The sequence below is a fragment of the Levilactobacillus wangkuiensis genome (assembly GCF_016861605.1).
Taxonomy (GTDB): Bacteria; Bacillota; Bacilli; order Lactobacillales; family Lactobacillaceae; genus Levilactobacillus; species Levilactobacillus wangkuiensis.
In genome coordinates this window covers 115,343-173,013 of sequence record NZ_BOLM01000007.1, presented here as the reverse complement: position 1 = coordinate 173,013, position 57,671 = coordinate 115,343, and the positions used below count along the sequence as shown (strand labels likewise).

Sequence of the window (57,671 nt, the reverse complement as noted above, 5' to 3'; positions counted from 1 at the left end):
GCTGCTAAACCTAAGATTCAATGGCAAGACTTTAAGCTCATGATGGAGCAAACTCCCGCTGGGATGGCCGCTGTGGCCAAGACTATGCACCGAAGCACTGGTCAGCTGGTTAAGGATGTTCAGGACGGTAAGGTTAAGACCAACGATTTCTTTGCGGCTATTGCTAAGACTGGTACTAACAAGAACTTTAGTAAAATGGCGACCCAGTACAAGACGGTTGGTCAAGCGATGGATGGTCTTAAAGAAACGTTGGCCAACAAAATGCAGCCGGCATTCGATAAGGTCAGCAAAGTCGGTATCAATGCTATCAGCGGGATTACCGATAAAATTGGCAATGTCAATTTTGATGGCTTAGCTGATGGCCTTTTGGGATTAGGTCCGAAGATTATGGCCGGTTTACAACCGTTGAAGATGGTAGCGCCATATGTAATAGCGGCTGTTGGAGCATTTGCTGGTATTTCAGCTATTTCAAGCATTTTGACTAGTGTTTCTGCCGGAGCTGAGGCGGCTGGCATGGGCCTAATAAATTTTGTCACTAAGATTCAGGCAATGCCGGCACAAATAGTTTCGGTGTTTAGTACCATTGGCAGCGCGTTCGGCGCGCTTGGAACCCCAATCATAATCGCTTTAGCTGTGGTAACAGTTGCTGTTGTGGCTGCTGTTTATGCTTGGCAGACAAACTTTGCTGGAATTAGGGACTTCATGAGTAGCGTTTTCGGCAATATGGGGAGCATCTTTGCTCCACTAGTCAGTGCGTTTGATGAGTTGAAGTCGGCGCTAGCACCAGTTGCCAACGTACTGTTACCAATGTTGGGACAGGCATTAGGAATGATTGGGGTCGGTGTCATTGTAAGCATTGCAGTTGCATTCGCCGCACTTGCTGATGCTTTAAGAATTGTCGTAAGTGTTGGAGCGGCTGTTGTTCATGCTGTTATGGCTATTGTACAAGGGATGCAAGCACTTCATCAGGCCATGACGGGAGACTTTAGCGGTGCAGCCAGTTCTTTGTCTAAGGCGAAGAATAGCATTAGTGGAATTGGCGATGCGCTAAGCCACATCGGTGATAAGTCTGCTACCAGCCAAGTGCTGTCCTCTCTGGACCAGCTTGGATCAAAGGCAAGTAGCACAAAGAGTCAGTTAAGTAATATTCAGGTTAAGCCCAAGTTGGATACATCTAATGTATTTTCTCAGATGGATCAAATGACCGCTGGTAAAACGGCAAAGGTAAACGTTAAACCTGAGATTCAGGCTGGGGCCAATCCTTTTGCAACGATTCAGGCACAAGCTGACTCCCACCCAGTCAAAACGAAGGCTCAGGTGGATACTACTGGCGTCGGCAATCCGTTGAAACAGTTGCAGTCACAGGCTTCGGCTAATCCAATCAAGGCTAAGGTTCAAGCAGATACATCTTCCACGGCTGATCCTTTCCAACAGATTAAGTCAAAGGCGGCATCTACAACCATCAAGCCTAAAGTGGAAACGCCTAAGGTACCAACACCGACAATGCCTAAAGGTCAGACTCTTCATGTCAAAGTCGCTACGCCGAAGATTCCTACTCCGACGCGGCCGGCTTCTATGCCAACTCTTCACGTCAAAGTGGCTACACCTAAGATTCCAACGCCAACTAAACCAACTATGCCGACTATCGCTGCGCCACACGTTATGCGTCCCTCGATGGCTGGTGTTGTTTCAGCGGTTGCGTCTGGTATGCGAGGTGCGGCGGCCGCTGCCCGTCAAGGCGGTGCTGGTATCTCTGCTGCTGTACGAAGTTCAATCGCACAAGCGGTGGGTGCTGCTAGAGCGGGCGCCGGGGCCATGCGCTCAGCCGGAGCCATGATTGGTGCTGGGCTAGCTGGTGGTATGCGTTCCCAAGTCGGGGCCGTTGCCGCTGCTGCTAACGCACTGGTCGCTCAAGCTGACCGTGCGGCTCGGGCCGCTGCTAAGATTCACTCGCCTTCCCGTGTGTTCGCTGAGATTGGGGACTATATGGGTCAAGGGATGGCAGTCGGTATGAACGGGACGAGTTCATTAGTTGCGGGTGCCGGGGCCACCATGGCGCACTCTGCTGTGGGTGGAGCACGAGGGGCAACGATGCCGGAATTCAACCCTAACGCATCGACTCCTAGTCATTCTCCCTTTGTCCGAGGAGTGGCATCAGGCTCTAGTACAACCAACGCCACTACCACCAACAGTAATCAGCGAAACGGCGGGACTCATGTCACGTTTGCCGCCGGTGCCATCCAGATTCAAAGCACTGGTAACGCCGACTACGACGGTGAGCGCATCGCCGCGGCACTAGAATCTCACTTAATCAATTTGAAGGAACGGAGGGGTTAGCATGGCTGGCATGCAATTCAAACTAACTGACAGTAAGAATAAGACGTTTGCACTACCGCTCAATCCAGAAGAGATTCTGATTGGTGGAGGCACCGAGGACTCCACCGTTTCGGTGATTAAGTTGGGACAAATCAACCTTACTGGTGATGAGAAGATTAAGAGCATCGAGATTAAAAGTACAATTCCGGTCAAGCCGAAAGAAGCTCATTATCTCAGCGTTTCAAAGCCTTATGCCAAAGGTCAAACTTATCTGGATAAGCTCAATAAGATGTATAAGTCTAAGAAGCAGGTCCGACTGGTGGTTACTAAAACTAAGATTAGCTTTAAGGGGACTATGTCCGAATTCCAGTATGGTATGACAGGCGGCAACTCTAATGAGTATATCTACACGCTTAAATTGACTGAGAAAAAGCCCCATAAAGCTAAGAAGGTCAAGACTAGCAAAAAGAAGAAAAAGTCCAAGGTCGCTAAGAAGGGCAAGTCTCGCTCGGCCCCACCCGGTAAGGTGGGACGGGGTTCTAAGGTTGTCGTGAATGGCCGGCTCCATGCTGGCTCGAATGGCAGCGGCCCCGGGATGACAGAACGGAACGCCACCCGAAAAATCTCGTTGATTGCTAAGGGTGCCAAGTACCCCTATCACGTCACTACGCTTAGTGGCGGAGCTCGCGGCTGGGTATCTAAGTCAGCAGTAAAGGCGGTGTAGGTGATGGCAGTAACTTTTTTTCAATCGCAGACGCCGGGGAGTAAGACCAAGTGGGACCTACGTGAGATTTTAAAGACTGATATCAAGTGGACGACTGACATCGACTTCTCAGCCGGTCAGCTGACTTTTGGCCTGGTTGAAGTTGACGAAGGGTACACGCCTAAGAACGGGGATGTAATCTGGTTCAACTGGGACCATGATCACGTCTTCAAAGGCAAAGTCTTCAAGGTCGATTACGATGAGTCCGAAGTTTTCAGTGTGACGGCCTACGACAGCCTTCGATACTTTAAAAACCAGGACTCGCTTATCTGGCCGGTGTCGACTATCTCGCAACGTTTCACTAAGGTGGCGAAACTAGCCGGCGTGAAGCATAAGGTGGTGGACAAGTCGACTCACAAGCTAGTTGCTGAGGTTGCCGACAGTAAGAGCTATTTCGATATGCTGAAAGCTTCATTCAAGTCGACGCGGCTGGCTACGGGACACCGGTATTTTCTGCATGACAATTATGGAACCGTTGAGTTGCGTCGCTCGCCGTACAAGAAGCTCAAGAATATTATTGGTGACAGGTCGCAGCTGACCGGTTTTTCCTTAAGTAAGAGTATTGATGAGGCTGCTAATGTCGTCCGGGTAGTCCGAACTGACAAGAAAAAGAAGCAGAAGTCCTCATCCACGGCCAAAGCCAAGAAACAGACTGCGGCCCAGAAGAAGGCTGCTGACGTAGCCAACACCAGACTGAAGACTGTCACGGCCGCCGGCAACTCGGTTGACCGCTGGGGTAAGTTACAGATTGTCGAGAAAGCCAAGGACAAGGCCAACGCGGCGCAAATGAAGCAGAAGGCCAAGGATATTCTTAAGTCTAAGAATAAACAGACCTACACTTTAAAGCTGACGACGCTGGCTACCTTGTCGATGGTGCCGGGCAATGAAGCTTTGGTGAAGGTGAAAAGCTTGAAAGATATTGGCTTAGGCAGCAAGTATTTGCTGATTACGAAGGCCACCCATACTTTTGGGACTACCAGTCATACGGCCGAGCTTGAAATGAAGGTGAGAATCTAATGGCGGGAGAGACAATGTTGAATTGGTGGGCCAGCCGTGGCGGTCCGGATAGCGAGTATTCAGACATCGTGTTTGGCACGGTCGTTACTGAAGACCCACTGGCCATTCAAATTTCAAACCAGATGACACTTACCGAAGCATTTTTGAATCTTAGTGAATCGGTCACCGACCATAAGGTGAAGGTGAAGCTTGATGGCGAAGAGAAGACGGTCACTATTCTGGGGGCTCTCAAAAAGGGCGACGGAGTCACAATGATTCGCCAGGATGGTGGCCAACAATTTTATGTACTAGAGAAGACGGGAGGTGACGAAGATGAATGACGATGAACTAGAAGAAGTTGAGACCGAGGACGTGGTTGATGAGGTCGAAGACGAGGTTGAGGAGGAGACACTTTCCAGCTACACGTACCTAGTCCGGGATGGTCGAATCATCTCAATGGTCGATGGACAGGCTGCTATGGTACAAGCTGTGGACAAGATTCTTCAAACGGAACGTTTTGTCTATCCCATTTACGATGATCAGTACGGTAATGACTTCGAAGAACTAATTGGCAAGGATTTTGACTACGCAGAAGTTGAAATCGACCGAATGCTGACTGAAGCTTTGGAGGCCGACGACCGGGTCACTGATGTGTCGATTGATGAGACTGAGCGGGTCGACGCCACTACGCTACGAGTCGCCGGGTCCTGTGAGACCATCTTCGGCACCATCCCAATTGATAGTGAGGTGACACTTAGTGAATCCTGAAACACTGATTGCAGAACTAGAGTCTCATGACTTCGATTACTTCATGGATTCCATGCTTGATGAAGTGTCCGATGGCGTAGACAAGCGACAAGGGTCAATCATTTACGACGCGATGGCCCCGGCCGCTACACTGATGGCTGAGCAATCGCTGAACATGGCAAATATCGTGCGTGCCACGTACACACAGACGGCCCCAGGCGAGTTTTTGGACTACCGAGGACCAGAGAGAGGGCTGGCGCGTCAGACTGCCACCGCGGCGCAAGTTAGCGCCGAGTTCTTAGACTCAAAGGGTGTTCCAGTCAGCAATGTTGAGGTTGGCGACCAGTTCGCAAGTGTAGGTGAAGAACCTATCTTCTACCACGTTCTGGAGGTCAACGAAGACTTAACTGGGCTGCTTGTTGCTGAGGAGACCGGTACGCGGGCCAACGGCTATCTCGGACAGATTCTCCCGGTCACACCGAACGATGCGCTGAGTTGGGCGGAAATCCTTTCTGTGGACGTGCCGGCGAAGGACGACGAAACCGACGACCATTTCCGGGACCGCTTGCTCTCACCGGATGCCTACAATGCTTATGGTGGGAACGTGGCCGACTACATGGACATGCTCAGCAAGATTGATTCTGTGGGTGCCGGTCAGGTCTATCCAGCATGGCAGGGCGGCGGAACAGTCGAGCTGGTCATCCTGAACAACTCTAAAAGGGCCGCTAGTCCTGAGTTAGTCAAGCAAGTCAAAGAACAGATTGACCCACCGGACACAGAAGGTCAGGGATACGGTCTAGCGCCTATCGACCATCTGGTGACGGTGGTTGCGCCCACAGAGGTGCCGATTAGTATCGAGACGAGTATCACGCCGGACACGTCTACTACGGTGGATGGCCTGAAGACGGCAATTGAAGCAGGTATCGAGAGCTATTTTGTCCAACGTCGCGAGGCGTGGGATGACATCGACAAGGTGACAGGCCGGGGGTACTCGCTCACGGTCTACCGGTCACAGATTCTGACAGAGATTATGAAGGTCGAAGGGGTCATCAATGCTACGCTACCAGTTCTTAACGGGTCCGATAGTGATGTGAAGATGACCTTTACGAACGATACTTCCGAACTTCCAGTGGTTGGCGAGGTGACGCTTAATGCTTAACTTAAAGGACTATCTGCCTAGCTACTACGACGGTGTGCGTGAGATGCAACGTCTTATGGAAGTTGAGCAAAAGATGGGTGACCGGTTCGGTGATTCGGAGGAAAGACTGCTGATGAATCAGTTTGTCATGCAGGCTGATTCCGAGGGCTTAGCACTCTTTGAGTATCAGCTAGGGATTCCAACCGATTACACCAAGTCACTAGAGTCCCGCCAGTATGATGTGCTTATGCGAATTTTGCCGCCCCGGCCAATCACTATCCGATATTTTCAGGAGCTGATTCAGTCACTGGATATTTCTGCGGTGGTAGACGTGGACCACATCAGGAGTCACGTTGACACGATGAGTGAGGCTCACGACATCACGCCGGAGCAAATCAAGCGGCTACGGTACTTGCTGAACGTCTATTTACCAGTAAACATGACCTATCAGATTCGGACACAGACGGCGGTTGAGACTCAGCTAGACTTCTATCTGGGAGCTATTCAAAACGTGGCTGTTGCGACGGTGGTCATGCCTGACCTGGACGCAGCTACGGATACGACTCAGGAGCTGTATGCGGGCGCAATTAAGCCTGATGTGGCTGTCGCAACCATGGTAAGAGAAGGAGGGGAGAATTTGAATGAGTAAATATAATAAGTCAAAACTGACGATGGCTGGGAAGCTACTGGCCAGTTTGGCAGCTAACGGTAAGGCTAAGTTTGAGATTACTCGTGCGGCCTCCACGGCTGATAATCTTAGTGGAGTTGATTTGGACAGTCTGGAGGCTCTGCCAAATGAAGTTCAGTCAGCAGATATTGTTGACCAAGTAAAGCCGATTGATGGGAACGCCGCAGTAACGGGGACAGAGGTCCAATTCGTCAATGAGAAATTAGATGAAAGCTACCTTATTCAAGCTATTGGACTGTATGCCACAAAGGATGGGGAAGATAAGGAACAGCTCTACGCGGTTATCACTGCTGAGACGCCGGAGCTTATGCCGGATTATGCGGATAAAGTCTGGTTCCGCTTCACGTCGACCATCTACGTGATTGTTGGGGATGTAGCTAACGTCACGGTCAACATCACACCCACAGGCTTAGCGAGCCGTGAGTATGTCGACAGGGCCATTGAAGAACATAAGGTAATCTTGCCAGAGAGCTTAATGTACTCGGACAAGGATGCAACGGTGGCAGCACTGTGGAAATACACGCAGGACCCGGTTAATGCGAATGATAGTCCTTATGTGGCTAAGGAAACGGCTGATAAGGGCTACGTTCGGGATAATGGTGACAGCTCCATCACCTATGGGGACAATGTAACCATCAATCCAGCTGATAAGAGCCATGTGGTGCAACGGCGTGAAAATGGGACGGCCGAGGCGACCAACTATGACGCTGGTGATTTGACGATTGATAAGGATCTAGAAGTGCTCGGTGCCAAAGTGTTCCACGAGTCGGATGATTATCAGAGTTTTGGTGATACCCATGACAGCGCAGTTATTTTCGTTGTTGAGGACCCGGCCACTGATACCAGTGAGACAACTAGCTAGGAGGCGGAAGGATGCAAGTTGGTAATAAGCGAGTTAGGAAAGTGTTAGTTGGTGGTGAGGTAGTCTACCGAGATTCTGGTGGTTGGATTCCGTTGGAGCTGCCTGATGGTGTGAATGGATTAGTATTTTTCAGGGATAACGAAGATGGAACAGCAAGCTTATTGGGAAACTGTTCTTTTCTGTATAAGACTAAGAAATTTTGTATTCTAAATCCACCAAAAGAATATGCGTTTACTAGTTTCAATTGGAAGTCACCGGGGACAAACGATACTAGATATTTGCATTCAGCAGGTATTTATGGTGCAAACCAAGCGGTTTTTATTCCGGAAGTCGCGAGTGGTGCACTCTTTTTTACAGGGAGTAGTGCGCCAGTGGCGCCATCATACCAGACATTTATGTTCAACTTTTGTTTGGGATATACAACTATGGATACGAGTGACTCAAGTCCAGCAATAATTGGTATTGAAAAAGTGTAGGAGGTAGCGTTATGAATAACAAGTTAACCCTATTTATCATGGGGGGGGGTAGAAATACCCCGCTGAGCCACCAGATTGTGGGTGGTGCCCTATGACAGTCTTAGTAGGTGACAAAAAAGTTAAGAAAATTATTGCTGGTGGAAACTTATTTCTTTCGGTTGATGATATTTGGCAAAAATATGATGGTGTACGAAGTATGACTGGCGGAGTGATGCTAAGTAATTTATCCCATGGGATTTTATCGTTAACTGGAATTGTCAGTACACAATCGATGTATTGCAAGATAGTACCTCCTGATGGATTTATTTTTTCAAAGTTCGTTTCTACCGGTACAAAGACTGATACTTCTAATAAGGTTAGTGGTAATTATGGTGCATCAGATTATCGGCTTGGAAAATTCGTCATTAACGATTCTGGAACGGAAGCAGCTGTGATGATGCAGGACGATGTGGCGTATGTATTGTCGAGGCAAGAATTCTTTGTTGGTATTGGTTCTCCGGTCGGTATTCAACTAGAGAGGATTGAGTAAGTATGAAACTAATTAATATTGTTAAATTATCGGGGGGGGTAGAACCCACCTCTTAAATACTGGTTCTACTGCCTTGATGGGCGGTGAGCGAGTATGACCCAAGTAAGTATTGGTAAGGACAAATTAGTGAAAGTATTGATTGGAAATAAGGTTATCTGGGAGCAACCCGATTATGCCAACACTTGGTTTCACTGCCCGTTTGGTATTGGATTGAATACGCTTATGATGTTTGAACCAGGAACAAATACCGGTTACTTTGTAGTTGACGGGGGCTATATAAGCATATCAAATGGTTCTGCTGTAACGGATAGACTCATGTTGGAGTTACCTAAAGGGTTTCGATTTGGAGATAACAATCCGAAGACCATCAGTATGTCTTCCAACGTGGATGGTAGTTGTGAGGCCACTTACAACGGAAATAAATTGTACGTTAAATTTGGAAATTATGGTCAGTCTACTATCAACGGATCAATCAGAAGTCTTTATCTTAAAAATGGAACAATTTGGGGCTATCAATTCAACGTAATCAAGGAGGACTAAAACATGAACATTAAATTCACAAGCTACGATAAAATTCGGGGGGGGGGAACCCTCCAGACTTTCACTAACTAATTGGGGTACACCTCTTGCAGGAGGTGTAGCCTAATGGAAATGCGTATTGGCAATCAAAAGGTTACGAAGGTGCTGATTGGCGGACAAGTGTTATATGACCAAGAAAATGAGTGGCAGATACTAACAGGTTCCAGTGACTTTTTTACAAGTTATACGATGTTGTATCGGATTCACAGAGAAGAGAGATATATCGAAGCAACTATTGGTGGAAAGACCCAATCAGATTTAGGTGCTAAGACAGTGTTTATTGATCTATCCAATATGGTATCAAAAATCACTAAGTGTAGTTTTGTGATTGCTCGGGACACTTTTATTTCCACACAGACGGTAAGTCTTTTAGATGGCGCGAGGTTGTATACTAATGCAAATAATGGAAATGGATATGGGGCTGGCTATACGGTCTCATCAGTTGGCCAAGATGGAGGCCCGTTTGTAAAGATTTATTATGACAAGCTAGTTAAGGAGTGATGAACAATGGAAGAAAAAACGATTAAGACCTATTGGAACCTGGATCCCGATAGTGGGGTGCCCTTGGCGCAACCAACTGGTGAAGAAACTAAGGGATGGACAGTGCTGTACCTGTTACCTGAGACCCTGGAATCAGTACAGCGGTATTGGAAAAACTACGTTTACACGGCCGGCGTCATGAAGCGCACAGCTAATTGGCTGCCTGACCTAAGCGTCGATCATCTCATCCACAACAATGAGTTAGCTCAGGAGACTATCACCCAGCTCAAGCAAACTCTTGCCGTCTTGGGTGGGGCCCAGGCTCAAACAACTGTGGACGTGCAAGGCGTTAAAAAAGATGTCACGGAAGTTAAGACGGCCACTAGTGCACTTGGCGGTCAGGTAGCTCAGATGATGGTTGCTCAGACACCAGCTCCGAACGTAGACGCGGAATAGGAGGAGAATTATGAATTATACGACAATCAAATTATTTTCAAGTTGGGGTATGCTGACCCCGGACTTGAACTGGTACCGGGAACATGACTTCATCACCGACGAACAGTATAAGGACATCTCAGGCACCGACTACAAGCCAGCAGTGGCATAGGGGGTGCTTTTCTTATGGATAAAAAGTTATACCGACACTATAAGAAAAATCAGTTCTGGTTCTGGTCCGCCGTCGAGACCTATGCTATCGCGCTCGTTTTCATCATCCAAGTGAACTTCTTCGACTTGAAGCCCCCAGCGCACACTATGCTGGGGTTCCTAGATGACCCCGTCTCAATCTTCCTAATTGGGGTGATTGGGACGTTTACGGCGGTTTACTCAATCTGGGATTTCCACTGGTTCTATGCCCGGCCGATTATGATTGGCTGCCTAGTCTTTGTGTGGATGTCGTTCTTTCTGGGCTTCCTGGTGCACGATATGGAGATGGGGGCGCTTATCAGTCCGGGGGCCGTGCTGACTGGCGGGGTGATTTGTCGGATTGTGAGCTATGCATTTACAGGGGATGATTAAAGTTGAGCGACAAGGTATTTACGGCCATTCTCTCTGCAATTTCAGCTATTGCGGTTGGCTACGTGCCTGTATGGGTGGCTCGGATTAACGCCGGAAAGCCGCCAACTAAAAATGATGAGATCAAGCGACTTAAGAGAGAGAATGACCGACTCAAACGAGAGAATGAAAAATTGAAGAAGCGAGGTGAGTAGCGTGGACTATATCCAGCAACTCAATCTAGGAACGGCGGCCGAGTTAGCTCTAACAACTCTGGTCGTTTTTGTTTTGACTCAAGCCGTGAAGCAGACGAAGGTGCCGAACCAGTGGATGCCATGGTTGTCGATGGGAGTCGGCGTAGTAGTCGGTCTGTTGTCGGTATTTGTAACGGCTGACCATAACTTCCTGTCAGGAGCCGTTATGGGCTTACTGGTAGGCGGATTCACGTCTGGTTTGTTTGACGGGTTCAAAGGTTTCAATGTGAAGGAGGACGACAAGTAATGGGATATTCATTTAATCACAGCTACGAGTTGGCTGCTAACATTGGTGATAACCGCAAGGCAGTGCACAAGTACATCATTGCTCATGATACCGGGAATGATAATAATCGGGGCTCCGGCTCCGGCAAGAACGAAGCCAGTTACATGCAGGGGCACTGGTCAGCAGCCTACACGCACGCCATTGTAGATGACCAGGGAATCTACATCGTAGGGACGCCAGGTTATGTCGCATACGGCGCCGGGACCGTAGCCAATACCAATTCACCGTTTCAGGTCGAACTGGCGCATGTGGACTCACAGAAGCGCTTCAACGAATCTTACAAGCGCTATGTGTGGGTACTCCGGTACTACGCGAATAAGTACGGAATTCCATTGACGCTGGACGGGTCCGGTGCGGGTATCAAGTCCCATAAGTGGGTGTCAGATAATATCTGGGGGGACCATCAAGATCCTTATGGGTATCTGAGCAAATGGGGCATCAGTAAGAGCCAGTTTGCCAAGGACTTGAAGAACGGTGTTGGCGGGGTTTCTTCCACACCGGCAAAGAAGGCCACCTATTTGAAGGCAGCCAAGCAGGTTAAAGCGAAGACTAATGTGACCCGGTACCGTGACAAAGCGTTTAAGAAGAAAGAGCGTAAGTTTGCGAAGGGGACCATCTTTGATATTGATTCTGTGGTTAGCTATGGAAAGATTACACGTCTCAAGCTGGCAAATAGCCTCTACATCACATCCAACACGGACTACGTCAATAAACTCAAGTAACAACGAAGCCACTCAATCCTATATGGACTGGGTGGCTTTTTTTCGTTGTATGGCCTTAACTATGCGTTTTACTACGCCTAAGCGGGCAATCTGTGTTAGTGTTGGTCGATTAAGAAAGGTAGTCAGTTAATGAGAACTAAACAACAAGTTACAGAAGCAGTGGCTAACATCTTAAAGCTGTATCACGCGGGCGACACTGATAATTTGGTGTTGCCGCTGTCTATGATTAAATCAATTGATGGAGGAAAATTAGCAATTCGTGATTTACCATTGTGGGCAGTCGACAAGCTCGTGTCTTACCGAGACGGTGTGAATGTTGGAAAGATAATCAGTATTATTAGGAACCCAGACAAGCACACAGATATAGGTCTAGAAATTGTCTTGCGGACTGCAATGGAGCATGTAACAGCACTACAAATGATCATCACAGGAGATATGGGGTATTTACCAACTGGCAAAGCGAAGAGTGAGCGTACCAAGATGACTTACAATGGAATGGAGGAAAGTGTTCCTTTGATGATAGAAACTGCCAGAATAGTCGTGAAGATGATCTATTGAGAGACTGAAAGCCACTCTATCCATTGCGGGTAGGGTGGCTTTTGAATATTCACTATAACGAAGTGGTATACATTCTATGTAAATGCCTAGCCCGGCTTACCCAATAAAAGCCCACTTTTTTGCTTAAAACCCTGGTGTAGAGCTATTTAAAAATAGCAAGATTTCACTTTTTAACTGATTAAAATTAGGCGAGACACTGGTTAACGGTGTTTCGTCTTTTTATTTACAGAAAAACACCCAACCTCCAGATTGCAAGGTTGGGTGTTTTTGTCTAAAAAATTATTTTAAGCCGTAACCGCCGCCACAAATTCCTGGTAGGCGGCTTCTTCGCCCGTAGTCGCGAGCGTCACGTTTTGCAAGTTGGCCTGGTGGAGGTCAGCCTCGGCAATGGTGAGGGTGGCCGTGAAGGTGGCGTTGCCAATCAGCTGCAGCTGGCTGGCCGCTGCCGACTGGGCCAGTGTGACGTGCGTCTTGACCATGCCGCCGGGATTGAAGACGGTGATATCCTGTTGCGCGTCGAATTGGTCGGGGTAAAGCTGCGCGAAGGCCAAACTGGTGGCGGACATGCCCGTGCCACAGGCGTTCGTGAAGCCGACGCCACGTTCATACGTTTGGACGAAGAGGGTGTTGGTGCCCCGAATCTCAGCGAAGCTCACGTTGACGCCTTCTGGAAAATAAGGGTTCTTCGCGTTCAGGCGTTCCCCCAGCTGGCCGAGTTGCGCGGCGTCGATGTGGTCCACGAAACTAATCAGGTGCGGGTTCGGGACGGCAATGGCCGTGAACGTTTGGCCGGGGATGAACTCTGGCACGTCGACGTCGACCATGGTGCTTAAGTCCTGATAGTGGAACGGTAGGTCGGCCGCGGCCAAGGAGATCGGCGCGATTTGAACGCTAAATGCCGGGACGTTGGCGGCTAGACTGGGCGCTTGGTGGACTGGTAAATTGGCTTCCAGAGTGGCGACCTTGAAGGCTGTTTGGCCCGTCTTTTCCGCCAAATATCGGCTCACGGTTCGCAGGCCGTTGCCACACATCTTGGCTTCGCTGCCATCGGCGTTGATGACGCGCATCTGGCCGGCACAGTCCGTGGCGGGGACGTCGTTGATGACCAGGAGCCCGTCCGCGCCGTTGTCGACGCCCGTAACGGGGGAACAGAGACGAATCGCCAGTTGCGTTAGCTCCGCATCGGTTAGGGGCGTGACGAGGGTGGTTTGGTCGAGCAAGAAGAATTGATTTTCGGACCCGTGGGCCTTGATTAAAGTTGTCATGGATTTATACCTCACTTTTTACGAAAAAGGTGTCATAGATGTGCCGGACCGCGGCGGCCGCGTCCTTACGCTGGGTGCCAATCATGATGGAGATGCGTGAGGCCCCCTGGTTGATCATTTGAATGGCGATGCCGTGCTGGGTCAGGGAATCGATCACCTTGCCCATGGTGTCGACGGTGTGGGCGATACCTTCACCGACGACCATGATGATGGCGTAATCGTCGATCCACTCCAAGTAATCGGGTTTTAACGTTTCACGAATGTCATGGCAAAGGGCCTTGATGGTCGCTGAATCCAATTTACTCTGGTCAAAAATAATTGTGAGGTCATCGATTCCGGACGGCATATGTTCATAGGAAATCCCGTACCGTTGGAAAATTTCGAGCAGCTTCAGGGTGAAGCCGACTTCCTTGTTTAACAGGTAACGGTGTAGGTATAACGCGGAGAACCGGTCGGAACAGGCAATCCCGGTAATCGGATTGGCCGGATTGAAGAGAAATTGTTCCGGCACAATCAGTGTGCCCGGCGCCGTGGGGTTATTGGTGTTTTTAACGTTAACCGGGACCTGGCCCTGAACGGCTGGGATAATGGCTTCGTCTTGGAAGACGGAGAAGCCGGCGTAGGACAGTTCCCGCATTTCTCGGTAGGACATCTTGGAGATGACGGCGGGGTGCGGCACGATGTGATTATCGACGGTGTAGATGGCGTCGACGTCCGTAAAGTTTTCGTAGAGGTCGGCCTTGAAGCCACGGCTTAAAATGGCACCCGTGATGTCGGAACCACCGCGGGTGAAGGTGTAGATGTCTCCACTGGGACTGTAGCCGAAGAAGCCGGGGAACACGATGCGGGCCCCACTTAGTGAAAGATGACTCAAATTAAGATAAGTTTCGTCTAAAACATCCGCGTTATTGGGTTCCCCATCGACCAAAAAACCGGCCTCGCGGGGGTCTAAAAATTTGGCGGGGATGCCTTGTTCATTTAACACGGCCGCCAGTAAAATGGCATTGAGCAGTTCACCGTGGGCCTTGAAAGCTGCCATCAGGTGGTCATCGTCCGTAAAAGTTGTCGTGGCTAAAGCGCCGAGCTTATGGGTGATGGTCTGGAGCGTTGTGGCCGGCAGATCAAAGTGGTCACTGATGGCCTGGTAGCGAGTCGTAATCTGCGCCACCGTGGTTGAAAAGTCCTGTTGGGCCAGGACCTGCTGGGCGTATTGAATCAGCAGATCCGTCACTTTGACGTCCCCTTTAGTCCGTTTGCCGGGGGCCGAGGTCACGATGACCTGACGCTCTGGGTCCGCTCGAATAATGTTAACGACCTTATCAAATTGTTCGCCGGTGGCCAGTGAACTACCACCAAACTTAACGACTTTCACAAAAATCACCTCAAAGTTAGTTTGAAACTCACATTTATTTTTAATGGCAACTTTAGCAGTTTTCCGGATTAAATCAAGCGAAACTTTCTGAATCCAGTTCGTAAAGTTAGAAAACATTGTGAATTTACGTCAGAAGGCTTGACGGATTATGAGAATTGTTTTAATCTAATAGCAACATCAAATAAGAGGTTGCAACCAACATCAGTACGCAAGGGAGTCCCTGAATGGACCAGGAACTTGCGGAAAGGGGCGGTTGCCGAAGCGTCAGTCGATTCAGCGGCTGATTAGCTGGGACGTGGTTTGAATAAAACGCGGACTGTCGTAGCAAAAATGTCTGCTACGGGGCGCTTACGACGAATACGATGCAGAATGCAAATTTCTGGGATCTCTTTGTTTGTAAGCAAAGAGATCCTTTTTTTGTCCCGTAACGAAAGGGTGGTTGAGAGATGATTAGTCGTGATTTACAAGCCAATGAACAAGGACATCTGTTGTTAGGTGGGGTGGATGCCACGCAACTCGCACGAGACTTCGGCACGCCATTAGTGGTTTACGATGTCGGCAACATTCGCCAACAGATTCAGGACTTCCGTGAGAGTTTTGACCAGAGCGGGCTTCGTTATCAAATTAGTTATGCCAGCAAGGCCTTCGCGACCGTGGCCATGTATCAGGTCATTAAGGAAGAGGGCCTCCACGCCGATGTCGTTTCCGGCGGCGAGCTGTACACCGCGTTAAAAGCCGGCTTCCCTGCCGAGCGCCTCAGCTTCCACGGTAATAACAAGTCGGTGGCCGAGCTGACCATGGCCGTGGATCACGGCGTTGGTGTCATCATCCTAGACAACTTCCACGAAATTCAGTTGCTCAAGGAAGTCCTTGCCGTCAAGGGGGCCAGCGTCAACGTGATGTTGCGGCTGACACCGGGCATTTCCGCGCATACCCACCGCTACACACAAACTGGTCAGGTCGATAGTAAATTTGGCTTCGACGTCGCCTCCGGACAAGCCACCCGCGCCCTGCAGGAAGTTCTGGCGGTACCGCAGATGCACCTGATTGGGATTCACGCCCACATCGGTTCACAGATCTTTGGGGTCGCCGGCTTTGAAATGCTGGTCCAAAAGTTGGTCAGCATTGCCGCCGAGTGGCGCGATGATTTCAACTTCGTTCCCCAAATCTTGAATCTTGGCGGTGGCTTTGGTATTACCTACACGGCCGCCGACGAAGCCATTGGCCCGGACGTCTTCATCCAACACATTGCGGCCACCCTGAAGGCCAGTGCAGCGGAAGCTAACCTGGACCTCCCCGAGATTTGGATCGAACCGGGTCGGTCCATCGTGGGTCCCGCTGGCTACAACCTGTACACGGTCGGGTCGCGCAAGGACATTCCCAACCTGACCTCCTACCTGAGTGTTGATGGGGGGATGGGCGATAACATTCGACCAGCGCTGTACCAGGCGCAATACGAGGCGGTGGTAGCCAACAAGCTCAACGCCCCGCAACAGGAAACCGTCCATCTGGCCGGAAAGTATTGTGAGTCCGGCGACATTCTGGTTGATCAGGCCAAGTTGCCCCGCACGGAACCCGGCGATTTGATTGCCATGTTGGATACCGGTGCTTACGGCTACTCAATGGCGTCCAACTACAACCGCAACCCGCGGCCCGCGGTCGTCTTCGTTGAAAATGGCCAGGCCAAAGTCGTGGTTCGCCGTGAGACCTACGCGGATCTGACACGGTTGGATGAGAGTTATTTATAAACTGAAATGTGGATGAGAACCGTACTGAATTAGCCAGCGTAAACTCGGCCGGCACCGGGTGCTTATTATATAGGAGGAAAATTAATGAAAAAGATGACTGCGGAAGAAATTATCAGGTACATTGGCACCGCCGAAAAGGTAACGCCCGTGAAAGCTTACGTGCAAGAAAATATTCCGGCCGATAAGGTTCCCACTAGCGTGCAACGATTCGCTGCGCCCGAGTTTACCCTGTTAATTGGGGATTACCGCGACGTGGCGCCACTCTTGGCGGATCGGCCGGAAGAGACGTACCACCTTGAGGTAACCGCCCGTAACTCGGCCGTGCCATTACTGGACACGGCAACGACCAACGCCCGCATTGAGCCGGGGGCCATCATCCGCGATCAGGTCACGATTGGTGATCACGCGGTCATCATGATGGGGGCCGTCATCAATATCGGCGCAGAAATTGGGGCCGGCACCATGATCGACATGGGCGCCGTGCTTGGCGGCCGCGCCACGGTAGGAACCAACGCTCACATCGGAGCGAATGCTGTGCTGGCCGGCGTGGTGGAACCCGCGTCCGCGACGCCAGTCCGCATCGGTAACAACGTCACGGTCGGCGCTAACGCGGTCGTGTTAGAAGGTGTGCAAGTCGGTGACAATGCCGTGGTTGGCGCCGGCGCCGTGGTCACCAAAGACGTGGCCCCGAATGCCGTCGTCGCCGGTGTACCGGCGCGCGTAATCAAAATAAAAGACCAGCAGACGACTGACAAGACCCATATCGAAGAAACCTTGAGGGAGTTGTAGACCATGCTAACGGAAGCAGAACTCATTCAGATTCGCCGCCACCTTCACCAGATTCCGGAGCTGGCACTTCACGAAACTGCCACGCACGCCTATTTAAAAGCGGTGGTCGAGCAGTTGCCAGCGACCTGGTTGACGGTGCGCGAACCCAGCGAGCTCCCGACGGCCTTGCTGGTCAAGGTCGCGGGGAGTCAGCCACAACGCACGATTGGCTACCGGGCCGACATCGATGCCTTACCCGTCGACGAGACGGCCAGTCGTTCGTTCCATTCGACCCATCCGGGTGTGATGCACGCCTGCGGTCACGATATTCATATGACCGTGGCGCTGGGCCTCCTCAGCTACTTTGCCGAGAATCAGCCACAAGATAACCTGATATTCTTCTTCCAACCCGCCGAAGAGAGCGAGAGCGGGGGGAAGCAGGCGTACGACCTGGGACTGTTCACCGGGGCGTGGCACATCGATGAATTCTACGGCTTGCATGACAATTCCGACCTGCCCACCGGCACGATTGGCTGTCGCCTCGGCACGTTATTTGCCGGGACCAGCGAGGTCAACGTGACGATTCACGGTACTAGCGGTCACGCAGCCTTTCCGCACCGGGCCAACGATGCGGTCGTGATTGCGGCCAGCTTCATTACCCAGATTCAAACGATTGTTGCCCGCAACATCGACCCGACCGCGTGTGGCGTGGTGACCTTTGGCAAAATGACCGCGGGGTCGATTCGCAACGTGATTGCGGGGGAAGCCCGGCTGGAAGGCACGATTCGTGGGCTGACCCAGGACATGATCCTATTTATTCGGCAGCGCGTGCGTGAGATTGCGGCCGGGGTGGCTCAGACCTACAACGCCCAGATTGATGTGACGTTTAATCAGGGGGGCTACTACCCCGTGGAAAACGACCCGCAATTAACGGCCAACTTTATCCAGTACATGCAGCGGGCCGCCGACGTGGATTTTCAGGAGACCCCGCCGGCTATGACCGGCGAAGACTTTGGCTACCTGCTGAACCAGATTCCTGGCACCATGTTTTGGCTGGGGGTCGACAGTCCGGGTGCGCTTCACGCCGCTAATTTTAATCCCCACGAGGGCGCCATCATCAAGGGCGTGACCGCTATGCGGGGCTTCTTAACTGACAGAATGGCTCACTAAAGGAGAGATTGAGAATGTTTGAAAATGCAGATTTACTCACGGCAATCATTACGCCGTTTACCGCCGATGGGAGCGCCATTAACTACGCTGCTTTGGAAAAGTTGACCAATCACTTGCTGGCGACCGGGACCAAGGGCTTCGTCATTGGCGGAACCACTGGGGAAACGCCCACGCTGAGCGAAACGGAAAAATTAGAGCTCTATACGCGCTTTGGCAAGATGGTCGGTGGCCGGGTGCCCGTTATCGCCGGCGCCGGCAGTAACAACACGCAGGAGACCGTCGACTTTGTCCAGAAGCTGGGCCAGGTGCCCGGTATCGACATGGCCCTGGTCGTGGTGCCGTACTACAATAAGCCGAACCAGCGGGGGATGCGGGCGCATTTTCAAACGGTAGCCGATGCTTCGCCGCTTCCCGTGATGATCTATAACATTCCGGGCCGGACCGGGGTCTTGATGACCAAGGAAACCGTCGTCGACTTGGCCCAGTACCCCAACATTGGTGGCGTCAAGCAGTGCAATACGATGGCCGATTTCGAGTACATCGTGGAACACACACCGGCAGACTTCCTGGTCTATAGCGGCGAGGATGCCCAGGCGCTGTTTGCCACGGCGGTCGGGGGTAACGGGGTGATCTCCGTGGCGTCTCACGTTTACGGCGACCAAATTCGTGAGATGTTAGACGACCTGGCAGCCGGCAACGTCCAAGCCGCTGGCGCCTTACACCGGCAGTTGACGCCCAAGATGGCGGCCCTGTTCATGTACCCGTCACCGTCACCGGTCAAGGCCGTATTAAACGACCAGGGCTATGAGGTTGGGACGTGTCGCTTGCCAATTTTGCCACTCAACGCTGAGGAAAAGGCGGCGCTCTACGCGGCCCTCGGCACCAAGGAGGCCCAAGCGTGATTTCAGTAATTGTTGCCGGATTTAACGGCTCGATGGGGCAAATGACCCTCGCCATGATTGATCAAGTAGCTGATTTAAACCTAGTGGGTGTGTACAACCCTCACGTGACTGACCTGGCGCCCGCAACGTATCGGTTAGATTCAACGGTGGTGGTCGCTAACGACCTCGCCCAGTTGCCAGCAGCTGACATTTGGATTGACTTCAGCCTGCCGAGTGGGGTCTACGCCAATGCCAAATTTGCGATTGATCACGGCATTCGGCCGGTGATTGGGACCAGCGGCATGACCGAGGACCAACAGGTGGCGCTTCAACAGGCGGCCAACGCGAAGGGGTTAGGGGGCATCATTGCCGCCAACTTTGGGGTCTCCGCCGTCTTGATGATGAAATTTGCTAAGGAAGCCGCGGCCTACTTCGACCACGCTGAAATCATGGAATACCACCATGCCGATAAGCTGGACGCACCGTCCGGGACCGCCCGCAACACGGCCAAACTGATCTACGAGCAACAGGGGCATGATGAAACGAACAATCCGCAGGAACAGGACCCCATGGGTGCACGCGGTGGCGATTACCACGGGATTAAGATCCACGCCGTGCGGCTGCCGGGCTTTATCGCCGATGAGGAGGTTATCTTCGGCGGGGCGGGTGAAACCTTGACGCTGAAGCAGAGTACGACGGACCGGGCGTCATTTATGACCGGTGTGCGCATCGCTATCGACGCCGTCATGCACCGTCAGAACCTGGTCATCGGCCTGGAAAATATTCTTTAAACTTGGGTGCTTGGCAGCGCCTCCGGGCCGGTGAAAACTGGGCCGTGACGCTGTGGGCGCACGTCTGGAGCCGAAGAGCGGTCTCCAGACTTACTTTGAGCCTCAAGGACCGAGTCTCAAAGATAGCAGTTGTCTAAGCGGTAAACCGCTAAGACAACTCCCACGGCTGAGCCCATTTTCGCCAGCCCTGCGGCTGATACTGGTTTAAAGCAGATTTGCCGATGACCATGTCAGGGGTTCTGGAGGGGGACTACGTCAGTTACGTTTGGTGATGACGCCCCAGCGATTGGCGATGCGTCCGTGATCTTCAGAAACAGTGTAATAAAATTCAACAATTTCAATCCGTCAATCACAACCACCACAAGGAATTGCGCAACTACGCCGGTATGTTTGTTACGCACAAACGTGAGTGACCAGAGGCGGGCCAAGATGTCCGGCTGTGTCGATGGTCTTGATTGGGGTTCTGTCCCAACCTAGAGCATGGGACGACCTTGGAAACTCGCGAACTTCAGCGAGGTTTCAAGGCGAGCTGGAAGACCGATTCTCAGGCTGGAAGCGTTCCCCACAGCAGGGCGTCTTGAGCCCGCCGCCGGGAACGGACAGACAAAAACAATAGTAAACAGAAAACATAAAGGTTAGGAGAGGTGACCAATTTGCCGCTACTGGATTCGAAACTAAAATCAATTGTTAACCAAACACTTGCGCCAATGGGCGTTTCTCAGATTCGGTTCTTTGCGCAGAAATTTGCGCAGATTCCGGGGATTATTAAGCTGACGCTGGGGGAACCCGACTTCAACGTGCCCGAGCACGTGAAGGCAGCCGCCATCCAGAGCATTCGGGAAAATAAATCTCACTACTCCGATCAGCGCGGCATCATGGAACTGCGGACAGCCATCAGCGACTACCTGCAACAACGCTTTCACGTCAGCTATGACGCGGCGTCTGAAATCGTGGTGACCGTGGGGGCGACCGAGGCCATTTTTGCAGCACTGGGCAGTTTAATCAATCCCGGAGACAAAATTCTGGTGGCCACCCCGACCTTTGCCTTGTATTGGCCGGTCATCGAAATCTTTGGCGGAATTCCTGTTCAGGTGGATACCACGGCCGATGGGTTCCGGTTGACCGGTAAACATTTACAGGAAGTACTTGACCGAGAGGGTGCCGGCAACGTGAAGGCACTGGTTTTGAACTTCCCTGGCAATCCCACCGGATTCGAGTACAGCCGCGACCAGTTACAGGAACTGGCGGATGTCATTAAGCAAAATGCCATGTACGTCTTAACCGATGAAATTTATGCGGAATTAACCTATGGTCAGCCGCACACCTCGATGGCCGAGTTGTTGCCGGAACAAACAATTCTGATCAACGGGTTATCCAAGTCCCATGCGATGACCGGCTATCGAATCGGCTACTTCGTCGGGCCCAAGGACTTTGTGGTGAACGCCAGCAAGCTCCATGGCTTTGCGGTCACCAGTCCGTCGAATCCAGCCCAGTATGCGGCGTTGGAGGCGCTGACCAACGGCGTCGATGATGCTCAGGACATGCGGCAGGTTTATCAACAACGGCGTGATTACATCGTGCCCAAACTAAATGCCTTGGGCTACGAAACGGCGTTGCCGGCTGGCGCGTTTTACGCGTTTGCGAAGATTCCGGCTAGCTTTGGGCTGAGTTCCGTCGAATTTGCGACGAGACTGGCCGAAGAAGCCAAGGTGGGCGTGACCCCCGGCAGTGCGTTTGGCGCTGGTGGCGAAGGGTACGTGCGCCTGTCCTACGCGTCATCGATGGCGGATCTGCAGGAAGCCATGGCGCGGTTGACGGTATTTACGGAAAAGATGCAATTAAAAATTAAGGGATGAACGGTATGAGTGAAGGATTTGTCGTTGCGATTTTAGGGGCCACGGGCGCCGTGGGAACCCGCTTGATTCAACAGTTAGAGCAGTCTACGATTCCAGTGAAGTCGGTTAAATTATTGGCGTCTTCACGCTCGGCGGGGAAGGTCTTACAATTTAGAGAACAGGACGTCACGGTTGAAGAAGCCACGCCCGCTGCGTTTGACGGGGTCGACCTAGTCTTGGCCTCGGCCGGTGGCAGTGTCTCTAAGAAATTCCTGCCCGAAGCCGTGAAGCGCGGGGCAGTCTGCGTGGACAATACCAGTGCCTTTCGGATGGTGCCAGAGATTCCGCTGGTCGTGCCGGAAGTGAATGAAACGGCGTTGTATCACCACCAAGGCATTATTGCTAACCCGAATTGCTCGACAATTCAAATGATGGTCGCCCTGGAACCCATTCGCCAGGCCATTGGGTTAAAGCAGATTATCGTGTCTACCTACCAGGCCGCATCCGGCGCGGGGCAGTCAGCCTTGAACGAGCTGTACACCGAGGCCCAAGACTTCCTGGACGGCAAGCAGATGCACGCGGACATTTTCCCAACGAAGGGCGATCAACGGCACTATCCACTGGCCTTTAACCTGTTGCCACAGATTGACGTGCTGGAGGACAACCTGTATTCCCATGAAGAGTGGAAGATGATTCACGAAACGAAGAAGATCATGCTGGGGGACATGAATGCCAGTGAAATCAAGGTCACGGCCACCTGTGTCCGGGTCCCCGTGCCCATCAGTCATGGGGAATCCATTTGGATCGATACCGGGGATCCTACCGCCACGGTCGATCAATTACGGCAGGCCATTGTGGACGCGCCGGGTGCCGTTCTACAGGATGACCCGGCCCATCAAGTCTATCCGCAACCGGTCAATGCCACTGGGACACGTGACACCTACGTTGGGCGGATTCGGCCCGACCTGGAAAATCCGGGGGCTTTCAACCTGTGGGTCGTGTCCGATAACCTGTTAAAGGGGGCCGCTTGGAACACGGTTCAGATTGCGGAACGACTAGTCGCCGATGACCTGGTTCACCCGGTTGTGCCGGCAACGAAGTAAAATAACGGTCAAAGTTTGTCGATTGTAGGTAGCAATTAATCAGGTGGCTTTAATTATGCTACATACAAGAAGCCAGCATAACGGCATTCAATCGAATAACGATTTAATTGAACAGTCTATCGACTAAAATTGCGGACAGAATGTCTAACGGGAAAAATAGTTTACTGGTTATTCCCAAACGCTTTAGTAAAACGAGTTAACCCCTGGTACTGCGAGACTAACAAGCAGCCACCGCCACACGCGAATGCGATTGTGGCGGTGGCTTTTTTGTATCCATTAGGCGATAATCCGTTATTGCTATCCATTATTAACGGGATGTTACAGATTCCGGCAAAGAACTTGAATTCGGCCCCACAAAATATACAATTAGTGATGATACTGTCTCTGGATAATACGCGTTTCTAGCCGTGAGAACGGTTAGATGCGCGACCAGTTTCAAGCGAGAAGTGACTATCAACGGCCGTTGCGCAGAAGCGTAACGGCCTAAGAATGGTTCAAAAAGTGAGGACGAAAAGCATGTCGTTAGCCCAATTAGAGTCGGTTTTACTGTAGATTACCCTGGTTGCGGCCGTGATTTTAGTGATTACGGTGGCGGTTTATTTTTGGTACTCCCGGAAAAATTCGAATAACTATTTGGAAAATAAGGAAATAGAGTTACGGTACTTTATTCAAAAACAGGTCGACTTCCGCGGCCAGACCACCGGGTACGAGTGCTTGCTGCGGCAACACAACGACGATGGGTCTTGGTCGTTGCCACAAAAGTTGGACTCATTACCCTTACAGCGAGTGATTTTTTTGCTGGAAGACACCTTCAAGGCCTTGCCGCGCGAAGACATCACCTTATCGATCAACCTGGAGTACGATCAAATTTTAAGTCCAGACTTCCATTACTTTGTGCGCTGGGCGATTTCAAAAATCACGCCGATGAATTTGGCGGTCGAGTATACGGCTAATGGCCAAGAGGGGCGCTTGAATCGGCGGTTATTTCTCAAACGCATTCGGGATGGTCGGGCGTATGGCATGCGCTTTGACGTGGATAACGTCGGGTCCAGCCTGGAAAATTTAAAGAACGTCAAGTGGCTCTTGCCACAGGTCGATTCGCTCAAGTGTTCCATGCGGAGCTTCAGGAAGGAAGATCCGTCCGTATGGTTGGATTTGAATTTGCAATATTGGAACCGGTTGTCCCAGGAGAATCACATCCAGTTGATCTTGATGGGTGTGGAGGACGAGGCGGACGAGCAACTCGCGGAACAGTTAAAGATTCGGGTCCGGCAGGGGTATCGCTTTGGGCGGCCGGCGAACCCACAGGAGGCAATGGATGACCAAAAAATCAGCAGCAAGTGAACATGATAGCGCCAAGGTGAAGCAACAATTGTATACCGACGTTTATTTTGAAAAGGGCCACTGGGGTCTGAAAATTTGGCAAACGTTGGTCGCCATCTTTGGCTGGATCTGCGTCATCGTGCCCGTGGTGATTACGGTCACGTCTTTTTGGGCCGCGTACGATCCGAAGATTCCTCACCTATGGTCGTACAATGAGGGGATTTTTGAAATCAAGTTTATTGGGATCATCCTGTTGTTTGCCTTTGTGATGGTCTGGCTGTTTGCCGTGGGGATGACGATCATTCAAAATCGTAAGCGTGACCGGGTCGTGGAACAGTGGCCGACGTTTAACCCCATCAATCAAAAGAAGCGGGAAACGGCCCTGGAAAAATTCATGGACGAGCGGTTTGGCGACGAAGAATTTCGCCACAACGTTCGGACCTACCAGGTTAAGCCCGAGCAAAACCTCGATACGGATCAGATTCACGACCTGTACGAGAAACACGATTTAAATGATTTGGATGACTAGGAGGTCCCATGTTTAACGTCTTTATTGATAGCATTTTAAAAGCGACACTGGGGCAGACCTTGCTGAACATTTTTCTGTTGATTCTCTGCCTGTACCCGGTAGTGGGCTCGTTCTTCTGGTTTGCGGGCGCACTGTCGTACCGCTTTTTTAAGACCAACAAGCGCGACTACGACTGGGAAAATATTCCGGTAGAGCAGCAACCCATGATCACCATCATGATTCCGGCGCATAACGAAGAGGTCATGATTGAAGAAACCATCACGTACCTGTTTGACCAGCTGAACTATGACAATTTTGAGGTGCTGGTGATGAACGACGGCTCCAGCGACGATACCGGGGCCATTATCAGCCGCCTGCAGGAAAAATATCCGCGGTTGCGGACCGTTGAAATTTTGAAAAATAAGGGCAAGGCCCACGCGTTTAACATCGGCATGTACTTTGCCAAGGGTGAATATATTCTGAGTAACGATGCCGACACGATTCCCGAACCCGATGCGTTGATGAAGTATATGAACTTTTTCATGCGCGACCGGGATATGAACACCTCCGCGGTGACCGCCAACATGGACGTGCAGAACCGGTCTAGTCTGCTAGGCAAGTCGCAAACGGTGGAGTTTACCAGTATCGTCGGGGTTATCAAGCGTAGCCAGACGGCCATCAACGACTCGATGTACGCGTACAGTGGGGCCAATACCCTGTATAAGAAGGACTTTCTGATTGATGTCGGCGGCTTCCGGCAGAACCGGGCCACGGAGGATATCAGTATCGCCTGGGACCACCAGATGATTGGCGCCGTACCGCGGTTCGCCCCGAACGTGATTTTCCATATGAACGTGCCGGAAACGATTCGGGACCTCTACAAGCAGCGGAAACGCTGGGCGCAGGGGGGCACCGAAGTCTGGCTGACCAATATTAAGAAATTTGTCTTTCATCCGATTCAGCACCGCTACCAGATTTCCATGTTCGTGGACTCCACGCTTTCCATCCTGTGGTCGTTCTTCTTCACGCTGACCTCGTTGTCATTCCTGGCGACGATGGCAATGTTCCTGTTTACCGGCAACTACGAGCGGGTCCTCCACGGCATCGTGATTTCATTTATCTTCGTGACCTTTGAAATCTTCGCCGGCTTCATGCAGCTGCTGGCGGCGCTACTGTTGGACCACCATGGCATCAAGCTCAAGTACATCCTGTTTGCGCCGCTGTACATGCTGTTTTACTGGATGGTCAACCCGATTACGGTCGTGATGACGTTCATCCCCGCCCTGAAAACGATCTTGGGCTTTGGCTCGGGCACCTGGGTCAGTCCAAAACGAAAGTCGTTGCAGAAAAAATAAGAGCGGAACCGGCTGCCTTTTTGGCGCACGTTTCGGCCATATAAAATAACGAACGAGTCTGGGGGAATTCTCAGGCTCGTTTTTACGTAAGACCGCAGCTCACCGCTTAGTATAACTAAATTTGTAAGACGTGGTGGGTTGCCGGGAGCGAGCACTATGGTACTGTTAGAGGAACAACAAATTTTCACGGCAGACAGGGAGGTCGTCACATGGATATTGATGAACATCAACGGTGGTTAGTGGACTTTTACAAGCAACGGAATTGGTATGATTACTCGCCCTTCATCCATTTAAATTTTTTGACGGAAGAGGTCGGTGAACTGGCGCGGGCGGTTCGGGCCATTGAGATTGGGCGCGACCATCCCGGTGAGGCGCACAAGTCGGCGGCCGTTTGGGAAGCGAACTTGCAAGAAGAGCTGGCGGACGTCTTGGATCAGGTGTTGATGGTCGCCAGTCAGTACGACGTCGACCCGCAGCAGCTGTTGCAGGCCAGCCAGGATAAGCTGACTAAACGATTTCACTCCGAAAAATAATTAAAACGAAAAAGCGTTAGCCAATGTCCCAGTGGGGATGGTGGCTAACGCTTTTGCTTACCGCCGTTCAATCGCGAGCAGAAACGGTGGCGTATGAATTTGATTGATAAAGCCATATTGCAGGACCTGATACGTCTTTTGCGGTAATGCCTGGCAGAAGTCCACCACGGCCTGGCGTTCTGTCGGGTCACCGGGGTGACCGGCATAGACGACCAGGATGATGCGGCCGCCACGAGACAGGTGGGGTAGCAGCGTTTTCACAGCGGCCAACGTGGTTTCCGGTCGGGTGATGACGGATTTGTCACCACCGGGCAGGTAGCCCAGGTTAAACACGGCCGCCGTGACGGGTTCGTCGGGCGCCAGGAACTCACCGACGTGTTCGTGGCCGGTGGCGTGGAGCTCGACCTGAGCGCCGAGGCCAGTCAAGGATAATTGCTGCTGAGTGGCGTCGAGGGCGGCCTGCTGAATGTCAAAGCCGATGACGCGACCGGTCTTGCCGACCAGGTTGGCGAGAAATAGGGTGTCGTGGCCCTGACCAACGGTGGCGTCGACCACGGTCATGCCGGGACCGACGATTTCAGTTAAAAGCGTATGACTATAAGTTAAGGCATTTGGTAAATTCATTTATAAAGCATCTCCGTAACGGGTTAAGAACCATTGGGTCAAAGTCAGGAGGACAAAGCCGAGCGACCAGCCACCAATCACGTCGGTCGGGTAGTGCACGCCCACGTAGATTCGCGTCAGGCCAATGATGACGATCCAGATACTTAGCAGGAGGGTCACCACCCAGCGAGAATTTTTATGCTGGCGCAACGACCAGCCCAGTAAAACAATCAGCGAGCCCCACAGGAGCATGGCCGTAATGGAATGACCGCTGGGAAAGCTGTAGGAGCTGGCACTGACGAGGCGGTCAACCGTGGGCCGTGGCCGTTGGACCAGGTGCTTGATCACGCTATTGCCGATACCTGCCCAGACCAGGACGTTGACTGCCAAAAACAGTGCGCCCCGATAACGCCGGAGAATCACTAAGGCGGCAAGCAGTAGTAGCGTGACCCAGGTCACGGGCTTGGGATTGCCGGAGTGAGTGATCCAGATAATGGCGTGCGTCAAGCCAGTGGGCAAGGGCTGCCGAATCCAGCCAATAATCAGCTGGTCAAACGCCTTGAGCCACGATTGCTGGAAGACAACGCCGAAAAGGTCAATCAAAAAGAGAATTCCCGCGGCCCAGGTAAAGCGCCAGCGGGTTTGTGAAATGGTCGTCAAAAAAGGAGACCTCCTGTGAAATAGAATCATGACGTGAAGAGCTGGCCAAGGCTGTTGCAAAGGCGTGGCCAGTCCTTTTGATAATAATTTCAGTATAGCACAGGGGGGTCACGAATAAGCGACTCAGTTGATTGCCTATTGAAAAATTAATATAAGGATGCGTCCTTAGTGTGATGAAGCTAATTGAACTGTGTTTTTCAGAAAGCCAGTAGAAAAAATGCAGTTCTAGTGCCCCAAACCAGTGTCCGCCGCAGGGTCGGTGAAAATGGGCTCAGCCGTGGGAATGGCTTTAGCGGCGGATTTAGCCGCTTAGGCCATTGCTGTCTTTGAGACGCACAGCGGCTCAAAGTAAGATGGAAGACCGCTCTATGGCTTCCACCGTGCGCCCACAGCGTCCCGGCCCATTTTCACCGTCCCGGAGGCACTGGTTTGGGAGGCGGAATCTCTGGAAGCCGGAGTCGGTAGTTTCCGTTATTTCAAATAGAATTATTCGCGGAAATGCCGGGGTGGCCCTTGCTTTTCGCGAAGGGGTTTGCTAAGATGAAAACAATCTGATTAAGCAAAGACGTTGATGAGAAGTAGTACTTTGACGGGGTATTCAGCAAGCGGATGGTCGCTGTGAATCCGTTACCCGGTCGGACGAACTTGTCTCGGAGTCTTCTCCGCTGCAAAGTGGGCGTTTGGCGACGTTATCAGCCGTTAATGAGCCTCGGTACAAGACCGGGGAAATGTAGGTGGTACCGCGCTGACACGCCCTACAGAAGCTGAATTTTGGGCTTCTGGGGGCTTTTTTTGTGGCTCAACGTTGAAATTGAGAAAGGGAGCGAACGATTTGGCATACGAACACCAAATAATTGAACGCAAATGGCAACATTACTGGCGGGTCAATGAAACATTTAAGACCTCTGACAATCAAAGCAAACCGAAGTATTACGTGATGGATATGTTCCCATACCCTTCAGGTCAAGGACTCCACGTGGGTCATCCCGAAGGTTACACGGCGACCGACATCATGGCCCGCTTGAAGCGGATGCAAGGCTTCAACGTCTTGCACCCAATGGGCTGGGACGCTTTCGGCCTGCCCGCTGAACAGTACGCCTTGAAGACGGGGCACAACCCCAAGGACTTCACCGCACACAACATCAAGAATTTCAAACGCCAAATCCGCTCACTTGGGTTCTCTTACGACTGGAGCCGCGAGGTCAACACGACTGATGAATCCTTCTACAAGTGGACGCAGTGGATCTTTGAACAAATGTACAAAAAGGGTCTGGCTTACGAAGATAAGATCATGGTCAACTGGGCGCCTGATTTCATGGGTGGTACCGTTGTGGCCAACGAAGAAGTTGTCGATGGGAAGACGGAACGGGGTGGCTATCCCGTTTACCGCGTCCCAATGCGGCAATGGGTGCTGAAAATCACGGCCTACGCTGACCGTTTGTTGGATGACTTGGACGACCTGGATTGGCCGGACAGCATCAAGGAAATGCAACGTAACTGGATCGGCCGTTCCGAAGGGGCCAGCGTCTTCTTCCCCGTTGCTGGGCAGGAAGATACCAAGGTCGAAGTCTACACGACGCGTCCTGACACGTTGTTTGGTGCGACCTACATGGTTCTGGCACCAGAACATGCCTTGGTTGAAAAAATCACGACACCGGAACATGCCGATGAGGTCAAGGCTTACCAACAAGCCATTGACAGCAAGTCTGACCTGGAACGGACTGATTTGAACAAGGACAAGACCGGGGTCTTCACTGGGGCCTACGGAATCAACCCAATGAGCGGCGAGAAATTGCCAATCTGGATCGGGGATTACGTGTTGTCTTCCTACGGGACTGGGGCCATCATGGCCGTGCCTGCGCATGACGACCGGGACAACGAATTTGCTCAGAAATTCAATCTGCCAATCGTGCAAGTGATTGCTGGGGATGACGATACCGACGTGCAAACCGCTGCCTACACGGGCGATGGCAAGCACATCAACTCCGACTTCCTAAATGGGTTAAACAAGAAGGATGCCATCGCTGCGGCCATTGACTGGCTTGAGGAACACAAGGCTGGCCACAAGAAGGTCAACTTCCGCTTGCGCGATTGGATCTTCTCCCGTCAACGCTACTGGGGTGAACCAATTCCTGTCATTCATTGGGAAGATGGCGAGACCACGTTGGTTCCCGAAGACGAATTGCCATTGAAGCTGCCAGCAGCTAAGCAACTCGAACCTTCTGGGACCGGTGAAAGTCCGCTGGCTAACCTGGATGACTGGGTCAACGTCGTGGATGAAAATGGTCGTAAGGGTAAACGTGAAACCAACACCATGCCACAATGGGCTGGGAGTTCATGGTACTTCTTGCGTTACATCGATCCACACAACGATAAGGCCATTGCCGACCCTGAAAAGCTGAAATACTGGATGCCAGTCGACCTCTACATTGGTGGGGCCGAACATGCCGTACTGCATTTGCTGTACGCCCGGTTCTGGCACAAGTTCCTGTACGACCTCGGTGTCGTGCCAACCAAGGAGCCTTTCCAAAAGCTGGTTAACCAAGGGATGATCCTCGGGACCAACCACGAAAAGATGTCCAAGTCCAAGGGCAACGTCATCAACCCCGACGAAATCGTCGATAAGGTTGGGGTCGACACCCTGCGTCTGTACGAAATGTTCATGGGGCCACTGGAAGCTTCCAAGCCATGGAGTACGGAAGGTATCAACGGTTCCAAGCGTTGGCTCGACCGCGTTTGGCGTCTGTTGATCGACGACAACAACCATCTGCGTGACCGGGTCACGATGATCAACGATGGCACGTTGGATAAGATCTACAACCAAACCGTTAAGACGGTGAGTGAAGACCTTGAAGCCATGCGCTTCAACGTGGCCATTTCACAATTGATGGTCTTCGTCAACGAAGCCTACAAGGCCGACAGCCTACCATTGATCTACATGGAAGGTTTCGTCAAGATGATTTCTCCAATCGTTCCCCACATTGCCGAAGAACTTTGGGCCTTGATGGGTCACGACGACACGATTTCCTACGCCAAGTGGCCAACGTACGATGCCAAGCAATTGGTTGAAGACGTGGTCGAAATGGTCGTTCAGGTCAACGGTAAGGTCCGGGCTCACTTGAAGGTGGCCAAGGACGCTACTAAGGATGACATCGAAGCCCAAGCTTTGGCTGATGAGACGGTTAAGACCCATACGGATGGCAAGACGGTTCGGAAGGTCATTGTCGTTCCCGGCAAGCTCGTCAACATCGTCGCCAACTAAAGGCAACATCTGCGAGTCGCTTCGCCGGTCAGACACTCCGGCTGGTGGGGCACGCCCGAAGCCACAGGGCGGTCTTCGGACTCGCTTTGAACTCTCGAAAATCACGAGATTTCAAAGGCGTCCCGTTCTGTAAGGCCGAATAAAGCAGCGGCCAAACAGAACCGACACCAGACTCCGTATCTGACCGACTTCAGCTGCAGGTAGCGTTGCCTTATTGGAGACACTTGTCCGTGCGACTGGTGGTTTCGGATAGGTTAAAGTTAAATTAGCGATAAGATAAGCCATTTGAAAACTTAAGTGTCAGTCACTTTCCTAATCGAAGGTGGCTGGCACTTTTTATTTGGCATGGGGAATTTGATGTGGATAATGAAGGGCGTCAATGCAGATGTTCTGCTTGACTGTGGGGCAATAAGGAGGGGTTCAGAATGTGGCGAAGGTTGAAGATTCTTAGTCGCTTTGAATTGCGACAAACCTGGGATGAAAAAGCGATTCTCTTTTACACGTTGGTTGCGCCCACGATTTACTTTGTGATTGCGACCGTTAGTTCCGGTGGTCATCCATTTGGCCTACACAACGTGGCATACCAATTACTGGGGTACTGGGCCTACATCGTTCTGGTTGGTGTGCTGAACGGCTTTCAGTTTGGGCTGATTGGGATGCGGGAGAGTAACTTTCTAAAAATGTTTACGATTATTGCCGGGGACAAGCGGTTGATTTTCTATAGCAATCTGGCGGTCCAAATTGTGTTTATTCAGGTTGAAATCGTGGTGTTTGACGTCATCGTACTGCTGTTAAATCCGGCCTCACTGAGCCTGGTACCCCTGATGGTGGGGGGATTCTTCATGAATTTCCTGTTGATTCCGATTGTGTCCGGCTTCACGAACTTTATCTTGGTGCTGCCAATCAAGCTCAACGTGGTGTCTCTCATGACGATGGGATATATTTTCCTGGGGATGCTGCTGATCAATCTGCCGTTCAACCCGGATTCGGCATTGGGTATCGTCTTGACGGCCCTGAATCCCTGCAGTTATATGATTGTGGCGTACGGGATGCTGTTTAATTTGGTGGGGTCGGCGACCGGACTGATGCTGGGCGTGCTAGGCGTCGTGGCCCTGTTCTACTTGGTCGTGGGCTTCTATCCGGTCCGGCACATGAAGCTACAGTCGTACACCAGTCGCTATTAGGAGGCGCACCATGCAAATTGAAAATTTTTCGTACCAGTTACCCGATGGTCGCCAACTATTTGATCATTTAACGGCGACGTTTGAACTGGGCAAACTTAATATTTTATTAGGTGTGAATGGCGTAGGCAAAACGACCCTCCTCGACTTGATTGCCGGAGTCAGCGAGCAACGCCACTTACCCTTCACCGGCTTTCCACCCATGCAGCGGATTGCTTATCAAATGCAGGGCGCGCCGTTCACCGGGACTGCCACGGTTTTTGAGACGATTAAAATGATGGCGGATCTGGATCGACCATCAGAGAATTTTCAAGTCGACCAGTTACCCGCGAATCTTCAGGTGATTGCCCAAACGCGACTGAAGGATCTGTCTGGGGGCCAGCGACAGTTGGTCTTGTTGGCGGGCGTTTGCCAGCTGGAACGCGACCTGTATTTGTTCGATGAGCCCGAAAGCGGACTGGACGTGAAAGTGGCCGTGGCGGTTATTGATCAGATCAAACAGTTGGTTGCGCGGGGTAAGACCGTCATCATGACGACCCACCAGTTTCGCAATCTGCCAACGGAAAACGTCCACGTCTTGGTTTTGGCGGGCCAGTGCATCGCGTTTAGTGGGAGTCCGGCCGAGCTGATGGCCGAGACCGACGCTGAGACGCTGGAAGATGCTTATTTGAAAACGGATGCCTAAAGATTGGGGGAGGCACAGCGATGATGCAAGATTCAAAGAGAGTGTTTATGACATTGTCGGCCACGGAATTGGCACAAATTGATTTATTGATCGACCAGGGAATCGTGCACTCGCGCACGGAATTCATCCAGCGAGCCATCAAGCAGGAACTACTGGCCAACCGGGCCATCATCCAAACGGTTAACGCGGAAACGTTTCATGGCCGCTCGTTGGAAACGCTGGTCGGCAACTACACGTACACCGATGAAGACATCAACGACCGTCTGCGGCGGAAGGGTGCCAGTCAGCTGTTCATCGTCGGGCGGCTGGACCTGACGCAGATTCGCCAGGAGGATAACCTGTTTCGGGCCATTAAGTCGTTGACGGTCGTCGGCAAGTTGGTGGCTAGTGCCTCGATTCAGGCGCATTATGAGGACTAGCAAAAAGGGTGATGACCCAGCCAACCGGCCCAGTCATCACCCTTTAGTGTATGCAATTGGTTAAACGATTTGTGGACGCCTCCGGGCTGGTGAAAATTGCGCCAGAACGCGGTGCTGTCCGTTCCCGGCGGCGAGCTCAAAGCGCCCTGCTGTGGGGTCGGTTCCAGCCGAGGGGCGGGCTTCCACCTTAACTTTGAGCCGAAGGGCGGTCTCAAAGGTTGCCCCATGGGCTAGGCTGGGAAAGAACCCCAGCCAAGTCCATCGACACAGCTGGTCACTTTGGCCCGCCTCTGGTCACTAACATCTACCGGATTGCCTCATTTTCACCAGTCCTGCGGCTGACATTGGTTTAACCCGTGGATTGCTTACCCGTCATTACTGTTTGGAAGTTGTCACCGTAATGTAGGTGTTGTCTCCAAAACGAAAAGATGAAGATAAGCGAAACGTCGGGGTTAAGCCAGTCTAAGCCGTGAGGACGACAAAAATGGACTCAGCCGTGGGAATTAAAAAAGCGGCTAGCCGCTTCTTTAATTGGTGATTTTGAGACACGATTCTGTGGCTCAAAACAAGCTAGAAGACCGATTTTTGGCTTCTAGCGTCCTGCCCACCGCGTTCCGGTCCATTTTTGTCGTCCGGTAAGGCGAAGTCAAAGGCTTAACGCCGGCGGTGACGGACGAAGGTGAAGAAATGCAGGATGCTAGCCAGCAGCACGTAAAAGATCACCACAAACGTTGCGTACGTCAGCCAGAATTTGCCAGCCGCAAAGACCCCGAACCACCAGGCTTGTAGGCCCATGGTGATCAGCGCCATGATGGCAATCATAAAGAATAAGAGTATGTAGCGTTTCAACGTATTATCATCCTTTCGTGGCCGGTCAGCGATTTTCTTACCCCAGCGCTGGCATTCGGCAATTTTTTCTGGTCGGGGCGCGTGAGTCCCCCAGGTTCCGGTGCCGACAAATTCGCCGACCTTGATCAGACCGGCCCCGGTTAAGATGCGGTCAATCGTAACGAAGGTCTGGTCGGTGATGCCGGTGAAGAAGTTCTCCGTGGAACTGATGAAACAGGTGGTCATGCTTAAGTAATGTTTATCCTTATATTTACCGGGTAGTGTGTCGGCCACGGAATTCATTTTGACTAAACGGAACCGCATGCAGTCAAAGAACTGCTTCATCACGCCGGACATGCCGCCCCAATAGGTTGGTGCGCAGACAATCCAGAAGTCACTGGCCGCCATCTTGGCCTCAATTTCATCCAACGCCGGGCAGGCCTGTTCCTTGGTGTCCGGGTAAATGTCGTAGTCCCGAAGAAACACGGTCTCCACCTCGGCCGAAGCGGGCAAGGCATCTAACACGGCCTGCAAATAGCCGGCGGTGATGCCTTGCCGCTCGTGACTGCCTAACAATGCTAAATAACGCAAACAAATCGCCTCACTTATCACTCATTCTTAGCGCAATAAAAAAGTCGTCACACTAAGTCATTCACAGGATAAGTATACCGCATTTGGAAACGGATAATCCTCTGAAAGACTGACTTAGCAGGCGATAAGGCGGTTTCACTATGACAATTTTCACTCAGATTCAAGGTAGGAGGTCGTCATCACTATTCGGTAGTGGACTATTAGTGAACAACATTGTCGGCCGATGACGAGTTTATGAGTACACGCTAGTGAAAATGCGTGGTCGATGTCAGTGACCAGAGGCGGGCCAAAGTGACCAGCTGTGTCGATGGTCTTGGCTGGGGGTCTTTCTCAGCCTAGAGCATGGGACGACCTGAGAGACTGGTGATTTTCCAGGCTTTCAGGCGAGGTGGAAGCCCGCCCCTCAGGCTGGAACCGTTCCCCACAGCAGGGCACTTTGAGCCCGCCGCCGGGAACGGCAAGCCAGAGCCCCCATTTTCACCAGCGTAAAAAAATAAACCCCGTCGGCCAACTGGCTAACAGGGGAGAAGCAAACGCTAAAGAATTTCAGTTAAAATAGCAAAGAACCGATGACTGACAACGGCTTCTTGGCCGCTCTTAGAAAGTTGATAGTTTAATAAATGCCGATCGAATTCGTGGAAGAAGACGTTGGCCATTGTTTGATAATCACTATCATTCGTCTGATCAATACGCTTAAAGCTGCGCCACGTGGAATAAATTAACTGGGCATCTGGAATCGATGCTAACTCTGGGAAGTGGGCCCGAATACTCTTGGTCATCGTTACGACCTGTTTTGCTCGTTCTGGTGACATCTGCATCTTCGGTGCTGCGCTGGAACCAGCTGTTGCCTGCGTCATGTTGGCATTCCTCCTTGAATAATTACTGTTTCTCGACTAATTCAAGCATACCACTGTTAGTGGCATCCGGTAAGCAAGATGCTGAGAAACTGCCAATAATCACGAAATCTTTACCGAAACCTGATATTTACCAGGGAAATCCTATGGTATAATGTTTGTTTGATTAGCTCGGCCATTTTCGGGTCGGGACAAACGATGAATTTTGAAATTTTAGAAATTGAAAGTAGGGTGTCAAATGGCGGCAAGGTCAAATCAAACCGGAAACCAAGGAAGTGCGCAAGACCAGATGGTTGCCGGGTCGGCGTGGATGACGGCCGGGAGTATTTTTTCTCGGATTCTCGGCGCCGTGTACATTATTCCCTGGAACATCTGGTTCGGTGCATTTTATCTACAGGGTAACGCGCTCTATGGGAAGGGTTATAACATCTATAGTTTCTTCCTGATTGCGGCGATTGCGGGGGTACCTTCGGCGATTGCCAAGCAGGTGGCCCATTACAATGCCTTAAATGAATACGGCATTAGTGTCCGGTTGTACAAACGGGGGCTGGAAATTGCGATTGTCACCGGGATCTCCATCGCGCTGCTGATGTACTTTGGGGCGCCGCTCTTTACCGGGGGCGATGCGCACCTGGTACCCGTCCTGCACTCACTGGCCTGGGCCATCCTAATCATCCCCACGATGAGTTTGACGCGGGGGTATTTCCAAGGCTTCCAGCAAATGGCGCCGTCAGCGATTTCCCAATTTGTGGAACAGCTGGTCCGGGTCGCCTACATGCTGATCACGGCCTTCATTATCATGCGGGTCTTGAATGGAAACTGGGTCACGGCCGTGTCGCAATCCACCTTTGCGGCGGCCATCGGGGCCCTGGGTGGCCTGCTGATCCTGGGCGTCTACTACTGGCGTCGGCGGCATTATTTCCGCGACTTAGTAGCCAACAGTAACAACGAGTTAGTGGTGCCCGCCAATCAATTGTATAAGGAAATTATTGCCCAAGCCGTGCCGTTTATCGTTCTAGGGGCCGGCATTACCATCTTCCAATTGATTGACCAGTACACCTTTGCGCCCATCATGCACATGGCCGGTACCTACACGGACGCCCACCTGAACGACTTATTCGCGTTGTTCGGGGTTAACGCCAACAAATTAATTATGATTACCATTTCACTCGCGTCGGCCTTGGCCGTGACGGTCGTGCCGTTACTGTCCGAGTCGTATACGCGGGGGAATAAGTCTGAAATTTCTGCGCAACTATCCAACGCGTTTTTGATGTTTGAATTCGTCATGATTCCTAGTGCGTTGGGGATGGCTGCCATTGCTGGCCCGCTGAACCTGGTCTTCTATGGTCGGTCGCATGCCGCACTGGCCGCTTCCATCCTGGCTTTCTCGTCATATCTGTCGATTTTGCTGGGCCTGTACACGGTGGTTTCCGCGCTGATGCAGGGGATTTCGCAAAATAAACGCGCGGTCCGGTACTTCTTAGTTGGGACCGTCGTGAAATTTATTGTCCAGTGGCCGCTGGTTTACTTCTTTGGGGCCTTTGGACCATTGATTGCGACCGGGATTGGTTTCACCGTGACCTGTTACCTGATTATCCATTCACTCGATGTCCAATTTGGGATTAACTTTGCCCACATTGCCAAGAAAACGAATGGGATTCTGTTGACCTCAATCGGCACCTACGTATTGGCCCGATTCGTGGCCTGGGTAGGGGCCTTCAGCGGCAGTCAGGGCCGGGGCGTCAACTTCTTGATTGTGATGGTTGCGGTCATCGTGGCCGGTTATTTCTACGTGTACGTCGTTCTGCGAACCCGATTAGCGGATTCCATCTTGGGCCCACGAATTGCTGGGCTGCGGCGACGGTTGCACATTCGTTAGAGGAGGCAAAGTGCGATGAACATTGAACGTTACTTAACGGAACATCGTCAGGGCACCCCGGGCCAGATTTTCCGCTTACTTCGGCAGGGTCGGGTCACCGTCAACGACTTGGTAGTGGACTCGCCCCGTGAAAACGTGGTGGCGACCGACCAAGTCCGCGTCGATGGGCTAGCGGTCACGGGCCGGCAGCCCCAGTATCTGGTGTTTAATAAGCCGGTGGGATTCGTTTTGAACCTGGAGCCGACCAGTCAACGGAGTTTGGGCAGCCTGCTCAACGCGCTGGACCAGCAGCGCTCACTCAAAGCCTTGGCAGATTTGCCCAAGGAAGCGGTGGGCCTGGTCGTGGCCAGTGACGATGAACACTTCTTAGCAGACGTGACGGCGCAGAAGTGGGACAGCACGCTGCAGGTCAGTCTGAGCGGGACAACGGTGCCGACACTGACAACAAATGCGGCGTTCAAGCAGGTCAGCTCAAGCGTGGACCAGGTGCACCAGAGTGTGACGCTGACGCTGGTAACCAGCGAAGTGCCGGCAGGAATTGCGGCGTTGACCGCCTTGCCTGGCGTGAACGGTCCCGTCAGTCGCACGGCACTCGGTCCCTTAGCGTTGCCGGTGGATCTACCGGTCGGCACGTACCGCGGACTCTTCGCCGAGGAAATTGATGCGGTGGGCTCGTTGGAAAAGATTGCGACACAGAATTAAACTTAAAAATGACAAAAATAGGACTGATTAGCGATTCCCTGGGGAAGGCTGATTAGTCCTTTTCTGTATACATTGATTTTGAGACTAGTGTTACTTGATACAGAGAATGGATTGTTGATGGACTAGTTTAGTGTTGATTGGACAAAACAGCGTAACCTATTAGGATGTTGATAATTAACGGTACTACGTCAGTGACCAGAGGCGGGCCAAAGTGACCAGCTGTGTCGATGGTCTTAGCTGAGTGATTTTCTCAGCTTAGCCCATGGGACGACCTTTGCGACCGTTTCTCAGGCGCAAAGTCGAGGTGGAAGACCGCCCCTCAGTCTGGAACCGGCCCCACAGCAGGGCACTTTGAGCCCGCCGCCGGGAACGGACAGCCACGCACACAGTTACTTAGCTTCATGTAGTTTCATAAACGTGGGGAGGGCCGCTGCAATCTGGCTAGGCAACACCACGTACTGCGTCTGTGCCAGCTTTTCAGCGATGGCGCTGTGGCTGTAGACCGCGGCACAAACGGCCGGGTCCGCGGGATGAAACTGCGCCACAAAGCCGCCAATCATCCCCGCAAGGGTGTCGCCCATGCCACCGGTCGCTTGAGCGGGCGTGCCCAGTGGATTGACGTAGGTCTGGTCCGCCGTGTAAATTTCAGTCCGGTGGGATTTGACCACCACCGTGGCGTGTAACTGATCCACGGCGGCCCGATTGGCGGCTACCGTTTGGTCCGCAATGGCGATACCGCTGAGTCGTTGCCATTCCATTTGGTGGGGCGTGAAAATCAGGTGGGCTTGCGGCAATGACAGATGGTCTTGAGCGACTAACGTGATGGCCGACCCGTCGATCACCACCGTCTGCTCGGGTGTCACGGCACTGAAGACGTTGGCCAAGACGGCCTGCGCCTGGTTGTCCGTTCCGAGGCCGGGGCCAATGACCACCACGTCGGTGCCCTTGATCAGCGACTGCGTTTGGGCAAAGTCCGTGATGTCCGCGAACATGGCCTCGGGTAGTCGCGCGTGTAGGCTACCCTGATTGCTGGCGTCGGTGATGGTCGTGACCAGCCCGGCACCGGCGTACACGGCCGCGGCACTCGCCATTAGGATGGCACCGCCAAAGTTGCGGTTGCCGCCAATCAGCGTGATGCGGCCATAGGTGCCCTTGTAGCTGTCAGTTGGACGCTGGCGAATCGTTTCGGTTAAAATTTTATCGGTTAAAGTTTCCATATGAGTGGGCCTCCTCGTTCACCATTTTAGTATAGCACGGCCGGTCGTAGGCGCACGTGTCAAATCAACCGGAACAGCGCCCAGCTACTTCACCGAGTGAATTGTAAATTTACACCATGAAATCGGCTTACAATTGCGGGGTGGTATGCTAAAATTGACGGTAGGTCACTGAATGAACATTGCGGCAATTAGCAGACCCTTTTTTCGGCTGATTGGACCACGCAAATTGACAGCGTTATTTTAACTCATCCACAGCAGTGATCCGGACGTTAAGTCCAATAAAATGAAGGAGGTCCAATCATGGCAATTGATTGGCAAAAGCTATCTGAACAGTACCAAGAGGACTACCTGGCAGACCTGACAACGTTGGTCGGTATCGATAGTGCTCGTGATGATTCACAGGCCACCGATGAGTACCCACTGGGTCCCGGTCCGGCTAAGGCTTTGATTGCATTTTTAGGCTTAGCACAACGCGATGGATTTAAAACGAAAAACTTAGACAATTTAGTCGGTTACGTCGAATTTGGTGAAGGGGATGACACCTTAGCCATCCTCGGTCACGCCGACGTGATGCCTGCTGGTAAGGGTTGGCACACTGATGCCTTCACCCTGACGGAAAAGGACGGCAACCTGTACGGTCGGGGAACGTCCGACGACAAGGGGCCTTCACTGGCCGCTTACTATGGCTTGAAAATGTTGAAGGACCAAGGTATCTTACCTAAGATGAAGATTCGCTTCATCATTGGGACCGACGAAGAAAGCGACTGGACGGGGATGAACCATTACCTCGACCTCGAACCAGCTCCAACGTTGGGCTTCTCACCCGACGCTGAATTCCCCCTGATCAACGGTGAAAAGGGGAACGTGACCTTCACCACGACCTTTGCTGGGACCAACGGCGACGCGGATTCCCTGCAAGAATTCGATGCTGGGCTACGGGAAAACATGGTGCCACGGGATGCCGAAGCTATTGCGCAGGTTGCCAATGGGGACCAAGTTGTGGCTGACTTTAACAGCTTCCTGGCTGACGCGCCCGTTACCGGTGAAGCCACCGTTGAAGCCGACGGCGTGCATTTCCACGTGATTGGGAAGGCCGCTCACGGGATGGAACCGAAGAACGGCATCAACGCCGGGACTTACCTGGCTACCTTCCTGAACGGCTTGAATTTTGGCGCCGACGCAGCCGATTTCTTAGGCCTGCTAGCCAACCAGCTACATGACGATTCACGGGCGAACAAGTTAGGCATCGCGTACACGGACAAGGTCATGGGCGACCTGACCATGAACGTGGGGGTTCAAACCTTTACGGCCAACAAGACAGCCCTGATCAACACCAACTTCCGTTACCCAACTGGTACCGGTGCGGCGGACATTCAAACCGGCTTAGCCAAGGCAACCGCTGACATGAACGTTGAACTCAAGCAGGGTCGCGAAATGGTGCCGCATTACGTTGATCCAAGTGACCCAATCGTGGCCAAATTGATGGACGTTTACCGGCAACAGACCGGCGATATGGATGCCCAACCCGAAGTTGTGGGTGGCGGCACGTATGGCCGGCTGATGAAGCGTGGTGTGGCCTTCGGGGCCTTGTTCCCCGGCACGGCTGACACGATGCATCAAGCCGATGAATTTCAACCCAAGGCCGACCTATTAAAGGCGATGGCCATTTACGGTCAGGCCATTTACGAGCTGACCAAGTAAGCCACCGAATCTGGCGAAGGAGTGAGAGAAATGGCCGCAGAATACAAGCGTATTTTAGTGGGGGTCGACGGTTCCCGGCAGGCACGACGGGCAATTGACAAAGCGATTGCCGTTGCCGTGCGGAACCAAGCTGAACTGATCATCGTCACGATTATGAGTGGTGGGGATTACGTGGGCTTGGGGACCGACACCCAAGTTGGTTTCGGGTACGTCGATCAACAGGTGATGGACGAAGCCCGTCAGGATCTGGAAACTACCGTCGATAAATATCGGCGTAAGGCCCAGGAGGCTGGCGTGAAAGAAGTCGTGACCTCCGTGTTCTATGGGCACGCTAAGGTTGATCTGGCCAAGACATTGCCTAAGGAATATCAGGCCGACTTGATCATGCTCGGCGCGACCGGGGTCAACGTGGTCGAACGGATGTTGATGGGGTCCACGGCGAGTTATGTGGTCGCCAACGCCGTCTGTGACGTCCTGATTGTGCGGACCGATATTCACAACCAAGCCAAGAGTTTGAAGACCTTGCCAACAGATTAAGTTTTAGGCAAATAATAAAGGACGAAAACCGAGAAATGGTTTTCGTCCTTTTTCATTTGAGCAGTAAAAAAGCGCTAGCTAAAGAAAATAGTCAACGCCAAGGTTTATTCGAGTTAAGATTACAGCCGGTGAATGTCTAAGACACTCCCGGTTTCGGCATCGGCCACGAACTGGTACTGAACCAGCTGGTCGTCTTCATAGCGGTTGATGCCGCCATAGTAAACGCGGGACTTTACCGCGAATTTTTGAAATGGCACCGCGTGCTTTTCAATCCAGGCGCCCTCGATGGGTGATTCTTGCCGGAATTGGCGTTTGACCTGTTCCAGAATGTCGTCTGGATTGAGCCGGTTGGCGCCGAAGAAACGCGTGACGATAACGCCCATTAAGCCGCCGAGTACGCCGGTGAGACTTAGTTGATACAATTGTCCGTTTTTAGCAGTCATACTACCGCCTCCTACATCATTAAAATTATGGGCAAGTCAGATTGGCAACTGTCTCCGGGATGGTGAAAATAGGCCGGGACGCTGTGGGCGAGCGTCCGGAGCCAAAGGGCGGTCTCCGAACTTACTTTGAGCCCCTGAGAAACGGGTCTCAAAGATATCAGTTGTCTAAGCGGTTTCACCGCTAAGACAACTCCCACGGCTGAGCCTATTTTCACCATCCCTGCGGCTAACTAGTCATCTGACTCGCAGAGTGTTTGGAATATGATATGCCTGAAGGTGCGAAAATCTGAGGTCACAACTGAGTGTGTGCATATCCCATCGCTTCTGCCCCTAGTATAGCAATGATTGAGTGGAAGTTCCCGTAAAAAGGCAGAAATTATGGAAAAATTCGGGTGGCGCTTACAAGTCGGTTACGTAGCCGCCGGGTTTTCGCCTCAGAGCGGGAAAATCTTGGTAGAATTTACCATGTCTTTACCCGATTAACGGTCACGATGAGACGGTGCGGGGGACCTGGGTTGCACGCTTGCTAGGTCCATGGTGTTGTCCGGCACAACGGAAGAAGTCGTTTGAAATTATTGTCCTCCATGGATTGCGGTCAAACAAAACCCGTGTATATTTTGCCAGTCATGCTATAATGGTTCTTGTTAACTTTCAAAACTAACCTAAAAGGAGTGCTTATTCATGGAACAATTACCCAAGATGACTGCGGCTGAATTGCAAGACGTTGTGAAGGACGGCAAGACGATGTTATTCTTCTCCGCTACTTGGTGCCCCGACTGCGCGTTCATCAAGCCAGCCATGCCAGAAATTGAAGCCGAATATTCTGACTACAAATTCATCGCGGTCGACCGTGATGAAAACATTGATTTGGCGATCGAACTCAACGTCTTTGGCATTCCTAGCTTCATCGCTTACGAAGATGGCAAAGAAATTGGCCGTTTGGTAAACAAAGATCGTAAAACTAAAGCAGAGGTAGAAGAATTTATTAATTCTTTGACGACCAACGCCAACTAAAACCCGTTGGAAAGGATTCAAACATGTTAATTGCTAGTTACAATCCCCAAGAATTAGGGGATACTTTAATTGTTGTTGTTGCGCAGGATGTTGAGACCCAAGCCCACACGGTGCGGGATAACATTGCTCGGATCTACGACGCCGCAACTGAAAAAACGTTAGGCTACAACTTCTTAGCGATTTCGAGCATCTTACCCGAAATCAGTGGTAATGGTCAAATCGACCTGTCCGCCGAAGATGTTGCGGCTTTGAACACCGCCCTGGAAGCCGCTGGCTTTGCCGGTGAACTGGTTGCCGAAACCAGCTCACGCTTCATTGTGGGTTACGTTAAAACGGCCACGCCACATCCCGATTCCGACCACTTACTGGTCACGGAAACGGTGGTCGACAACGATGAATCACTCCAAATCGTGAGTGGGTCACCGAACATGCAGGCGGATATTAAGGTCGTCGTTGCTAAGGTTGGCGCTATGATGCCCAACGGTCTGATTATTTGGCCCGGTGAGCTGCGGGGCGTTGCCAGCAACGGGATGATCTGTTCCGGTCGCGAATTAGGCTTGGCCAATGCACCACAAAAACCAGGCGCTTTGATTTTACCCGATGATTACGTTGTTGGGGAACCATTTGACTTCGAACGGGGCCAAACCATCTTTAAAGATTAAGAAGATTATTACAAAGCAGGTGAACCCTTGTCGGTGACCTGCTTTTTTGTGTACAATAGGGGAGACTAACAATTATGGATTTTATGAAACTAAAAAAGAGAGATTCAGGGAATGAGTTAAGTGGCCGCTAGGTTGGCGGCGTCTCCTCCCAGGAGTCATTAATTTCGACGGGTCCGCTCGTCAAGGAGGAAGAAACACATGGAGCACTATGATGGACCGGCATTTTATCGAAAATTTCCGGTAGAACCGACCCCTGAACAAATGGATGATACCACGGATGAACGGTCTGAACGACAGGTCCGGCTCCGTAAAGAGCGCAATGACCGGTTACGCCTCCGCCAACAGCGCGAGGAAAAACGGGAAACGGCCGCGCAGAGTGCTGCCCAGGCCGTGTTACATCAAACCAAACAGCCCAACCGACCAACGACGGTCAAGCCAACGCAGGCGCCGACGGCCAGTGCCCCAACGCCGGAAGAGGCAGCCGCGGCGGCTAGCGCAAACTACCGGCCCTTTGCGGTTACACAGATTCCCAAGCAACGGTCGCGGGTTTGGCAGCCGGCCGTTTTGCGCAAACGCTATCAACGGTTGATCGCTAGTTTTCATAAGGACGATGCCAGTTTTCTGTTGTACGGCACGGCGGCGGATGAAGCCGCTCTCAACGCGTCGGCTACGGACACGCCTACGAGTCAGGCGGCCCCAACGGTCGTCTTCACGCCGGATAGCGCGGCAACCGCAAGTTCTCAGGCTATCACGGTGCGCTCGACAGCAGACGTTGTCGTGCAACAACCAGCGTCCACACCGGTCGTTCAGGCTGAGTCGGCCACAACTAGTGCCACTGTACTGAGCGCTGAACCAGTCGAATCAGTCGCTACTAGCGAAGACAAAGCGACAGCAACTGACGAAACCGCAGCATCCGTCGCAGAGACGGCCGTTGATGAGGTGACGCCTGTTACTAGCGAGACGCCAAATGGGGGAACCGGCAGCACTGAATTGTCAGACACGGCTGAGACACCGGTAGCCGATGAGCCACAAGCAATGACAAACGACCCAGAGACTGACACACCAGACACATCTGAGGTAGCGTCGGAATCAGTCGCGGACAATAACAATAATAATGAAACCGAAACCGTTGATGCTGCGGAAGCAACGACGATGGCTGCTGACCCAACCGAGAGTGTGTCGACAACTGATCAATTGACCAGTGAAGCCGAGGTAGCGGATGATTCGAAGACAGCTGAATCGACAGCTGTCGTTGAACCCGCCCCAACCGAAATTTTCTATCCGGAACAGCCAGCTGATACGGCTACCAGCCAGGCCTATTTACCCGTGGACAATCAGCCCGCGCCGGTAGGGGAGGTGGCTGATGCTATTACCAGTGACGCCGAAACGGTTGCTAGCGCGGCACCGGCGGACCAAGATGATACTGACGCTAACGTTACCGAAGCTGTAGAGCCTACTGAGACGTCAGCTGATGAGGATGAACCAGCCACGCCAGTCGAGGAGACCGCTGTGTCTTCAACGGCGCCAGAGACAACGTCAGCGGCCACAGAGAAACCGACCACGGCACAACCGGCAGAAGTCACAGAACTTTTGCGGCGGGCCGAGGCACCAGAATCAGCAGCGGCAGCCACGCCAGAGCCAGATCAGGCGGCTACGGAACCAGAGACAGGTTCTGCGGCCAATGCCGGGGATGACGACAATTCGGCCCCAGTTGAACCTGAATCGACCGCCAATACCACGCCACAGCCAGCCAAGCCAGTCATTAAGGCTAAGGCCAAGCCAACGCGCGGGTTGGGCCACTCCCTAGGCGACATCATGCAAGAGGAAGGGAATGACCAACGCAACCTGGCCCTCTTTGACCGGCCCGCAGCCACGCCTGCACCGGCGGAAGAAGCCACGCCAGAACGCGGTTACCATTTCCCAGACCTCTCGCTTTTGCCCAAGCCAGTGGTGCCCGATGAAGAAGCCTTGGATGAGTGGATCGAACACCAAGCCGAGGTTCTGGACGCCACGCTGAGTGCCTTTCACGTGGACGCCCACGTGACCGACTGGACGGTTGGACCCACCGTGACGCAGTTCCAGATAAGTTTGGCACTAGGCGTCAAGGTCAATAAGATTACGAACTTAAACGATGATTTGAAATTGGCATTGGCCGCTAAGGATATTCGCATCGAAGCGCCAATCCCCGGGAAGACCACGGTCGGGATTGAAATTCCCAACGTGAAGTCACGTCCAGTCATGTTATCAGAAATTTTAAATTCAGCTGCTTTTAAGAATAGTGAGTCACCTTTGACGGTAGCCCTCGGGGTCGACCTCTTTGGGAAACCACAAGTGACCGACCTGCGGAAGATGCCGCATGGCTTGATCGCCGGGGCGACCGGCTCTGGGAAGAGTGTGTTCATCAACTCCCTGTTGCTGTCCATCCTGTACAAGGCCACACCGGCCCAGGTCAAGCTGTTGTTGATTGACCCGAAGGCCGTGGAAATGGCGCCATACGACGCGTTGCCACACCTATTATCGCCAGTTATTTCCGACCCGAAGGCCGCTGCGGCAGCCCTCAAGTGGGTCGTCACGGAAATGGACGAACGGTACGAGAAGCTAGCCGCAGCGGGCGTCCGCAACATCGAGCAGTTTAACGACCGCGCCGATGCCAACGACGAACCGAGCCTGAAGATGCCATACATTGTGATTATTATTGATGAGTTGGCCGACCTGATGATGATGGCCGCCAGTGAAGTCCAAGATTACATCGTACGGATCACCCAAAAGGCCCGGGCTGCCGGGATTCATTTGCTGGTCGCTACCCAACGGCCAAGCGTGGACATCGTCACCGGGACCATCAAGAACAACATTCCAACCCGGATTGCCTTCATGGTCTCCAGTCAAATCGACTCACGGACCATCTTGGACACGGCCGGCGCCGAAAACCTGCTGGGTCGCGGAGACATGCTGTACCTGGGCAACGGGGCCAGTCAGCCGATGCGGCTGCAAGGGGCCTTCGTGGAATCCGAAGTCGACGGGGTCACTGACTTCGTGCGGACTCAGGGTCAACCACACTACGCCTTTGAACCCAAGGGCTTGCTCCAACGCGAAACGGCCGAGGAGAACCAAGACGAGTTGTTGCCGAAAGTGCTTGAATATATTGCGCAAGAAAAATCGGTGTCAACGTCTAAGCTCCAACGGGTCTTCTCCATTGGCTACAACCGGGCGGCCAATTTGATTGACGACCTCGAGCAACACCACTACGTTTCACCACAACACGGCTCCAAGCCGCGTGAAGTTTACCTGACACCAGAAGACTTGGGTAAGGACTTGCCGGAACCACACGACCAGGGTGCACCATTTTCATCTTAGCTTGAACAGGCCTCACCGTCTTTCTCCGCCGACTTCTTTTAAGGGGTGGGGGGATATGCTAAAATGAATAGAGAGTCACTTGGCCGGTGAGGGGTGTCGGAGCCTTGCCGAAAGAGTAGAAAAGAGGATCATTTGATGGATAACGCAACGGTTTACCACTTTGTTGGGATTAAAGGATCAGGGATGAGTGCCCTCGCTCTGATTTTGCACGATAAGGGCTTTAAGGTTCAAGGGTCAGATATTACCCAGTACACGTTTACGCAACGCGGTCTGGAACAGGCTGGCATCGACGTCATGGCGTTTGATGAAGCCAACATTCACGAAGGACTGACGATTATCGCCGGGAACTCCTTCACGGATGATCATCCTGAAATTAAAAAGGCCCGGGAGATGGGCTTACCCGTCTACCGGTATCATGAATTCTTAGGTCACTTAATCGAAGGCTATACCAGCATTGGTGTTGCCGGTGCCCACGGGAAGACCAGTACGACCGGTCTGTTGTCACACGTGTTAAGCGGTGTGGCCCCAACCTCTTTCTTAATTGGTGATGGGACTGGAAAGGGGACGCCTAACGCCCGCTTCTTCGTTTACGAAGCCGATGAATACCGGCGTCACTTCCTGGCTACCAAGCCAGACTACGCCATTATGACGAACATTGACTTCGATCACCCCGACTATTACACGGGTATCGACGATGTTTACAGCGCCTTTGAAACCTGGGCGAACCAGGTCAAGAAGGGCATCTTTGCCTGGGGCGATGACCCTGAGCTGCGGAAATTAAAGACGGACGTGCCAGTCTACTACTACGGGACTAGCGACCGCGATGACTTCCAAGCTAAGAACATCAAGCGCTCAACGACCGGCTCTAACTTTGACGTTTACCATGGCGATGAATTCTTAGGTAACTTTGAAATTCACCTGTACGGCGAACACAACGTGCTGAACAGCCTGGCCGTCATTGCCGTTTCCTACTTTGAAAAGGTCAACATGGATGAAATCAAGCATGAATTGGCCGACTTCAAGGGGGTTAAGCGTCGGTTCACGGAACGTAAGTTAGCTGACATGACCATCATTGATGACTATGCGCACCATCCATCCGAAATCAAAGCCACGTTGGATGCTGCACGGCAAAAGTATCCGGACAAGGAAATCATTGCCGTCTTCCAGCCACATACGTTTAGCCGGACGATTGCCTTGATGGATGACTTCGCTAAGAGCCTTAACTTGGCCGACAAGGTCTTCTTGACCAACATCTTCAGTTCTGCCCGGGAAACTGCCGGTGCGGTCTCCAGTAAGGACTTGGCTGCCAAGATCGTTAAGGGCGGCGAGATCTTAACCGTCGACAACATGTCACCATTACTGGACTTCCATGACGCCGTTGTGGTCTTCATGGGTGCCGGGGATGTACAAAAGTACGAACGGTCTTACGAAGAATTACTGAGTCATTTATCACTTAAAAACAACTAAATTTATGGGACGCTGGTTGGCGAATTGACGCTGACTGGCGTCTTTTTTATTGAAAAAATTATGGCGCGTAGGAAACTGTAAACGAATTCCAGGTGAAATGGATGGGACGTCGAAACACTGATAGGACGGGCGATGAACGGGCTTAACCCATTAGTTAGAAATGAGTTGCACTTCGGCTGAGAACCTGTATTCTAATAAATTAAGGGCTCAGGGGAGTCCAATTTATTTTGGGGAGAGAATGCAAGTGAATACAGCAACGCAACACAATTGGTGGTACAATCAGTTATTTACCAACTGGAAAAAGTTTGAAATGATTTACGTGTCGATTTTGCTTTTGTTACAGGTCGTGGTCTACGCGATCGTTCCCGATAGCATCATTGGAATGATTTCCGGGATTGGGGGCGTCTTGTGCCTGGTCTACGGGATGAAGGGCCGTAAGATTTCGTTTATCTTTGGCTTCATTCAATGTGTCGCCATGACGTACGTCGCTTGGATCAGCCACGCGTATGGGTCATTTGCTATGGATATTATTTATGTTATTTCGCAACCCATCGGCTGGTACATGTGGGGCCATGACGAGGCCACACGGTCATTTAAGAAATCAACTCGAAACTGGATCTTTGCGGCGGCCTTTGCAGCTTGGGCGGCCGGATGGTTGGTGCTGTCCTTATTACACGGACAACTACCTTACTTTGATTCCGTGAACTTCGTGGTGAGTTTGATTGCACAGTTGCTTTACATCTTAAAGTTCAAGGAAAACTGGTCGCTGTGGATCGTGGTCAACGTGGTCAACGTCGCCTACTGGGGAATCTTAACCTTCCAGATCATGACGGGTGCCACCAACGTCGGGACGCTGGGTGCCAACCTGTCACAGGTGGCCTTACAAATCGCTCTACTCTTCAACGCGGTTTACGCCAACAAGGTCTGGGCGAGTGGCGAAGCGGACAACGAGGGTGGTGCCGGTCAATCAACGACTAAGTAACGGGGAGTCATAGTTGGTGACGTCCTTTAAAATCTGAACACATTACTTGTGTTTACTATTAGATTTGGTAAAATGTATTCTAATAACCCGCAACTGGTCGGCCAATGGTGGTTGACTAAGCCGGGAATTGATTTGAAAAAAGAAGGAGCGTTTCAATGAACAACTATGATCAGCAACCCCGGACGACAGTGAACACTGAGGTCGGCCTCAACAGCTTCATGACTAAAATGTTTGGCTGGATGGGTGCGGCCGTGTTGGTCTCTGCTGTGACGGCATTCATGATGACCCCCATGGCTTCACAACTCAGTAACCTGCGTGGTGGCAGTCTTTGGATTCCGCTAATTGTCTGGTTCATCTTACCATTCGTGATTAGTGGGCAGTCCATGAAACGGCCAATTGTCGCCTTAGTTGGGTTGTTCGTTTACGCAGTCGTTACGGGTGGTGTGATTTCCTTGTACGCACTGATCTATACGCCGGCAACCATGACCGCCGCCTTCGTTTCTAGTGCCGCTATCTTCATTACCATGGCGGGGATTGGGGCCTTTACCAAGCGCGACTTAACCAAGATTGGGACACAGGCAACCGGTGCTTTGATTGGGTTGATCGTGGCGATGGTTGTGAACATGTTCTTACGTTTGCCACTGGCTTCCTTAATCTTCTCCTTCGTTGCCGTCATCATCTTTGCGGTCTTAACCGCTTGGGATACGCAACGGATGCAAAAGATGTACCTGCAATACGGTGATCAAGTTTCTACGACTGGGTTGGCCGTCAACGGGGCCTTACAACTGTACTTGGACTTCGTTAACTTATTCTTACAACTCTTACAAATCTTCGGTATCTTTGGTGGGAACAACGACTAAGGTTACTGACGGGAGCACTGGCAAATTCAGCCAGTGCTTTTTCTTTTGTCGTGAAAATGGGGTGGACTTGTTTTCGTTCCCGGCGGCGGATTCAAGGTGCCCTGCTGTGGGGGCGGTTCCAGCCATAAGGCGGGCTTTCACCTCAACTTTGAGCCTGAGGGGCGGTCTCAAAGGATGTCCCATGGACTAGGCTGGAAAAGAACTCCAGCCAAGACCATCGACACAGCCGGGCACCTTGATCCGCCTCTGATCACTGACATGGACCACGCATTTCCACTCTCTTCGTGGTTGTTTTGAGGTGGACTTATGCAATTTCTTGTGGGAATGGTTTCAACCTGAGAGACAGGTCCCACCTCGATACTAGGTTAATTTTGGTTAGCTCAGAGATGGATAGGCGATTACTTACGATGACTTGATTCAGAATTCAGTTTGTCTGAAAGTAATCGGCTCCGACCAACCAGTTTCGCTAGATTTCGTTTCGGGTTTGCCCTAATGTTTGGTAAAATAGACACAGAATACTCGAGCGCGGCTGACCGTTGCTCGAAAGGAGCGTAACATGGCGGAAAAACGATTATTATTAATTGATGGTAACAGTGTCACGTTTAAGGCCTTCTTCGCGTTGTACACGGCTTTAGGCAAGTTCACCAACAGCGAAGGCCTGCACACCAACGCCATTTACGGGTTCAATACGATGTTGGAAACCATGCTGGATACGGTCAAACCAACCCACGCGTTAGTGGCGTTTGATGCCGGCAAGAAGACATTTCGGACCAGAATGTATGACGATTACAAGGGTGGCCGGGCCAAGACGGCACCGGAACTTTCCGAACAATTTCCCTATGTGAAGGAATTGTTGGCCGCTCGGGGCATTCAGACTTACGAGCTGCCCGACTACGAAGCCGATGACATCATCGGGACCCTGGCTAAGCAAGCCGAGGACAACGGCTTCACCACGACCATCGTCACCGGGGACCGCGATTTGACCCAGCTGGCCGATGACCACACCACGGTCTCCATTTCTAGAAAAGGGGTCAGTGACATTGAGCACTACACGCCGGCCTACGTCAAAGAGAAAATGGGTGTGACGCCCGAACAGATCATTGATATTAAAGGGTTACAAGGGGACAACTCCGACAACTATCCTGGGGTGACCGGCGTGGGGCCTAAGCGTGCCGTTGACCTGATTGGTAAATACGGCAGCATTGAGAACCTCTATGACCATATTGACGAAATCACTGCGAAAAAGTTAAAGGAACACCTGGTGGCCGACCACGAAGAAGCCTTGCTATCTAAGAAATTGGCGACGATTCTGCGGGATGCCCCCGTTGAAAAGCAAGTGGAAAACCTAGTTTATGAAGGCGATGACCAAGAAAAATTGGTCGAATTCTATCAACGGATGAACTTTAACCAATTCCTGAGCAAAATGCAGATCGATGGGGAAACCCCAACGGCGACACCAGGTCTGAAGGACGTTGATTTCACGGTGTTGAAGGCCGATAACCTGAACACCTTGCCAACCTTTGCCGACGGGTGTGAATTCTATCTGGAAATGCTGGGTGACAACTACCATTTGGCCGAAATGGCGGGGTTTGTGATTGGTCATGAAGACCACTGGTACGTGAGCCGTGACGTGAGCCTCCTGCAACAGGCCCCACTCAAGGGATTGCTGGAATCCGCAGACGTGGCTAAGCAGGTCTTTGACGCCAAGCGGACCTACGTGGCCTTGAACCGGTTGAACATTACGCTGGCCGGGGTCGACTGTGACCTGCTGATTGCCTCGTACCTGTTGAATACCTATGACAACAGCAACGACCTGGGTCGTGTGGCCATGGAACACGGCTATCACCAGGTGGCGACGGATGAGGATGTCTACGGTAAGGGTGCCAAGGAAGCCATTCCGGCCGATGACGTCGACTTCTTCTCTCACCTGGCACGTAAGGCGCGGGCTATCGAGAATCTCCGTCCCGAGCTGATTAAAGATTTGGACGCCAATGAACAGACACAACTCTATCGCGAGATCGAACTGCCAATGGCCTTTGTCCTGGCCCGCATGGAAATTGCCGGGATCACGGTTGAAGCCAGTGAACTGGAAGCCATGGGCAGCAAGTTTACCGAACAACTCGCTGAAATCGAACAGACCATTTACAACGAGGCCGGTGAAGAATTTAACATTGGTTCACCTAAGCAACTGGGCCACATTCTGTTTGAAAAGATGGGTTTGCCACCGATTAAAAAGACCAAGACGGGATACTCGACGGCGGTTGGGGTCCTGGAAAAGCTCGCCGCAGAAGCGCCAATTGCGGAGAATATTTTGAAATACCGCAAGATTTCTAAGATTCAGTCCACCTACGTCGAGGGTCTGCTCAAGGTGATTCATCCCGACGACCACAAGGTGCACACCCGTTACCTGCAGACGTTGACGCAGACTGGGCGGCTGTCCTCCGTGGACCCGAACTTGCAAAATATTCCGGTCCGAAACGAAGAGGGTCGTGCGATTCGGAAGGCCTTTGTTCCGCGTCATCCGGGCTGGCAGATTTTCTCGTCTGACTACTCACAAATTGAACTGCGGGTCCTGGCGCATATGAGTCATGACGCCAACATGCAGGAAGCCTTCCGTGAGGGTGAAGACATTCACGCGGCGACCGCCCGGCGAATCTTTAAGATGGGGCCCGACGAAGAGGTCACGCCAAACATTCGGCGGCAGGCCAAAGCGGTCAACTTCGGAATCGTTTACGGCATCAGTGACTTTGGCTTGTCGCAAAACATTGGCATCACCCGGAAGCAGGCCAAGAACTTTATCGACACCTACTTCGAAGAATATCCTGGCGTTAAGTCCTACATGGACCGGATGGTGCAGCAGGCTAAGGAACAGGGCTTCGTGGAAACGATTGCCCATCGTCGGCGGTATTTGCCAGACATCAACTCCCGTAACTTTAACCAACGGTCCTTCGCTGAACGGACGGCGATGAACACGCCAATCCAAGGGAGCGCGGCGGATATCATTAAGATTGCCATGATTCGGATGGAAGACGCGGTCAAGGACTTACAGGCCACCATGCTCTTACAAGTGCACGATGAACTGATCTTTGAGGCACCAGCCGATGAGATTGAAACGCTAGAGAAACTGGTGCCAAGTGTCATGGATTCTGCCGTTGACCTCGAGATCCCGTTGAAGGTGGAAAGTCATTTCGGACCGACTTGGTACAACGCCAAGTAGCGGCAAAAGGAGAGACGGTTATGCCAGAATTACCTGAAGTTGAAACGGTTCGGCGTGGGCTGATCAGCCTGGTGGCGGGCGCAACCATCGACCATGTCGACGTGTTCTACCGCAAGATGGTCACCCCTGACGCGGAAGTCTTTACCGCGGAATTGATTGGCAGAAAAATTGAACGTATCGACCGGCGGGGCAAGTACCTGTTGTTTCGGTTCAGTGGCGACTTGACCATGGTGTCACACCTGCGGATGGAAGGAAAATACGATGTCCAACCCCAGGGGAGCCCCGTGATCAAACACACCCACGTCATCTTCTATCTGACGGATGGCCGGGAGCTGCGGTACAACGACACCCGTAAGTTTGGCCGGATGCGGTTAGTCCCAACGGGAGACGAGGCGGCAGCCTTGCCATCCCTCGGAAAACTGGGACCGGAACCCACGGATGAGACGTTGACGTTGGCCTACATGCAACGAATTTTTGGCAAGTCCCATAAGGTGGTCAAACCCTTCCTGCTGGACCAGTCTAAAATTGCGGGCCTGGGTAACATCTACGTGGATGAGGTCTTATGGCTGTCAAAAATCAATCCGTTGACCCCAGCCGATGAGCTGAGCACCGACCAGCTAATCACACTGCGTCGCAACATCATTGACGAACTGGCACAGGCCATCAAGGGGCATGGGACGACCGTGCATTCCTTCTCGACGGCCTTTGGCGAGGCGGGGCAGTTTCAAAATCACCTGCACGTCTACGGGCGTGAGGGGGAACCCTGTGAGCGGTGCGGTGCGGAAATCGTGAAGATCAAGGTTGCTCAGCGCGGCACGCACTACTGTCCGCACTGTCAGCCCGTGCCCTTAGAAGCATTGGAGGCGTTGACCGATGACTGAAGTCTGGGGACTGACCGGGGGCATTGCGACCGGCAAATCAACCGTGAGCGCCTGGCTACGAGCAGCCGACCTGCCCGTGATCGATGCCGATATCATCGCCCGTCAGGTGGTCGCACCGGGGTCGACCGGTCTCGCACAGATTGGCACGACCTTTGGGGCGGACTACCTGACCGCAGAGGGGCTGGACCGGAAAAAGTTGGGCCAGTTGGTGTTTACCCATCCGGAAGAACTGGCCCGCCTCGAGGCCATTACCACGCCACTGATCAAAGCCGAGATTCAGCGGCAACTGGCGGATTATCGCGCGCAGCAGGTTTCCGTGGTAGTCGTTGATGCGCCCACGTTCTTTGAGGTTGGCTACCTGATTCACTTGGTCGATCACGTGATGGTCGTGGCGACCGATGCCACGACCCAGCGGCAACGGCTAATGGCCCGTGATGGGTTATCGGTGGCCGATGCCCAGGCCCGGATGGACCGGCAATGGCCCATCGACCAGAAGATTGCCCAGGCCACGGTGGTCATTGACAACGGGGGCACGATTGCCCAAACGCGTCAACAAGTGGTAAAATGGCTTGACGCCAATAAATTTGGCAAGAGTAACCATTTAAAACGAGGTGACCAATAATGCAGTGTCCACACTGTCATCATAATGGATCGCGGGTCGTCGACAGTCGGCCCACCGACGACGGCCGCGTGATTCGTCGGCGTCGTGAGTGCGAGAACTGTGGTTTTCGGTTCACGACGTTTGAGCGCGTTGAAGTGACGCCGCTGTTGGTAATTAAGAAAAACGGGACCCGGGAGGAATTTAACCGGGAGAAAATTCTACGAGGCATCATCCGCTCCGCTGAGAAACGACCAGTGGGGATGGACGTGATGACCAACATCGTGGATGAAGTTGAAAATAAAATTCGCGCGCTGGGGGTCAACGAAATTTCCAGTCAATTGATTGGGGAATACGTGATGAACCGGCTCGTGGATGTGGATGAAATCGCTTATATCCGTTTTGCCAGTGTTTACCGGCAATTCAAGGATACCGGGGTGTTCTTTAACGAGTTGAAGGACATGCTCGATAAGGATAAGCAAAAGGCCCAACAGGACTCTGACCCAGATTCAGGGGACCAGGGGCAAAGTGAGGGGAAATAACGCATGGAGGATTCCTGGCATCAATTAAAACCGCGAACAGGATTCCTGGTGCGGCTAGCGGACCGCTTGACGGATCAAAGTTGGCAGACGTTGACCCAACTTTATCAGCCAATCATTGGACCGAGTGCCGCGGGGCTTTACTCGGCCCTTTTTTGGCTCCCCGAACGGGCGACGTATAAGCGTCACGCCACTTTACTGGGACTATTGGGGATGGACCTGGCTCATTTCTATGAGGCCCGGTTACGCCTGGAGGCCGCGGGCTTACTGACGACTAAGGTGAAGACGACTAACGAGTTGACCAGCTTTGTCTATGAGCTGCGCGCACCGCTTCAGCCGGCAGACTTCTTTCGCGATGATCTGTTGAGCGTTCAGCTACTGGGGGTGGTCGGCGAAGAGGTCTACCGGTCCCTGGTCACCCACAACACGCCGCAGACCACTGATTCTGCGGATGAAGTGGATATTACCAAGAACTTTTTGGACGTGTTTCATGTTGATGGGCAAGAGCTCAAGCAACTGCCAGCCGCTATCACGGCGACACGGGATGAACTGCCTGTCGATGCCGGCGCACCAGCTCTGAAGTCGACCGGTCATGATGATTTTGATTTTAAATTATTAGGCGATATCTTAGAGCACTCATTCATTGACACCCGGGCATTACGGAGCCAACGTCAACTATTGCTGACGGAGCACGCGACGTACGGCCTGGATGAGGTCACCATGGCGCGGTACGTGGGTGAAGCAACGGATTTGGCAACGAATCAATTTGACCCCGAACAGTTCAAACGTGTGATTGCGCAGAGCTTTGGGCAACAGCACCGGGCGCAACCAGCGGCTAGCGAACAGACACCTTCTGCCGCGGAACTGGCCCAGGCACCGACAGATCAGCACCTGAGTTCCGCCGAACAGGCCTTGATCAAGGTGGCAAATACCACGGTGCCCGCGGTATTTTTGCAGGCAATCAAGCAAAAACGCGGGGGCTACATCACAGATGGCGAGCAGCGGATCATCCGCGACCAGGTCAGTCGGCAGCTGTTTCCGCAGTCAGTGTTAAACGTCTTGATTTATCACATGCTGGTGGATTCGGACAAGCCAACGCTGTCTAAGGCCCTCATGGATTCGATTGCCAATGACTGGAGCATGAAGAAAATTCAAACGCCCCAGGCGGCCATCAAGGAAATTCGCGAGCACCAGCAGGCGGCCAGCAAGCCACGGCGGTCACGTAACCGACAGCCGACGGTCAAGGAGACGCTACCGGACTGGGCGAAGAAGCCGGCTGAGGCCCAACCGCAAACGACGCAGGCCAAGCTGTCACCAGCTCAACAACAGAAATTACAAGAGCGCATTGCGCGGCTTCAGGAACGCACCGCGGATGGGAAGGAGGATTAACCGATGGAAGATTTAAGTAAAACCATGCAACACCTGATGAATCAACGGCATTTAAACGATAACTACCGGCAACTGATGGCCAAAGTCTATGACGATCCAACCGTGAC

The 57,671-nt window shown here is 52.2% G+C and carries 58 protein-coding genes and 1 riboswitch (2 of these 59 running past the window's edge); of the genes, 50 read left to right on the top strand and 8 right to left on the bottom strand.

Annotated elements, in window-relative coordinates:
- The 19 genes from JUF13_RS07425 to JUF13_RS07335 form a co-directional block, all read left to right on the top strand.
- Positions 1-2,337, top strand: partial view of a tape measure protein gene (locus JUF13_RS07425; RefSeq protein WP_203638884.1) — the 3' portion only. Its footprint begins 516 nt before the window's first position; the window shows 2,337 of its 2,853 coding nt (coding positions 517-2,853); its start codon lies off the left edge, out of view; it ends in the stop codon at positions 2,335-2,337.
- A 1-nt stretch (position 2,338) separates the two neighbouring features.
- A complete protein-coding gene (locus JUF13_RS07420) occupies positions 2,339-3,040 on the top strand; it encodes a hypothetical protein (protein WP_203638882.1) in 702 nt (233 codons plus the stop codon).
- 3 nt (positions 3,041-3,043) lie between these two features.
- Positions 3,044-4,096, top strand: coding sequence for an XkdQ/YqbQ family protein (locus tag JUF13_RS07415; RefSeq protein ID WP_203638880.1), 1,053 nt, complete (start codon positions 3,044-3,046; stop codon positions 4,094-4,096).
- Complete coding sequence (locus JUF13_RS07410; RefSeq protein WP_203638878.1) at positions 4,096-4,416, top strand: DUF2577 domain-containing protein; 321 nt, start codon at positions 4,096-4,098, stop codon at positions 4,414-4,416. The genes JUF13_RS07415 and JUF13_RS07410 overlap by 1 nt, the downstream gene beginning before the upstream one ends.
- Positions 4,409-4,843 carry a DUF2634 domain-containing protein gene (locus JUF13_RS07405; RefSeq protein WP_203638876.1) on the top strand — a complete coding sequence of 145 codons (435 nt, stop codon included), beginning with the start codon at positions 4,409-4,411 and terminating at the stop codon, positions 4,841-4,843. The genes JUF13_RS07410 and JUF13_RS07405 overlap by 8 nt, the downstream gene beginning before the upstream one ends.
- Positions 4,833-5,981, top strand: a complete 1,149-nt coding sequence (locus tag JUF13_RS07400; protein ID WP_203638874.1) for a baseplate J/gp47 family protein — start codon at positions 4,833-4,835, stop codon at positions 5,979-5,981. The genes JUF13_RS07405 and JUF13_RS07400 overlap by 11 nt, the downstream gene beginning before the upstream one ends.
- A complete protein-coding gene (locus JUF13_RS07395) occupies positions 5,974-6,609 on the top strand; it encodes a putative phage tail protein (RefSeq protein WP_203638872.1) in 636 nt (211 codons plus the stop codon). Before JUF13_RS07400 ends, JUF13_RS07395 begins: the two co-directional genes overlap by 8 nt.
- Positions 6,602-7,510: a hypothetical protein gene (locus JUF13_RS07390; protein ID WP_203638870.1), complete on the top strand. Its 909-nt coding sequence runs from the start codon at positions 6,602-6,604 to the stop codon at positions 7,508-7,510. Before JUF13_RS07395 ends, JUF13_RS07390 begins: the two co-directional genes overlap by 8 nt.
- 11 nt (positions 7,511-7,521) lie before the next feature.
- Positions 7,522-7,986, top strand: coding sequence for a hypothetical protein (locus JUF13_RS07385; protein ID WP_203638868.1), 465 nt, complete (start codon positions 7,522-7,524; stop codon positions 7,984-7,986).
- A 91-nt stretch (positions 7,987-8,077) separates the two neighbouring features.
- Complete coding sequence (locus JUF13_RS07380) at positions 8,078-8,515, top strand: hypothetical protein (protein WP_203638866.1); 438 nt, start codon at positions 8,078-8,080, stop codon at positions 8,513-8,515.
- 93 nt (positions 8,516-8,608) lie between these two features.
- Entirely contained in the window at positions 8,609-9,055 is a 447-nt protein-coding gene (locus JUF13_RS07375; protein ID WP_203638865.1) for a hypothetical protein, read from the top strand.
- Between the two features lie 105 nt (positions 9,056-9,160).
- The gene (locus JUF13_RS07370; RefSeq protein ID WP_203638863.1) at positions 9,161-9,595 is read left to right on the top strand and encodes a hypothetical protein; all 435 of its coding nucleotides are present in this window, start codon (positions 9,161-9,163) and stop codon (positions 9,593-9,595) included.
- Between the two features lie 6 nt (positions 9,596-9,601).
- Positions 9,602-10,030 carry a hypothetical protein gene (locus tag JUF13_RS07365; RefSeq protein ID WP_203638861.1) on the top strand — a complete coding sequence of 143 codons (429 nt, stop codon included), beginning with the start codon at positions 9,602-9,604 and terminating at the stop codon, positions 10,028-10,030.
- Between the two features lie 10 nt (positions 10,031-10,040).
- The gene (locus tag JUF13_RS07360) at positions 10,041-10,181 is read left to right on the top strand and encodes a hypothetical protein (RefSeq protein WP_203638859.1); all 141 of its coding nucleotides are present in this window, start codon (positions 10,041-10,043) and stop codon (positions 10,179-10,181) included.
- A gap of 14 nt (positions 10,182-10,195) precedes the next feature.
- On the top strand, positions 10,196-10,591 hold the full coding sequence (locus JUF13_RS07355; protein WP_203638858.1) for a hypothetical protein: 396 nt from the start codon (positions 10,196-10,198) through the stop codon (positions 10,589-10,591).
- 2 nt (positions 10,592-10,593) lie between these two features.
- Positions 10,594-10,782 carry a hypothetical protein gene (locus JUF13_RS07350; RefSeq protein ID WP_143463176.1) on the top strand — a complete coding sequence of 63 codons (189 nt, stop codon included), beginning with the start codon at positions 10,594-10,596 and terminating at the stop codon, positions 10,780-10,782.
- Between the two features lies 1 nt (position 10,783).
- Positions 10,784-11,068, top strand: coding sequence for a holin (locus tag JUF13_RS07345; protein ID WP_236002681.1), 285 nt, complete (start codon positions 10,784-10,786; stop codon positions 11,066-11,068).
- Complete coding sequence (locus JUF13_RS07340) at positions 11,068-11,829, top strand: N-acetylmuramoyl-L-alanine amidase (protein ID WP_203638856.1); 762 nt, start codon at positions 11,068-11,070, stop codon at positions 11,827-11,829. The genes JUF13_RS07345 and JUF13_RS07340 overlap by 1 nt, the downstream gene beginning before the upstream one ends.
- A 129-nt stretch (positions 11,830-11,958) precedes the next feature.
- Positions 11,959-12,387 (top strand): hypothetical protein, encoded by a 429-nt coding sequence (locus tag JUF13_RS07335; RefSeq protein WP_203638855.1) that lies wholly within the window; start codon positions 11,959-11,961, stop codon positions 12,385-12,387.
- 284 nt (positions 12,388-12,671) lie between these two features.
- Here JUF13_RS07335 and dapF read toward each other — a convergent pair whose 3' ends face one another.
- Together dapF and JUF13_RS07325 are read right to left on the bottom strand one after the other, a co-directional pair.
- Positions 12,672-13,652, bottom strand: coding sequence for a diaminopimelate epimerase (gene dapF, locus JUF13_RS07330; protein WP_203638854.1), 981 nt, complete (start codon positions 13,650-13,652; stop codon positions 12,672-12,674).
- A gap of 4 nt (positions 13,653-13,656) precedes the next feature.
- Positions 13,657-15,024, bottom strand: coding sequence for an aspartate kinase (locus JUF13_RS07325; RefSeq protein WP_203638853.1), 1,368 nt, complete (start codon positions 15,022-15,024; stop codon positions 13,657-13,659).
- A gap of 175 nt (positions 15,025-15,199) precedes the next feature.
- Positions 15,200-15,382: riboswitch (Lysine riboswitch) on the top strand.
- A gap of 88 nt (positions 15,383-15,470) precedes the next feature.
- Between JUF13_RS07325 and lysA the strand changes: the two genes are divergently transcribed.
- The 11 genes from lysA to JUF13_RS07270 all read left to right on the top strand — a co-directional run bounded on the left by lysA (position 15,471) and on the right by JUF13_RS07270 (position 27,039).
- Complete coding sequence (lysA, locus tag JUF13_RS07320) at positions 15,471-16,772, top strand: diaminopimelate decarboxylase (RefSeq protein WP_203638852.1); 1,302 nt, start codon at positions 15,471-15,473, stop codon at positions 16,770-16,772.
- A gap of 84 nt (positions 16,773-16,856) precedes the next feature.
- On the top strand, positions 16,857-17,561 hold the full coding sequence (gene dapD, locus JUF13_RS07315; RefSeq protein ID WP_203638850.1) for a 2,3,4,5-tetrahydropyridine-2,6-dicarboxylate N-acetyltransferase: 705 nt from the start codon (positions 16,857-16,859) through the stop codon (positions 17,559-17,561).
- Positions 17,562-17,564: 3 nt separating this feature from the next.
- Entirely contained in the window at positions 17,565-18,710 is a 1,146-nt protein-coding gene (locus tag JUF13_RS07310; RefSeq protein WP_203638848.1) for an N-acetyldiaminopimelate deacetylase, read from the top strand.
- Positions 18,711-18,724: 14 nt separating this feature from the next.
- The gene (gene dapA / locus JUF13_RS07305; RefSeq protein ID WP_203638846.1) at positions 18,725-19,612 is read left to right on the top strand and encodes a 4-hydroxy-tetrahydrodipicolinate synthase; all 888 of its coding nucleotides are present in this window, start codon (positions 18,725-18,727) and stop codon (positions 19,610-19,612) included.
- Positions 19,609-20,382, top strand: coding sequence for a 4-hydroxy-tetrahydrodipicolinate reductase (dapB, locus tag JUF13_RS07300; protein ID WP_203638844.1), 774 nt, complete (start codon positions 19,609-19,611; stop codon positions 20,380-20,382). Before dapA ends, dapB begins: the two co-directional genes overlap by 4 nt.
- A gap of 653 nt (positions 20,383-21,035) precedes the next feature.
- The gene (locus tag JUF13_RS07295) at positions 21,036-22,238 is read left to right on the top strand and encodes an aminotransferase class I/II-fold pyridoxal phosphate-dependent enzyme (protein WP_203638842.1); all 1,203 of its coding nucleotides are present in this window, start codon (positions 21,036-21,038) and stop codon (positions 22,236-22,238) included.
- 5 nt (positions 22,239-22,243) lie between these two features.
- The gene (locus tag JUF13_RS07290) at positions 22,244-23,320 is read left to right on the top strand and encodes an aspartate-semialdehyde dehydrogenase (protein WP_203638840.1); all 1,077 of its coding nucleotides are present in this window, start codon (positions 22,244-22,246) and stop codon (positions 23,318-23,320) included.
- 552 nt (positions 23,321-23,872) lie between these two features.
- Positions 23,873-24,664 (top strand): EAL domain-containing protein, encoded by a 792-nt coding sequence (locus tag JUF13_RS07285; protein WP_236002686.1) that lies wholly within the window; start codon positions 23,873-23,875, stop codon positions 24,662-24,664.
- Positions 24,639-25,172: a hypothetical protein gene (locus JUF13_RS07280; RefSeq protein WP_203638838.1), complete on the top strand. Its 534-nt coding sequence runs from the start codon at positions 24,639-24,641 to the stop codon at positions 25,170-25,172. The genes JUF13_RS07285 and JUF13_RS07280 overlap by 26 nt, the downstream gene beginning before the upstream one ends.
- Positions 25,173-25,180: 8 nt before the next feature.
- A complete protein-coding gene (locus JUF13_RS07275; protein WP_203638836.1) occupies positions 25,181-26,506 on the top strand; it encodes a glycosyltransferase family 2 protein in 1,326 nt (441 codons plus the stop codon).
- Between the two features lie 209 nt (positions 26,507-26,715).
- On the top strand, positions 26,716-27,039 hold the full coding sequence (locus JUF13_RS07270; RefSeq protein ID WP_203638834.1) for a MazG nucleotide pyrophosphohydrolase domain-containing protein: 324 nt from the start codon (positions 26,716-26,718) through the stop codon (positions 27,037-27,039).
- Between the two features lie 57 nt (positions 27,040-27,096).
- On the opposite strand, the gene mnmM is transcribed toward JUF13_RS07270, so the two are convergent.
- Positions 27,097-27,663 carry a tRNA 5-(aminomethyl)-2-thiouridylate-methyltransferase MnmM gene (mnmM, locus tag JUF13_RS07265; RefSeq protein WP_203638832.1) on the bottom strand — a complete coding sequence of 189 codons (567 nt, stop codon included), beginning with the start codon at positions 27,661-27,663 and terminating at the stop codon, positions 27,097-27,099.
- Complete coding sequence (locus JUF13_RS07260; RefSeq protein WP_203638830.1) at positions 27,664-28,302, bottom strand: phosphatase PAP2 family protein; 639 nt, start codon at positions 28,300-28,302, stop codon at positions 27,664-27,666.
- Between the two features lie 832 nt (positions 28,303-29,134).
- On the opposite strand from JUF13_RS07260, the gene leuS reads away from it, so the two are divergent.
- The 4 genes from leuS to JUF13_RS07240 all read left to right on the top strand — a co-directional run bounded on the left by leuS (position 29,135) and on the right by JUF13_RS07240 (position 33,849).
- On the top strand, positions 29,135-31,564 hold the full coding sequence (leuS, locus tag JUF13_RS07255; protein WP_203638828.1) for a leucine--tRNA ligase: 2,430 nt from the start codon (positions 29,135-29,137) through the stop codon (positions 31,562-31,564).
- A 425-nt stretch (positions 31,565-31,989) separates the two neighbouring features.
- On the top strand, positions 31,990-32,748 hold the full coding sequence (locus tag JUF13_RS07250; RefSeq protein WP_203638826.1) for a hypothetical protein: 759 nt from the start codon (positions 31,990-31,992) through the stop codon (positions 32,746-32,748).
- A gap of 10 nt (positions 32,749-32,758) precedes the next feature.
- A complete protein-coding gene (locus JUF13_RS07245; protein ID WP_203638824.1) occupies positions 32,759-33,430 on the top strand; it encodes an ATP-binding cassette domain-containing protein in 672 nt (223 codons plus the stop codon).
- 20 nt (positions 33,431-33,450) lie between these two features.
- The gene (locus JUF13_RS07240) at positions 33,451-33,849 is read left to right on the top strand and encodes a ribbon-helix-helix domain-containing protein (RefSeq protein WP_203638822.1); all 399 of its coding nucleotides are present in this window, start codon (positions 33,451-33,453) and stop codon (positions 33,847-33,849) included.
- Positions 33,850-34,503: 654 nt separating this feature from the next.
- Here the strand turns inward: JUF13_RS07240 and JUF13_RS07235 are convergent.
- Complete coding sequence (locus JUF13_RS07235) at positions 34,504-35,268, bottom strand: flavodoxin family protein (protein WP_203638821.1); 765 nt, start codon at positions 35,266-35,268, stop codon at positions 34,504-34,506.
- Positions 35,269-35,804: 536 nt separating this feature from the next.
- A complete protein-coding gene (locus JUF13_RS07230; protein WP_125765809.1) occupies positions 35,805-36,125 on the bottom strand; it encodes a hypothetical protein in 321 nt (106 codons plus the stop codon).
- 235 nt (positions 36,126-36,360) lie between these two features.
- Here JUF13_RS07230 and JUF13_RS07225 point away from each other — a divergent pair, with 235 nt between their 5' ends.
- Both JUF13_RS07225 and JUF13_RS07220 read left to right on the top strand, forming a co-directional pair.
- The gene (locus tag JUF13_RS07225) at positions 36,361-38,001 is read left to right on the top strand and encodes a putative polysaccharide biosynthesis protein (protein ID WP_203638820.1); all 1,641 of its coding nucleotides are present in this window, start codon (positions 36,361-36,363) and stop codon (positions 37,999-38,001) included.
- A 15-nt stretch (positions 38,002-38,016) separates the two neighbouring features.
- Positions 38,017-38,703: a 16S rRNA pseudouridylate synthase gene (locus JUF13_RS07220; RefSeq protein ID WP_203638819.1), complete on the top strand. Its 687-nt coding sequence runs from the start codon at positions 38,017-38,019 to the stop codon at positions 38,701-38,703.
- A 389-nt stretch (positions 38,704-39,092) separates the two neighbouring features.
- On the opposite strand, the gene JUF13_RS07215 is transcribed toward JUF13_RS07220, so the two are convergent.
- Positions 39,093-39,920, bottom strand: coding sequence for an NAD(P)H-hydrate dehydratase (locus JUF13_RS07215; RefSeq protein ID WP_203638818.1), 828 nt, complete (start codon positions 39,918-39,920; stop codon positions 39,093-39,095).
- Between the two features lie 300 nt (positions 39,921-40,220).
- Here JUF13_RS07215 and pepV point away from each other — a divergent pair, with 300 nt between their 5' ends.
- Entirely contained in the window at positions 40,221-41,621 is a 1,401-nt protein-coding gene (gene pepV / locus JUF13_RS07210) for a dipeptidase PepV (protein ID WP_203638817.1), read from the top strand.
- A gap of 30 nt (positions 41,622-41,651) precedes the next feature.
- Complete coding sequence (locus JUF13_RS07205; RefSeq protein WP_203638816.1) at positions 41,652-42,158, top strand: universal stress protein; 507 nt, start codon at positions 41,652-41,654, stop codon at positions 42,156-42,158.
- 119 nt (positions 42,159-42,277) lie between these two features.
- On the opposite strand, the gene JUF13_RS07200 is transcribed toward JUF13_RS07205, so the two are convergent.
- Positions 42,278-42,601, bottom strand: a complete 324-nt coding sequence (locus JUF13_RS07200) for a PepSY domain-containing protein (protein ID WP_203638814.1) — start codon at positions 42,599-42,601, stop codon at positions 42,278-42,280.
- 681 nt (positions 42,602-43,282) lie between these two features.
- Between JUF13_RS07200 and JUF13_RS07195 the strand changes: the two genes are divergently transcribed.
- From JUF13_RS07195 to dnaI, 12 genes are all read left to right on the top strand, one after another.
- Positions 43,283-43,615, top strand: a complete 333-nt coding sequence (locus JUF13_RS07195; RefSeq protein WP_203638812.1) for a thioredoxin family protein — start codon at positions 43,283-43,285, stop codon at positions 43,613-43,615.
- Positions 43,616-43,638: 23 nt separating this feature from the next.
- Complete coding sequence (gene ytpR / locus JUF13_RS07190; RefSeq protein ID WP_203638810.1) at positions 43,639-44,277, top strand: YtpR family tRNA-binding protein; 639 nt, start codon at positions 43,639-43,641, stop codon at positions 44,275-44,277.
- A 198-nt stretch (positions 44,278-44,475) separates the two neighbouring features.
- A complete protein-coding gene (locus tag JUF13_RS07185; RefSeq protein ID WP_203638808.1) occupies positions 44,476-47,631 on the top strand; it encodes a DNA translocase FtsK in 3,156 nt (1,051 codons plus the stop codon).
- Between the two features lie 135 nt (positions 47,632-47,766).
- Positions 47,767-49,098: a UDP-N-acetylmuramate--L-alanine ligase gene (gene murC / locus JUF13_RS07180; protein WP_203638807.1), complete on the top strand. Its 1,332-nt coding sequence runs from the start codon at positions 47,767-47,769 to the stop codon at positions 49,096-49,098.
- Between the two features lie 310 nt (positions 49,099-49,408).
- Entirely contained in the window at positions 49,409-50,080 is a 672-nt protein-coding gene (gene pnuC / locus JUF13_RS07175; RefSeq protein ID WP_236002685.1) for a nicotinamide riboside transporter PnuC, read from the top strand.
- A 155-nt stretch (positions 50,081-50,235) separates the two neighbouring features.
- Positions 50,236-50,940 carry a Bax inhibitor-1/YccA family protein gene (locus JUF13_RS07170; RefSeq protein WP_203638805.1) on the top strand — a complete coding sequence of 235 codons (705 nt, stop codon included), beginning with the start codon at positions 50,236-50,238 and terminating at the stop codon, positions 50,938-50,940.
- Positions 50,941-51,496: 556 nt separating this feature from the next.
- Entirely contained in the window at positions 51,497-54,157 is a 2,661-nt protein-coding gene (gene polA / locus JUF13_RS07165) for a DNA polymerase I (RefSeq protein WP_203638804.1), read from the top strand.
- A gap of 20 nt (positions 54,158-54,177) precedes the next feature.
- Positions 54,178-55,038 (top strand): bifunctional DNA-formamidopyrimidine glycosylase/DNA-(apurinic or apyrimidinic site) lyase, encoded by an 861-nt coding sequence (gene mutM / locus JUF13_RS07160; RefSeq protein WP_203638803.1) that lies wholly within the window; start codon positions 54,178-54,180, stop codon positions 55,036-55,038.
- Positions 55,031-55,660, top strand: coding sequence for a dephospho-CoA kinase (coaE, locus tag JUF13_RS07155; RefSeq protein WP_203638801.1), 630 nt, complete (start codon positions 55,031-55,033; stop codon positions 55,658-55,660). Before mutM ends, coaE begins: the two co-directional genes overlap by 8 nt.
- Entirely contained in the window at positions 55,660-56,178 is a 519-nt protein-coding gene (gene nrdR, locus JUF13_RS07150) for a transcriptional regulator NrdR (protein WP_203638799.1), read from the top strand. The genes coaE and nrdR overlap by 1 nt, the downstream gene beginning before the upstream one ends.
- 3 nt (positions 56,179-56,181) lie before the next feature.
- Positions 56,182-57,564 (top strand): replication initiation and membrane attachment family protein, encoded by a 1,383-nt coding sequence (locus JUF13_RS07145; protein ID WP_203638798.1) that lies wholly within the window; start codon positions 56,182-56,184, stop codon positions 57,562-57,564.
- A 3-nt stretch (positions 57,565-57,567) separates the two neighbouring features.
- Positions 57,568-57,671 carry the beginning of a primosomal protein DnaI gene (gene dnaI, locus JUF13_RS07140; RefSeq protein ID WP_203638797.1) on the top strand. It continues 823 nt past the right edge of the window, so 104 of the gene's 927 nt are visible here — the first part of the coding sequence; it begins with the start codon at positions 57,568-57,570; the stop codon falls past the right edge of the window.

Bases quoted from the DNA above. Each gene is read 5' to 3' on its own strand.
- JUF13_RS07420 (WP_203638882.1), top strand. From the start codon at position 2,339: ATGGCTGGCATGCAATTCAAACTAACTGACAGTAAGAATAAGACGTTT.
- JUF13_RS07415 (WP_203638880.1), top strand. From the start codon at position 3,044: ATGGCAGTAACTTTTTTTCAATCGCAGACGCCGGGGAGTAAGACCAAG.
- JUF13_RS07410 (WP_203638878.1), top strand. From the start codon at position 4,096: ATGGCGGGAGAGACAATGTTGAATTGGTGGGCCAGCCGTGGCGGTCCG.
- JUF13_RS07405 (WP_203638876.1), top strand. From the start codon at position 4,409: ATGAATGACGATGAACTAGAAGAAGTTGAGACCGAGGACGTGGTTGAT.
- JUF13_RS07395 (WP_203638872.1), top strand. From the start codon at position 5,974: ATGCTTAACTTAAAGGACTATCTGCCTAGCTACTACGACGGTGTGCGT.
- JUF13_RS07390 (WP_203638870.1), top strand. From the start codon at position 6,602: ATGAGTAAATATAATAAGTCAAAACTGACGATGGCTGGGAAGCTACTG.
- JUF13_RS07385 (WP_203638868.1), top strand. From the start codon at position 7,522: ATGCAAGTTGGTAATAAGCGAGTTAGGAAAGTGTTAGTTGGTGGTGAG.
- JUF13_RS07380 (WP_203638866.1), top strand. From the start codon at position 8,078: ATGACAGTCTTAGTAGGTGACAAAAAAGTTAAGAAAATTATTGCTGGT.
- JUF13_RS07375 (WP_203638865.1), top strand. From the start codon at position 8,609: ATGACCCAAGTAAGTATTGGTAAGGACAAATTAGTGAAAGTATTGATT.
- JUF13_RS07370 (WP_203638863.1), top strand. From the start codon at position 9,161: ATGGAAATGCGTATTGGCAATCAAAAGGTTACGAAGGTGCTGATTGGC.
- JUF13_RS07365 (WP_203638861.1), top strand. From the start codon at position 9,602: ATGGAAGAAAAAACGATTAAGACCTATTGGAACCTGGATCCCGATAGT.
- JUF13_RS07360 (WP_203638859.1), top strand. From the start codon at position 10,041: ATGAATTATACGACAATCAAATTATTTTCAAGTTGGGGTATGCTGACC.
- JUF13_RS07355 (WP_203638858.1), top strand. From the start codon at position 10,196: ATGGATAAAAAGTTATACCGACACTATAAGAAAAATCAGTTCTGGTTC.
- JUF13_RS07340 (WP_203638856.1), top strand. From the start codon at position 11,068: ATGGGATATTCATTTAATCACAGCTACGAGTTGGCTGCTAACATTGGT.
- JUF13_RS07335 (WP_203638855.1), top strand. From the start codon at position 11,959: ATGAGAACTAAACAACAAGTTACAGAAGCAGTGGCTAACATCTTAAAG.
- dapF (WP_203638854.1), bottom strand. From the start codon at position 13,652: ATGACAACTTTAATCAAGGCCCACGGGTCCGAAAATCAATTCTTCTTG.
- lysA (WP_203638852.1), top strand. From the start codon at position 15,471: ATGATTAGTCGTGATTTACAAGCCAATGAACAAGGACATCTGTTGTTA.
- dapD (WP_203638850.1), top strand. From the start codon at position 16,857: ATGAAAAAGATGACTGCGGAAGAAATTATCAGGTACATTGGCACCGCC.
- JUF13_RS07310 (WP_203638848.1), top strand. From the start codon at position 17,565: ATGCTAACGGAAGCAGAACTCATTCAGATTCGCCGCCACCTTCACCAG.
- dapA (WP_203638846.1), top strand. From the start codon at position 18,725: ATGTTTGAAAATGCAGATTTACTCACGGCAATCATTACGCCGTTTACC.
- JUF13_RS07290 (WP_203638840.1), top strand. From the start codon at position 22,244: ATGAGTGAAGGATTTGTCGTTGCGATTTTAGGGGCCACGGGCGCCGTG.
- JUF13_RS07280 (WP_203638838.1), top strand. From the start codon at position 24,639: ATGACCAAAAAATCAGCAGCAAGTGAACATGATAGCGCCAAGGTGAAG.
- JUF13_RS07275 (WP_203638836.1), top strand. From the start codon at position 25,181: ATGTTTAACGTCTTTATTGATAGCATTTTAAAAGCGACACTGGGGCAG.
- JUF13_RS07270 (WP_203638834.1), top strand. From the start codon at position 26,716: ATGGATATTGATGAACATCAACGGTGGTTAGTGGACTTTTACAAGCAA.
- mnmM (WP_203638832.1), bottom strand. From the start codon at position 27,663: ATGAATTTACCAAATGCCTTAACTTATAGTCATACGCTTTTAACTGAA.
- JUF13_RS07250 (WP_203638826.1), top strand. From the start codon at position 31,990: ATGTGGCGAAGGTTGAAGATTCTTAGTCGCTTTGAATTGCGACAAACC.
- JUF13_RS07245 (WP_203638824.1), top strand. From the start codon at position 32,759: ATGCAAATTGAAAATTTTTCGTACCAGTTACCCGATGGTCGCCAACTA.
- JUF13_RS07240 (WP_203638822.1), top strand. From the start codon at position 33,451: ATGATGCAAGATTCAAAGAGAGTGTTTATGACATTGTCGGCCACGGAA.
- JUF13_RS07230 (WP_125765809.1), bottom strand. From the start codon at position 36,125: ATGACGCAGGCAACAGCTGGTTCCAGCGCAGCACCGAAGATGCAGATG.
- JUF13_RS07225 (WP_203638820.1), top strand. From the start codon at position 36,361: ATGGCGGCAAGGTCAAATCAAACCGGAAACCAAGGAAGTGCGCAAGAC.
- JUF13_RS07220 (WP_203638819.1), top strand. From the start codon at position 38,017: ATGAACATTGAACGTTACTTAACGGAACATCGTCAGGGCACCCCGGGC.
- JUF13_RS07215 (WP_203638818.1), bottom strand. From the start codon at position 39,920: ATGGAAACTTTAACCGATAAAATTTTAACCGAAACGATTCGCCAGCGT.
- pepV (WP_203638817.1), top strand. From the start codon at position 40,221: ATGGCAATTGATTGGCAAAAGCTATCTGAACAGTACCAAGAGGACTAC.
- JUF13_RS07205 (WP_203638816.1), top strand. From the start codon at position 41,652: ATGGCCGCAGAATACAAGCGTATTTTAGTGGGGGTCGACGGTTCCCGG.
- JUF13_RS07200 (WP_203638814.1), bottom strand. From the start codon at position 42,601: ATGACTGCTAAAAACGGACAATTGTATCAACTAAGTCTCACCGGCGTA.
- JUF13_RS07195 (WP_203638812.1), top strand. From the start codon at position 43,283: ATGGAACAATTACCCAAGATGACTGCGGCTGAATTGCAAGACGTTGTG.
- ytpR (WP_203638810.1), top strand. From the start codon at position 43,639: ATGTTAATTGCTAGTTACAATCCCCAAGAATTAGGGGATACTTTAATT.
- JUF13_RS07185 (WP_203638808.1), top strand. From the start codon at position 44,476: ATGGAGCACTATGATGGACCGGCATTTTATCGAAAATTTCCGGTAGAA.
- murC (WP_203638807.1), top strand. From the start codon at position 47,767: ATGGATAACGCAACGGTTTACCACTTTGTTGGGATTAAAGGATCAGGG.
- pnuC (WP_236002685.1), top strand. From the start codon at position 49,409: ATGATTTACGTGTCGATTTTGCTTTTGTTACAGGTCGTGGTCTACGCG.
- JUF13_RS07170 (WP_203638805.1), top strand. From the start codon at position 50,236: ATGAACAACTATGATCAGCAACCCCGGACGACAGTGAACACTGAGGTC.
- polA (WP_203638804.1), top strand. From the start codon at position 51,497: ATGGCGGAAAAACGATTATTATTAATTGATGGTAACAGTGTCACGTTT.
- mutM (WP_203638803.1), top strand. From the start codon at position 54,178: ATGCCAGAATTACCTGAAGTTGAAACGGTTCGGCGTGGGCTGATCAGC.
- coaE (WP_203638801.1), top strand. From the start codon at position 55,031: ATGACTGAAGTCTGGGGACTGACCGGGGGCATTGCGACCGGCAAATCA.
- nrdR (WP_203638799.1), top strand. From the start codon at position 55,660: ATGCAGTGTCCACACTGTCATCATAATGGATCGCGGGTCGTCGACAGT.
- JUF13_RS07145 (WP_203638798.1), top strand. From the start codon at position 56,182: ATGGAGGATTCCTGGCATCAATTAAAACCGCGAACAGGATTCCTGGTG.